Raw genomic sequence first — 40,620 nt, 5'->3', positions numbered from 1 at the left:
GGATGGTGATGGGGCCGCCCTGGCGGGGGTCTGCGGGTGCGGGGTTCGCCTGAAGCGGGCCGGCGTCGTGGCCTGGGATCGGCTGGCTGGGGATGGGGCTGCCGGCTTGAACAGCAGCGGGGCCAGGCTGAGCGGGATCAGGCCGGCCGAGTTCCGGCTGAGCGGGGTCAGGCCGGCCGAGTTCCGGCTGAGCGGGGTCAGGCTGGCCGAGGTCTGGCCGAGCGGCTTCAGACCGGGTGACGTCAGGCTGAGCGGCTTCAGGTTGAGCGGCTTCAGGCTGAAGGGCTTCAGGCGCGGGGGAATCCTGAGCGGCCACCGGAGCGGCAACCGCAGCCTCGTTGACGGCTGGGCCGGTCGAGCGGCGGACTTCGCCGCAGCGGTGGCGGCCGGTGGGTGGGGTGCCGGCTAGGCGGGCTACTTGTTGGGCCATGGGGTGGTCTGCGGGGAGGTAACGGGCGCAGAGTTCTTGGGCCAGGGCCAGGTGGATGCCGGCTTCTGTGGTGCGGCCGCATTCTCGTTCCATGGCTCCTAGGCGGGCCAGCATTTTCATGCCTGCGGGGGATGAGTCACCGTAGACCTCGCGGTGGCGGGTCCAGGCATCCTGCAGTCTGGTTCGGGCTTCGGTGCAGTGGCCGGCTGCGTGTTCCGATGTGGCCAGGTCCGCCTCTGCTGCCAGGACGCGTTGGGACAGCGGGCCGTCCGAGGTGGTCAGCTGGGCCACTAATTCGTGGTACAGCTGCGCGGCGTGGCCGTAGTTTCCGATCTGGTGCAGGACCGCGGCGTGGGTGGCCGCCGCCGCTATCGTGCGTTCGTCGGAGGGGCCGTGCAGGCGGTCCTCGGCTGCATGGGCGAAACCGGCCCAGAGGCGGGCGGCGTGGGGGTCGCCCAGCGCTATCAGAATTCTTGCCTGCAGGGCCGCGGCCAGGGCCAGGTCGGGAGTTGCCCGGTGCGGGTCGGCTTCCGCCGGGTTGAGGGCAGGGGCCAGCACGTCGCGGGCCGCGGTGAGGTCGCCCTCGGCGGTGAGCGATTGGGCCTGGGCGGTCAGTTGGGCGAGCACAGGTGGCACGTGCCTCATAGTGTCTGCTCAGCCACCGTCGGTACAAGTCCAGCGGGTCACCGGCAACACTGTAGAACTCGGGGTATGACAGTTGCCGCCGTGAAACGCGAAATTCTTGTTCGTCATCTGGAGACGTGGGCGCCGGGGGCGTTGCGGCGGGGGCGCCGGGCGACCTATGTGCACGGTCACGCCGAGGTGGATACCGGACTTGCCGAGGCCGCGCTGAGCGTCTTTGCCGAGCAGTCCGACCTGGTCAGAGGGCGTGAACTCACCATGATCACCTTGGGCTCGGACGTCGCCGGGCTGCCCAAGGCGCCATCCTCGGCCGGCTTGACGGTGCATGCGATAGCCGGTGCGCCGGAGGACATGGCCGGCGTGGCCGTCAAAGCGGGGGGCGCTGTGAACGTACCGCTGCTCGCTTTCTGGCATGCGACGCCTGGCTCTGCCGCCCTTGCGGCCTTGACCAGCGGTAAGCCGGCGGAGATTTTGGCTGTCCTGCCGACCGGTGAGCCGGTCCCGGACGTTCGGTCGCGGCTGCAGGCCGCAGGGTTTCCGCTGGTCGCGGCGGTCGAGCTGGCAGTTTCCGACGATCCAGGCGAAATTATCGTGTACGCGACACAGCTCGGCAAGCACCTCGAGGCTTTCAAGGAGGTACTGTGGGCCGTCGACGAGTACGCGGGAGTGCGCTACCGGGACCCTGCCGATCCCGAGCGGCATCTGATCGACATCACGCTGACCCCGCATCCGGGGCCGCTGCGGCGTGAACTGCTCGCGCACCTGGAAGATGCCGGGGCGGCGACGGTTACCGAGCTGCGGACGTTCGCGTTGACCGAGACGGTTTATCGGGCCTCGGACGCCACGCGGGTGCTGCATGCGCTGCTGGACGCCGGTGCGGTTAACCGGCGCCCAGCGGAGGGCCGCCTTGGTGGCGACGTGGTGATCTCGCTGGCAGGGGAGTGATCGTGGCGCCCGCAGACCAGCCTTGTTGCTCTCGGCGCCGGCAGCGCGATCGCGGGGATCAGGAGCGGCTGCTCGACTTGTCCTGCTTCCAGGACAGCGGGCCGGGGAGGTCGACGCGGTGCGCCTTGGCCTTGGAGTTCCAGGACCAGCGACCGATCTTGATGGTCCACGAGGAGAGGCCACGCTGCGTGAAGTTCAGGATCAGCGGGCCGAACTTCTTCCGGCTACGGTATTGGATGCCCATGGCCGTAAAGATTCCCGACCACCGATCTTTCGAAACGTCATCGGTGGGCAGGGGAGGGGCGGGTTCAGCGGGGCTGCCAGGCGTCCGGGCGCGTGGTCAGCTTGCGGACGTGGGCCGGCATGCGGCCGCTGATCAGTTCAGCCAGGCTCACTTCGTCGACGACTTCTCGTACCGCTGAGCGCACTGCCACCCAGAGGTTGGGCAGGTTCTCGGCCGCTCCGGAGTACTGGGTTTCCTCGGGGCGCAGGCCACGGACTCCGGCCAGGGGGCCGTCGACGGCGCGCAGGATCTGACCGATGGTGACGTCGCGGGGTGGCTGTGACAGCGTGTAGCCACCTTCGGCGCCGCGCTGGGCGCGCACGACACCGGCGCGACGAAGGTCGGCCAGCACAGCCTCGAGGAACTTGCGAGGCATGTTCTGGTCCTGGGCGATGGCCTGGGCGGACATCAGGGCCGGGTAGGCGTGGGCCAAGCTCAGCGCCGCCCGTACCGCGTAGTCGCCGCGCGCGGAGATCTGCACGTGACCATTCTGCCCCGTCCATGCTCGTGGGCCTCGCCCGCCCCAGGATTTATGGGAATTCGGGCATCACTCAGCGTGCTGTTGTCACTCCGTAGGGGACAAGCGCTGGGCTGGGATGCGGGCGCCGAGTCCCGGACGGCCGGCCGCGGGCTGCTCCGGGGCCGTCTGGCCGGCCTCGATGCGGAAGGCGCCGGGGCTGGTGCCCACCTCCCGGTTGAAGAAGCGGCCGAAGTTGGTGGGCTCGCCGAAACCCAGCCGGCGGCCGATCTCGGCGACCGACATGTCCGTGCAGGCCAGCAGGCGCCGGGCTTCGAGGGCCACACGGTCGTCCACCACCTGTTTGGCCGTCCGGCCGGTCAGCGCCAGGCTGGCGCGGGTCAGCGTGCGCACTGAGCAGCCGATGAGGGCCGCGTAGTCCTCGACCCGGCGGCTGCGGCCGTGGCCATCCTCCAGGTCGCGCCGGAAGCGCGCGAACGTGCGGCTCTCGGATGTTGAGGTGGGCGGTCGTTTCCCGGCGGTGCCCAGCAGGGCGATGCGCAGCAACAGCACGGCGAGCTGGTGGCGCAGCAGGCCGGCGGCGATGTCCCCGGCGGGTTCCGCGTAGCGGTTGCTGTCCACGCTGAGCTGCGCGAACTCGCCGATCACGGCATCCTCGTCCTCGCCGGCCAGCTGCCAGAGGGTCGGGCCGGGCAGGTCGTCGACGGGTACGCCGGTGATCTCGGCGTCCGAGAGCAGGCTGCGTTCCCAGGTGACGAGGGTGGCATCCAGGCCCGGGGCGGCGTTGACACGGACCGCCTGCCCTGGACGTACCCATACAAGAGACCCCGGACGGCAGGGGTAGGTCCGGAAATCGATCTCGACGCTGCCGTGACCCGCAGTAGTCAAGGCGAGCAGATGGTACGGCAGCCGGCGCGGTGGGGGCTGGCCGTTGGCAAGGTCGGTTTCGGACAGCGTGCAGGTGCCCACGCCGGCCCATCGGGGGGCGGGCGCCGACCTGTTCTGGCGCTGAACGGTAGTGACCATCGAGGCCGACCGTATCGGGCGATGACCAGCGATGCACGCGTGAGGGCCGAGGTCAGCGGATATCCAGAAGACGAACCAGAAATCGAGCCAAAAAACGGACAAATAAGACTTCGGTTTTGGTACGGAAAAAGCGACCCGCGTGGACCGGCAGTATCCACACGGGTCGCCCGGAAAATCCCTATTGGTTTATCGACCAGCCAGCAGTCGGTTGACCGCCGCGTCCACGTCCAAGTGATCGGACTCCCGGCCCCGCGGAACAACCACATAAGTGCGCCGCAAGAACCGGACAAGAACGCTGCGTGGTACTTCGAACAAGGCGTTGCCGTCGGGTGACGACAGCGCCAGGGCAACGAAGTCGCCCCGCGGCGTGGCCCACGGCCACACCCGGACGTCCCCGATCCCCGCGGGCTCATCGAGCCCGGTCACGAGCAGTTCACGCGCAAAGGACCAGCTCACGGCTTCCCCACCGGCTGATTCTGCGTGGAACAACACGTGGACCGCATACGGGTCGGCTGGGTCGTACCGCAGGCTGGCACGCACGGGCAGAGCCGTGGCATCAGGCGCTACGAGACGCAGCGATGTTTCGACCTCGACGGTCGTTGGACGAATGGTACTCATGGACGAACTCCCCCCGGCACCGCTGCGAGGCTGATGAACCCCGCGTTTCCCATACTCAGGTGATCCCTGTCATTACGCTCCGCCATACGCTGATCTCACCCAGTAGTGGGAAGACGGTTCCGATAAGCTCACCGGACGAGCCGTTAAACGGTATCTTGTCCTGTTCTGCCCAAGTGCTCGGTTCCGCCCGGCGTCGGGTGGTTCAGCAGTTGACTCACTCCGGTAACGTCCATTCCTCCCGGGTAGTGACGGGGGCGGTGAACACTGGGGGATGAAATGAGCACGAACCAGAAATCTTTGCCGTGAAAGTGAACGAGATGCCCCAATCCGACCCCGTGTCCGATTCCGGGTCGCACCGGCTCGACTTGCTCGACCGGATCAGGGCCAACCCCACCGGCAGAGTCGCTCTGCGTATAGGTGTCGGCATCCTCGGCGCCATCGTGGTGGTCACCGGGCTGGCCCTCATCCCGCTGCCCGGCCCCGGCTGGGCCATCGTGATCGTCGGACTGGCCATCTGGGCGGTGGAGTTCCACTGGGCCAAGCGCCTGCTCGCCTTCACCCGCCACCACGTCCAGGCCTGGACCCACTGGGTGCTCAGGCAGCCCCTGCACCTACGGGCGCTGATCGGTCTGGCCGGCTTCGTGTTCATCTGCGCGGTGGTGTGGCTGTCGGTGAAGCTGAGCTTCGGCATCGACCTGGCCGCAGTGATCAGGAACTTCATCACCGGAAACTGACGCGCCGAACCCCGGTTCGCGCACCCGCCCGGTCATCCGGTAAAGTTCCACAGCGTTGAGGGCGATTAGCTCAGCGGGAGAGCGCTCCGTTCACACCGGAGAGGTCACTGGTTCGATCCCAGTATCGCCCACCAGCGTTTGTGCAGCTCAGAAGCCTGTTAACGAATTTTCGGTAACGGGCTTTTTGCGTGTTGCTCCTTACGGTGGGAGCAAAATGGGAGCACAAGATCATCTAGCGGGTCCGTGGTCAGCGGCGACTGACGTCGATGACGGTGGCTGAGGGTTGGTGGCGATCCGGTGTGCCGTCCTCTTGAGAGCGTGGTGAGTGAGAGCCCGGACCGTTGGTCGGTCCGGGCTCTCCTCGGTTCCTGCGGGTGTCATGCCGCAGGTGTGGGCGGTGGAGGGGTCAGGCGGCGTGCAGGTGCCGCCGTGGTGGGTGCGTCGAGCTGCGGCTGTCTTGCCAGCGGTCCTCGAGGCTGTTGATGATGCGGGCGATCATGACGGGGGTGACGTGGCTGTAGATGCCGCGTACTCCGGCCAGGTGGTGCCCGAGACAGCGGGCTTGGGCGATTTCGGGGAGGTCGTCTTCGATCAGCCAGGTCTTATGGGTGTGGCGGTTGTCGTGGAAGTGCATGTTTTTCAGGATGGGTGCGGTTCCGGTGGTGGGGTTGCCGTTGACGGCGGGTCGCCAGATACGGCGGGACATGGTGGAGCGGCGTAGCCAGGCCCCGTGGGGGCCGCAGAACACGGTTTCGTGATCATGGCTGTCGATGACCTCCTGGAGCAGGCTGATGAGAAACGGTGGTAGGTGGATGTCACGGGTGGAGGCGGTGGTCTTGGGTGTGCCCAGGTAGAGCTTTCCGCGGACTTCGTGCAGGGCGCCGGTGGTGGGGTGGAGGTGGAGGAAACCGTCGCCGAGGTGGACGTTGGTTCGGCTGAGCCCGGCGAGTTCGCCCCACCGCATGCCGGTGTAGGCGGCGGTGATGACCAGGATCTGATCGCTGCGGCGGGGGATGCGTTCGGCGATGTGGTTGATCTGGTGTGTGGTGGCGGGTGTGCGTTCGGGCCGGCCGCCGGTGATGACGCGGATGCCGGTGCAGGGGTTGAAATCGATGCGCCGGTCGGCGACGGCTTCACGCAGGAGCAGGCCGAGCAGGCTCATGACGTCGGCGACGGTGCGTTCGGCGAGACGCCGTTTGAGGTCTTTGACGAAGACTTTGGCGTCCTGGCGGGTGATCTTGTTCAGTGGTGTGTCGCCGAAGCGGGGCAGGATGTGGTTGCGGAGGTAGCTGTCGTAGGTCGCCCATTTTTCGGCGCCGACTTCGTGTCCCTCTCGCCAGATCGTCACCCATTCGGTGAGGGTGATCCGGCTGGAGTTCGGGTCGAGGTAGGTGTCGTAGGCTTGGTCGATGTCGACCTGTTTGCGGCGCAGGTCTGCGGTGGCGAAGGTGGGGTGGCTGGAGTCGGTGCCGACGGTGCCGTCGGTGTTGCGGTAGCGCACTCGCCAGCGGGTACCGCGTTGTCCTACCCATGCCATGGGTTGCTCCCATTCGGTTCGGGGGCATCGCGGTGTGCATGGACGCTTCGTTCGGGCGGTGCTGGCAAGTCGCTGTGCGGTGATCTGGCTGGGGCTCGGCGGCGGGGTCGACATCCGGTTGCTGGTCGGGCGCCAGCCGCGATGATCGCGGCGATGTCGGCGTCGGTGAAACGCAAGTGCTTGCCGACGAATGTGCACGGGATGAGATGCGCGGCTGCTTGTCTGCGCAGCCAGAACTCGCCAATGGTCAGCAGTGCGGCGGCCTCGGCTGGGGTGTAGACCCGCAGGGTGCCTGTTGCGTCGTCGGGGCGGGTGATCGGCGCGATCCGCGCCTTCATCGACGCCTACAACCAGCGCTGCGAACCCTTCCGCTGAACCAAGACCGCCGACCAGATCCTCACCGAAGCCAACCGTCAAAGAACCTCAGACACGCGACACTTGCGTTGCAACGGCACTCAGCGGGCGAGGCGTTGAGGCTTTTCATCTTGCGTAGCGGTTGGCCTCAACGTGATGCAGAACGAGGATGGCCTGCACAATCGCGGTCGCACGGCGTGGGCAGCAGCGCAGCTTGACCAGGCATTTTCGGGTCGTGAGGGTGGCGGATCGCACGTTCGCCGCGGGCGCGGATCTTCGCATGTGCCCGGTTGACCGTCTTCTGCCGGCGCGACAGCTTCGCCGGACGCGGCGGCGCTTGAACGGTGTGCGGACACTGCCGCGGGCACCCTGGTAGCCCTTGTCCGCGAAGGTCATCACGCCGGCGGTGGTCAGTGCGTCGATGATGCCGTGGGTTCGGGCGGCGGTCAGGTCATGGGTGGAACCGGGAAGCACGGCGGACGCCCCATACGAGGCGCCCGGCCGCATCGGCGATGACCTGCACCTTCACACCGTGCCGTTTGTGTTTTCCGCAATAGTAGGGCTTCTGGTCGGCGACCCGGTCGATCGGGATCAGGGTGCCGTCCAGGATCGCGTGCGCCAGGAGCCGGATGCGCCGTATAGCGCTGTCCAAGTCGTCGGTAGCTGTGCTGAGAAGGGAGATTGCTTCTTGGACGTAGCGCCAGGCAGTCGTGACTCCCATCTAAAGCCGGCGGCGAGTCGGGTATAGGTGTCACCGTTGCGCAAGTGGGCCAGGGTCCTATCAGGAACCCCGCCCTCATCGATCAGCGGCCCCCGGCGGACCCGCGCTGACCGGCAAGACCAGGTTGGAGAAAGTCAACGAGTGCGGCGCGTTGTATGGCGACGCCGCTTCTCCATATGAAGAAGCGGCGTCAGTATCGTCGCGGATGCCTATTACCCGATCAGCCCTTGAAGTTGCGGTCCTCGAAGAACTTCAGGCTCCATCCGGTATTGGCGTTGTCCCCGGGGACATTGGCGCGGCTGTAAGTGCTATTTCCCCACCAAGTAAAGCCTCCTTCAAACCAGATTCGGTTCTCCCACTTGTACTGGGTGTTCTTCGGTACCGCGTGATACATGAGGGGGAACGTGTCGCCTGCCGGGGGGCTGGTGTTGATGTCGCCATCGAGCAGCACGAAGCTGTTGTGGCCCGGGCCGTTGACATACAGGGTGGGGTCCCAGCCGGCCATCATCGTGGCGCGGTTCGAGCCGAACAGACAACCGTTGGACTTGTACCAGTCCCATACGTTCGTGGGGTCACCGCCGGCCTTCAACCTGAGATCGGCCAGGCAGTACTGGTCGCTCCAGGAGCCGTTGGTGGAATATACGACGTGCAGCTGGCCGTTCGGGTCCTTGATCGCCTCGGGGGCCTCGTTGATGAAAGGGTTACCGACGACCCGTTCGAACCCTTCCCGGGGTTGCGAGATGATGTATCGCTTACCCGTGACCTTGTTGGGGTTGCTCATCCGCGCGATGTAAAGATTTTGCTCGACATTGGTGTCGCCTTCCCAGCCTGACCACACGAACCAGAGCTGGTTGTTGTAGGTGAAGGCGGTGCCGTCGACGGCCCATTTGTTGTCCGGCAGGCTCAGTTGCGTGGGATTGGAAAAGCCGCGGTCCGGGCTGTTGGAGGCGGTGTAGTACATCCGCTGTCCGGCCCCGCCGTCGCCGGAGGCGAAATAGATGGCGTACACGGGTGTGTTGGGGGAGCAGAGCGGAGCACCGCAGTCCTGGTTGTTGACGGTCAGCTTGACCAGTTCGGGAGCCCAGACGTTGGGCATGTTCTTCGGTGCCGACCAGATCAGCGTCTTGGCCGCATTGCTCAGGCCGCCCACGCTGGAGGCCGACCGGGAGTAGATGTTGTTGCCGTCGGACTCGACGGAATAGTAGGTGCTGCCGACGCGGATGACGCTGGGGTCCTGATTGCGGATGCTGGTCTGTCCGGGGCTTGTCGTGGGCCCGCAGTTGCCCCCGTTGCCACCCCCGTTGAAGTTCTTGTCCTCGAAGAACTTCAGACTCCAGCCGGTGTTGGTGTTGTCGCCAGGTACGTTCTGCCGTCCGTAAGTGCAGTTTCCCCACCAGAGCGCTCCACCGATGTACTGAATGCGGTTGTCCCACTTGTAGGTCATGCCCTTGGGTACGCCGTGGTACATGATCGAGAAGTTCTTCACCGCCGGCGGGCTGGTGTTGATGTCGCCGTCCTGCAGCACGAAGCTGTGGTGGCCCGGCCCGTTGACGTTCAACGTCGGGTCCCAGCCGGGCATCAAGGAGGCGCGGTTCGAGCCGAAAAGGCAGCCGTTCGACTTGTACCAGTCCCATACATACATGGGATCGCCGCCGGCCTTCAACCTGAGATCGGCCAGGCAATACTGATCGCTCCACGAGCCGTTAGTCGAGTAGATGACGTGCAGCTGGCCGTTCGGGTCCTTGATCGGTTCGGGGCCCTCGTTGATGAAAGGGTTACCCACCACCCGCTCGAAGCCCTCCCGGGGCTGGGAGATAATGACCCGCCCGCCGGTGGTCGCCGTCGGACTCGACATCTTCGCCAGGTAGAGGTTCTGTTCGCCGTCGCTGTCACCAGCCCAGCCGGACCACACGAAGTACCGCTGGTTGCCGAACCACATCGAGGTTCCGTCGATCGCCCATTTGTCGTCGGGCAGATTGAGCTTTTGTTCGGTGCCGTAGCCGTACTGCCCGCGGGTCGAGCTGATCGCGTACATCCGGTGTGCGGCGCCCTTTCCCATCGTGAAGTAGATGTAGAACCGGCCATCGATCTTCTGGATCTCCGGCGCCCACACCTCGCCGACGCCGTTGGTGTCCGACCAGACCAGCTTCTTCTTCGCGCTGTCCAGGCCCTCCAGGCTGGATGCGGCCCGCACGTAGAGCCGGGCGTAGTCGCCCTCGGGATCCGGGCCCGGATCGGAGGTGACAGAGTAGAACGTGCCACCGGACTGGATGACGCTCGGGTCCGGCTCCTGAATGCGGGTCTGACCCACGGTCGGCGCGGGCAGCGGGTCACGCGGGCGCAGCACGCCGCAATAGCGTCCGTCGCCGGTCTTGGCGGCCTGGATCCAGCCCTTGTCGATCACCGAACGGATGCCGGAGGCGAACGCGGAGCCCATCTTGCCGTATCCGGCGCTGCTCGGGCGAGAACCGTCGGTGTGCAGGTCGCTGGTGGTCACGGCGCCCATCCGGACGAGTTCGACGTGTTTGCCGCGGGTCTGCTGCTGGGCCACCACGGAGATCAGGCGGTCGTTGAACTCGGCGATCCGGGTGTTCACCTCGCTGTTGCGCGACGGCGGCAGCGTGCCGACCAGGACGGTGGACTCGGGAGCCTTCTGCAGCGTCTTGGTGATCGACGCGCCGACCCGGTCGGCCGCCTTGGAGATGCTGACGTCCTGTTCCATGTCCTCGGTGCCCATCTCCATCATCACCAGGTTGGGCCGGTGCTGACCGATCTGGCAACTCAGGTTCGCGTCGACCTCGTCGATCGTGGCCCCGTCGTACGCGACAGTCTCGTTGTCGGCCATGTTGCCGTACCGCTGACCGCCGACGTAGTTGAACGACCCGACGCCGCTGTTGCCGCCGGAGAGCAGGCTGTCCTTGGTGACGGCGCGGAACGCGTTGCCGTCGCCGATGCCGACCCCGGCGGCGATCTTGTCACCCACGGACGCCACGGTCAGATTGACCTTCTCCTCCGGCGAGGGGGCACAGCTGGCCAGCGACGCCGGGGCGATGCCGGAGACTGCCTGGATCCACGGTGCGATCGCCTGGGTGCGGATCGCCACCGTCCGTGACAACGGCTGCGTGACGAAGATCCCCTGCGCCGAGAGAATCCCGCACACGATGCCGTTGATGAATACGCCCGCGCCGGAGTCGCCGTTGCCCGCTTCCAGCGTGCCACCGAACAGCGGTCCCAGCTCCATGGAGTTTGCCGGCAGGCCAGTGTACTGGTCCAGGACGGCGTTCGACTCGACCCGGACCGGGTTCGTCACCTTGAACGAGCCGTACTGCAAACGGGTGGCCGGGGTGTTGTTCGCCATCAGGCCGAACCCGGACATGTCCGCCGGCGATAACGGCAGCGGGGTCTCATCGCCGTACGCCTGGGCCGGCAGTACGTTGATGGGTATGCCGGTCTCCAGGCGGATCAGCGCGGCATCGGTGTACGGGTTGAGCGAGATGCTGCGCGCCCGGGAGAACATGCCCTCCGTGGGGGCGGCCAGCAGGCTGCCCGCCCGGATACTCGTATTGCTCACCGGTGCGCTCGGATCGATGCAGTGTCTCGCGGTTAGCACCCACTCGAACCCGATCAGCGTGCCGGTGCAGCTGGCGTAATCGTTGTGAACAGCGACCTGGCCGCTGAGGTCGAGGGCGTCGACGCCCCCGACAACGGCCTGCGCGGGTGTCCCCGGCGTCAGCGTGACTCCGACCAGCACCACACCGGCCAGCGCCGCGGTTATCCGGCGCACCAATCTGGACGTTCTTGACATGTTCCGTCCTTGTGTACGGCGATCACCAGGATTCGCGATCGCGCAAACGGAACCTACGATTAGATCAACCTTAAAGCGATATGCGGTACCCAACAGTGCACGAAGGGCCTACAAATTCAGTACAGATCAGAAGGTTAGGAGTTCGAGGACCTTAGGGCGCACACGATCATTTGGGGTCTGAACTGCAGCAATGTAAATCAGGCCCTTCTTGCTGGCCGGCCTGTCCGGTCTGTCCGGCCGGTGTGGACGGTGAGTGTCGTGTGGGTGCCTCATGGGTGTCGTCACCTTCCGTGACGATTGGTGTGTCGGCGGTGTCGTGACCTGCGGTTCTGCCTGGTGCGGGCGGGCTGTTAGCCGGTCCAGTTCTGGTGGGCGGCGTGGCGGCGTTCACGGCGATCGAGTTGGCGGCGGAGGTGCGGTTACGTTCGACGAATAGCAGCCCCCGGTCGAGGTCGATCGCCGCCCATTTCAGGCCGCAGAGTTCACCGCGGCGCAGCCCGCGCAGGGCGGCGAGCCACCAGAGCGCGAACAGCGAGTCGTCGATGACGCTCTCGAGGAAGCTGTTGAGTTGTTTGGCGGTCCAGACGGCGACGGCGGGGTGTTCGCCGGTGCGTTCCCATTGTTCGACGCGGCCTTCGGTCCAGACCTGGGCGTGTGGGCGCTGGGAGCCATGGATCTCGATGTGCCGGGGCCGGGTTCGACTCGATCAGTTCTTCGCGGACGGCCAGGTTAAATGCGGCCCGCAGGATTATGCGCAGGTGGGTGAGCGCCGACGCGGATTGGGGGTTGCCTTTGGCGTTGGTGGTCGCGGCGATGTCGGCGAACACGGCGCGCAGCAGGGGCCCGTCGAGGTCGCTGAGCCGGTAGTGCCCGAGGCGGGGGACGAGGACGAGTTCAACGTCGCGGGTGTAGGCCAGACGGGTGGTCGGCCGATCCCGGTACGGGTGTCGAGCCAGTGCCGCAGCCACCGCTCGAGCGTCCAGCCGTCACCGCAGCGGCGGGCGGCACGGTCGGCGAGGATGTCGTCACGGGCCTGCCGGGCGGCGGTCTGGGAGGGGTAGCCGCCTTGGCGGATGCGTTCGGAGCCGCCGGACAGGTTCGGTGCGAAGCAGTGGAAGTACCAGGTTCCATGGTTCGAGATTTTCGACGTGCCCGCCGACCGTCAAGGTCCTGCCAAGATCGGCAAGGCCATGGGCCAGGAGATCGTCAGTGAATTGACTTAGCGGGTGGGTGCCGGGCTCGCGGTGGGTAGTGGTTCGGCGACGGGGTTCCGCCAGTATTCTCCCGCGGCATCCGCCGCCATCGCATCTCGAGGGGCCCTTCGTCCTCGCGGATCGGTATCTCGGCGCGCATGCGCCGACGGTGACTGCGGCAGCCCTTTGCTGTTGAGGGTTCGCCCGATCCCGGTGAACATCGCGCGGAGCAGCGGCCCGTCAAGTCGGCCAGCTCGAGCGGGAGTCACCACGACCCGCACACGACGCCGCTGCTGATCCCAATGACCGGATCTGCCGAGGAGCGGATGCCCGGTACGGTCGGCGGTCGCTATTTGTCCGCCTGCTTTTCGAGCTGCACAAGCACCGAGTCAGACGTTGATCGCACCTGCCCAACCTGCGTGTAGCCGCATCGCTCGTACAGACGAATATTGGCGCGGCTTTCATGGCCGGTGAACAGCATGTAGCGGTCTATGTTGGCAGTTGCGCTGCGTTCAACAGCGGTTAGCAGGCGGGTGCCGATGCCGCGACCCTGCAGGTCCGGGGCGACCATGAGGCGACCGATATGAAGGACCGATCCTTTGTAGCGGGCGCGTACTGAGCCGACGATGCGGTGCCCCATGATCGCCTTGAGCGACAGATCAGACCGAAGCTCGGCAGCCAGCTCGTTGTACGTCTGGATCAACGGGGGCAGCGAGACATCGCCGTAGAGTTGGGCTTCGGCAATGTACGCGGCACGCTGAAGGGTGAGGATCTCTCCTACGTCAGCGGGCTGTACGAAGGAGATCACGACTTCAACCATCGGGAAATGATAGGAGCCGACGTTTGCCACAACAATCCGCACTAATTTGCCGCAGTCCGTACGCGCCGAGAACCGACCGCACGTCACGCGATGTAGCTGGAGCGCGCGGCCGCTGAGGTTCGACTTTGCCAAAGAGAGTGTGCCCGACTGACTAAGCTTCGTTCTTGCCCCAGTTGCTGAGTGCGACGATCGCCTCGCGTAAGGCGAGTCCACGATCGGTCAGGGCATAGGCTCGGGTGTTGTGTCGAAGGGGTAGGCGGACCAGCACGCCAGCCGCTTCGAGCTCGCGCAGGCGTGTCGCGAGCATGTTCGTCGGTACGCCGAGGTCGCGCTGCAAATCGCCGTAGCGTTGTGGCCCCTCGAGCAGCCGTTCCACGATGAGCAGGGCCCACCGTGCTCCGACGATGTCGAGGGCCGCGGCGAGGTCGTTCACGCGGCCGGATCGGCGTCAGCCTTCATCCAGAACGGTGAGTAGTGGTAGCCGTCGGGGTCGTCGAATTGGCGCTGGTACATGAAGGGGTAATCGTCGGTGTCACCGATCCGCCCGCCGGCAGCCCCGGCGCGGTCAACGAGCTCGTCGATCGCCTCGCGGCTGCCCAAGTTGAACGAGACCGTGACCTTCGAGGGCGTCTGAGGTCCGCCGATCAGTTCCTCGACGCCGCCGACGCTGGCGTACATCTCGCGGCTGCCGAGCATGACGTACTGCTCGGGCGCGATCGCGAAGCACGACACGTTGTCATCGGACATCTCGGCGTTAAAGGCCCAGCCAAGGGCCGTGTAGAAGGCGGTTGCGCGCTCGACGCTTTCGACCGGACAAGTGATGAAGAGGCTCATGCTGGCCATACTTGCAAAATGCAAGTAGGCCGTCAAGGGGCGTGCGTCCCGTTCAAGGAGCGGCTACTACCTGCGTCCCCACGACGGTGTTGCCGCGGACATCCCGGTCCTCGGCGGGGCACGGGAATGGCTTCTATGACTGCTTCCGACTGGGTGTGTCGCCCGGCTTGGCCAGCGGTGACGAGCAGATTCTTCGGCCGGCGGCGCGAGTCCGCAGGCGGATGGACACCTTGGTGGTCAGACCGCTACGCGACCAGCCGAGGCAGTGGTCGACCGGCTCGTAGCGGGGCGGCCGGCGTCCGGCAGCGCGTACGGGATGGCGCGGATGCAGCGCCCAGGCATACGCTGCCGGATGCAGATCGACCTGGTCGCCTTGCGGAGCCGGCCATATCTCAAGGCGATGGGGCGCTGTATGCAGCAGGTCATCGAGGTTCCATACCAGCAGAACGTAAGCTCTCACGCCGAGATGAGTGCGGTCCCCTCCTCGGTTTGGGATCCTTGCGAGGTGTCGAAGAATGACAAGTCTCGCCGCCCGCATCGCATCGACGAGTGGGCCGTATCGGTGCGCTTGAACGATGGCAAGGTGCTGTTCTGGTGCGGTGAGCCCGGTGAGCAGTGGGGTCGCCAGTCCCAGGCATTTCGGTTCGCCAGTCAGGAGGCAGCCGAGCGGCACGCCCTGGGCTGCGAGACCAACTCCGCCGCATGGACGTATCAAGCTGTTCGGCTGCCCCGGTCCGCGTAGTCGTCACTACGCATTCATCTGCCGCTGACAAGGCGCACCAGGACTGCCAGGGCGGAGCGGGCCTTCGGTACTGCAGCAGACAGTCTGCGGTAGCTGTCAGTCGGCTGGGATCTCGACGACACCGAGGGCGGTGCTCGGATCGACCTACTGGCCGTTCTGAGTCCACTGGAGGCGCCCAGCGGCAGCGAGTCGTCGTGCGGCGCGTTGCACGTCTTCGCGATCGCCTTGCACGGGTGGTCAGCGGGAACCGACGAGTACGCCCTTCGGCGAGCATGATGCGATCTTTCAGGGCGCGATCTGAGTCACGGACACCCACGGCGGCAGTAGGCTGTGCTGCACCATCGCACGTGATGCCGGTGTCAGATGCTTGCTGGCGAACGTGCACGAAATGAGGCGAGCAGCTGCTTTCCTGCGCAGCCAAGATTCGCCAACGGTCAGCCAAACGGCCGCCTCGGCAGGTGTGTGGATCCGAAGAGCTGGTTTCCTGCTCCCAGGCCGCTCGTAGTGGAGAGTGGCAACGCATCGGCGCAAATGGATTGAGTCCACTATGGTCGTCCCAGTTACATACAGGACGGGGACGAACATGGGGACATCGGGTGTGGCGGTCTCACGTCGCCGCGTGGTGATTACCGGAATGGGAGCGATCACCCCGTTGGGTGCCGATGCCGCCGCCACCTGGCAGAACTTGCTTGCCGGTGCGTGTGGGGTAACGACGCTGGAGGATGAGGCGTTCGCGGCCCTGCCGGTTCGGGTTGCTGCGCCTGCTGCGATCGACCCGGCCGATCGCCTGCCTCGCTCGCAGGCGCGGACCATGAACCGCTCCGCCCAGTTCGCCGTGCTCGCCGCGCGGGAGGCGTGGTCTGACGCCGGGTTCCGCCCGCGGGATCTTCACGAGGGTGACATCGCCGCTGATCGTGTCGGGATCAGTATGGGCACTATCATCGGTGGGGCACCCGTTCTCGTGGCCGCCGATCGTGTCCTGGCCGGCCGGGGCGCCCGCTTCGTGTCTCCGCATACCGCACCCATGACGGTGCCCAACGGCTCAGCGGCGCAGATCGCCGTGGATTTGGGCGTGCGAGGGGAAGCAAGGACCGTGGTGTCGGCGTGCGCGTCGGGGACCGAGGCAATCGGTCAGGCTATGGACCGCATCCGCTACGGGCACCTCGACGTCGTAGTCGCCGGTGGTACCGAGGCCGTGATCACCCCGACGGTGATGTCGACGTTCACAGCTATGCGGGCGCTGTCCCTGGGCACCAGGGGACCACACGCGGCGTCGCGGCCCTTCGACAAGGCCCGCGACGGTTTCGTCCTCGGCGAGGGCGCCGGCCTGCTGATCCTGGAGGCCGAAGAACACGCCCGTGCGCGCGGCGCACGCATCTATTGCGAAGCCGTAGGTTGGGGTTTGTCCGCGGACGCTCACCACATGGTGTCTCCTCGACCGGACGGCGCCGGCATCATCGACGCCCTGCGCAAAACGCTGGCCGACGCCGACGCACGACCCGCTGAGGTCGTACACGTCAATGCTCACGCCACAGCTACCGTCGCCGGAGACGCCGCCGAAGCTTTCGCCTTGGGCGAATTCTTCGGCCAGAACCAACCATCGGTGACGGCACCCAAAGGTGCGCTCGGACACATGCAAGGCGCAGCAGGGGGCGTCGAAGCCCTCATTACCGCGCTCACCCTGCACCACGGTGTCATCCCGCCCACCATCGGATGCGACACCCTCGACGACGGTATGAACCTCGACCTCGTTGTTCACGCCCCGCGCGCGCTGACCGGCCTTGCCGGCCTGGCGTTGAGTACCTCGTTCGGCTTTGGCGGGCACAACGCCGTCCTCGCCCTGCGCCCTTACACGCCGGCATGAGCCAAGCGGAACCACACCGGTGATGTCTGCGGCAACGGCCCGGACGAGGCCACGATCGGCGTCGGCCTGCGCGTCGGATGGCGCACCCTAACTTCAGGCGGCGTCGATAAGGAATCCCGGACGCGCGGTCGCTGACAGGATCAGCAGTCGACCTGCCCGCGGGTGCCGGGCTGCCGCTGTTCGCCGACGGCGTCCACGATCGGTTCAGCAACAACGGTGCCCGACTGGGTGAACAACGCTTCGTCGAACTAGCTGCCCGGCTGACCACCATCACCAGCCTGGGCGAATACGTTGGCGCGTTGCTGGCCGAGGTTCGGCGCGGCGACGACGGGCGGCGCAGCGATGACACTGCCCCGCTCTATCTGACATGGCCTTCCCCGTAGTCGTCCGCCCGCTTGCGGGGCCCGTCACCGTGCTTTCCGGCGCGGTGCATCCCCCCTTCGACGGTGGATGCCCATCACGATCGAGGCGCCCCTCTTCTGTCTGCAGGGGGTTCAGCGCTTGCAGACGGCCGCAGTCGTTGACGGGTGGCGGTCCGTAGAGTGCAGGATTCATGGTTCAGCTGTGACGCTGAGTGATAGCTCCTACGCTGTGCGGTAATAATCAAGGCGTACGGGGGAAGCATGCGGCGTGGCAAGAACCGACGAATATGGATCGCATCGTCATCGGTCATTTGTCTGGTGGCCGGTGTGGTGGCCGGTGGGGGTCCGGCTGCTGCTGCGCCACCAGATTATGCACTTGAGTTCTACGCGGGAACTGGCTCGGCGGGTGCGCCTGTCGCGGGTCCCGTCGGTTCTTCGCCGCTCAGCACTCCCGGCGGCAGCGCGGTCGACAGTCAGGGAAACACCTATATTCCCACGTACGCTACCGGTAACTGCTGGGTGTTCAAGGTGACACCGGACGGCACGTTGTCGGTGTTCGCCGGAACAGGCACCTGCGGGGCCTCGACGGCGGGGGCAGCGACCGCGAGCATGCTGAACAAGCCGATCAACCTCGCCATCGACAGCCAGGACAACGTATATGTCGCCCAGGACACGAATGGCAAAGTCGACAAGATCTCGTCGGCCGGTGTTCTCAGTGCCTGGGCCGGGGCTGGGCCGAGCGGAGCGATTGTCGAAGGACCGGCGACGGCGTCACCGATGCGGGTCTTCGGCATGGTATTTGATGCCCAGGACAATCTGTATCTCGGTGATTGGGTTCGCGGGTACATCCTTAAAGTCGATTCCTCGGACAATTTGACGATCTTCGCGGGCAACGGGAACACCACCACGGTGACGCCAGGCCCGGCTCGGCAATCCGGCATGCGGGGCCTGTACGGCTTGGCCTTCGACAGCCAGCAGAATCTTTACGCCACCGACCTCTACCTGTTCTACGTATACAAGATCACGCCGGCCGGAATTCTGTCGATCTTCGCAGGCAACGGTACGAATACGTCAGCGTCCACCGCCGGCCCAGCGACCAGCTCGGCACTCAAGGGACCGTGGGGTTTGGCTACCGATGCTGCCGACAATGTCTATGTCAGTATCAACGGTGCCCCCTCGGTTGTGAGCATCACTCCAGCAGGGACGCTGACGGTCATCGCGGGCACCGGCGCTACCGGAACCACCACACCCGGTCTGGCCACGGCAACACCGCTGCGCAGCATCACGTCTATCCGGACCCAGGCGTCGTCGGTTTACTACGCGGATCCGAACGGCAACCGAGTCAACCGGCTGTTTCCCGCGAGCGCGCCCAGCGCCCCCACTAATCTGCAGATCACCCCGGGAGCGGGCAGCATCTCCCTGTCGTTCGATCCGCCGTCGAGCACCGGTGGCACGGCTGTCACGTCGTATGAGGTGTCCACCGACGGCGGCACCACGTGGAATACGCTGACCACCTCGGGTACCGGCCCGATCACCGGTACCGTCACCGGGCTGACAAATGGGCAGTCGTACTCCGTGGCGGTCCGCGCTGTCAACGCCATCGGCACCGGTCCGGCCAGCGGCGCTCAGACCGCGAACCTGCCCGCTGTGGCGCCGTCGGCTCCCACCGGCCTGGCCGCGGACGCCCGCAACGGTGCCGCCGAGCTCACCTTCTCCGTTCCCGACAACGGCGGCGCCGCGATCACGTCGTACGACGTGTCTCTCGATGATGGGACAACATGGCAGACGCTGCCCGTGACCGGTAGCGGCGCGACCCGCACCGCAACGGTTTCCGGGTTGACGAACAACCAGCAGTACACGGTGCGGGTGCGCGCGGTGAACAGCGTGGGCGCGGGCGCGGCTAGTGCGAACACCACGGTGACCCCAGCACCCGGCGCTCCGGTGGCGCCAGGCGCAGTCAGCGTGACCCGCGGCGACTCGTCGGCGACGGTCACCTTCAACCCGCCCTCGGACAACGGCGGGAGCCTGATCACGTCGTATGAGGTGTCGACGGACAACGGGGTGACGTGGTCGGCGTTGTCGACGACCGGGTCGTCGCCGGTCAGTGGCACGGTGACGGGTCTGACCAATGGGCAGGCGTACGACGTGCGGGTACGCGCGGTCAACAGCGCCGGCCCCGGTACGGCAAGCGGCAGCGTCTCCGTCACACCCGCCACCACGCCGGGCGCCCCCGGCAATTTCAGCGTGAGCCGCGGCGACAGCAGCGCGACCGTGTCGTTCGACCCGCCGTCGGGCACTGGAGGCAATGCGATCACGTCGTATGAGGTGTCGACGGACAACGGGGTGACGTGGTCGGCGTTGTCGACGACCGGGTCGTCGCCGGTCAGTGGCACGGTGACGGGTCTGACCAATGGGCAGGCGTACGACGTGCGGGTACGCGCGGTCAACAGCGCCGGCCCCGGTACGGCAAGCGGCAGCGTCTCCGTCACACCCGCCACCACGCCGGGCGCCCCCGGCAATTTCAGCGTGAGCCGCGGCGACAGCAGCGCGACCGTGTCGTTCGACCCGCCGTCGGGCACTGGAGGCAATGCGATCACGTCGTATGAGGTGTCGACGGACAACGGGGTGACGTGGTCGGCGTTGTCGACGACCGGGTCGTCGCCGGTCAGTGGCACGGTGACGGGTCTGACCAATGGGCAGGCGTACGACGTGCGGGTACGCGCGGTCAACGGCGTCGGCCCCGGCTCGGCGAGCACCAGCGCAGGAGTCACGCCGGCAGCCACCCCGGGCGCGCCCTCCGGTCTACAGGTGAGCCGTGGTGACCAGTCCGCCTCGGTGACGTTCTCCGTACCCGCGTCCACCGGCGGGGACCCGATCACGTCGTACGAGGTGTCCACCGACGATGGCGCTACGTGGTCGTCGTTGCCGGTGTCAGGTACGGGCGCGACCCGCACCGCTACTGTGTCCCAGCTGACTAACGGTCAGCTGTACCAAATCAAGGTACGAGCCCGTAACAGCGTCGGCCCGGGCGCCTCGAGTGCGCCATCCGAAGTGCGGCCCGCGCGGGCTCCCGACGCGCCCGCCAACATAACCGTCCAGCCCGCGGGCAACGGCAAGCTCGCTGTGACGTTCGTGCCTGCCGGTGACAACGGGGACGCAGTCACGCACTACGAAATTTCCACCGACAACGGCACCTCCTGGCAAACGGTCGCTACCCAAGCCGGTCCCAGTGGCAAGCGCATCGCAACGGTTACCGGGCTCACCAATGGCACCACCTATCCCGTACAGGTGCGAGCCGTCAACACTGCCGGCGCCAGCACGGCCTCGGCGGCCGTACCCGGCACGCCTGCTGCTGATGCGCCCTCGGCGCCCGGCGCGTTGAGCGCCAGCCCCGGCGATGGCAGCGCCACCCTGTCGTTCGCTGCGCCCGCTGACGACGGCGGCAGCGCGGTCACCGGCTATGAGCTGTCCCTGGATGGCGGCGACACCTGGCGCCCGCTGTCCACCACCGGTGCAGGGCCGAACCTGCGCGCCACCCTCCTCGGGCTCACCAACGGCACCGCCTACTCGGTGAAGATCCGAGCCCGTAACCCGATCGGCGCCGGTGCTGCCTCCGCCGCCGTCAGTTTCACACCCAGCGCCACCCCTGCCACCGCACCCGGTGCCCCGAGCGCAGTGACGGCGACGCCGGGCGACCGTACCGCTGTGCTGGCATTCTTCCCGCCCGCGCAGGACGGCGGCGCCCCGATCACCGGCTACGAGGTATCCGTGAACGACGGAGCGTGGACCGGCCTCGACACCACCGCCGGATCGAACGGCACCCGGACCGCGACGCTGACGGGCCTGACCAACGGCACCGTGTACGGCGTGCGGCTGCGTGCTATCAACTCCGTCGGCGCAGGTGTGTCCACCGCAGCCATCACCGTTACGCCGGCTAGCCCTCTGCCCGGCGCACCCACCGGCCTGACGGTCAGCCCCGGCGACGCGGCGCTCACCGTGTCCTTCAATCGGCCCGACTACGACGGCGCCGATGCCATCGTGCGATACGAGGTATCCACCGATGACGGCATCACCTGGGCGCTGCTGACCACGACCTCCGGCGCGGACGGGCGTCGTACCGCAACCGTTACCACTCTGGTCAACGGCACGACCTACCCCGTCCGGATCCGCGCGGTGAACGGTTCGGGTGCCGGACCCGCGTCCCCGAGCGTGGCAGGCACTCCAGCTGCGGTCACGGTGCCGGTGCGCATCGATCTGCAGCTGCAACTCACCACCGACACGAAACTCCTCGGAGCGCGCGCCACTCTGACCGGCGGTGGGCTCATGCCCTCATCGACCTACCTGCTGCGGATGTTCTCGGCACCGGTGGTCATCGCCTCCGGGCGAACCAACTCCCTGGGCGGTTTCCGTTCCGCGATCACCATGCCCCGCAAGGCGTGCGTCGCGGGAGGACTTCATCAGCTCGTACTCACCGGTACCGCTCCTGACGGCACGATCGTGCGAGACATCAACTGGGTGGTGCTCGACGACACCTGCTCGGCGCATACCGGCACCACCACCAAACCGCCGGCTGGAACCGTCCGGCTCGGGTCGTACCTGTTCCCTTATCAGTCATCGCGCCTGCTGCTGACCACCAAGCGCAACCTGCGTGCAAGCGTCGGATCCCTTCGCGGCGCGAAGCTCGTTACCGTCACCGGTTACACCCAGACGGACAAGACGTCAAAGGCAGCCCGGGCAGCTAATCGTCGCCTTGCCCTGCAACGCGCCGTCGCCGTGCGCCAATACCTGCGGGGCCTCGGCGTGCGAACCGCGATCCGCGTGGTCGGCGCTGGCGCGACGAATCCGACGAGCAAGAACCAGAACCTCAACCGCCGGGTGGTCATCAGCATCCGGTACTAGCCACTCCACGGCTACGGCGGCCCGAGAATCGCTACCCACGGACCCCGATCGGTTTCGATGCATACCAGCACGTCGGAAGGCTTCGCGTCAGCGGGCAGCAAGCCGGCGACGAACTCGTGGAAGCGAGTCATCCCGTCTACGCTTTCGGGGAGCCGGGCGGTGCGTATCGCCCGACCGTGTTCGTCCTGCACTTCCGCGTCATGGTGATCTTCCGCCCAGTCATCGCCGACGAACAGCACTTACGGGTCTGCGCTCTGCCACGGTTCTGTGTCAGCGGCCCGCGGAAGACTCCAGCGCCCTGATGGACCAGTGCTCACGCCAACGCTCGGCGGGCACGACACCCCATCAGCCGTTCATCTCCCGACCACAGGCAGGGGCACGTTCTAACCCCAGGACTCAACATCGGTCCAGGCGGCGGGAGTGCTCACCTGCCTGCCGCTACCAGGCACCGAGTCTGCCAGCAGCTGACCCGGCAGCTCCCATTAGGCGGCGGGGTGCGGTTCGCGGCTGGGCCGGCGGCGGCCACGAGGTGTTCGGTGATGGCGTGGACGGTGGCGAAGGACAGCACGGTAGGACGCCCCGATTGCGCAGACAGGGATGGCGGTAGGTGGGCATGGAGACGAGGACGGCCCCGCAGCCGGTGGCTGCGGGGCCGTCCTCGTCTCGTGGGAGATGTTGGGTTCGGCCGTGGCGGGCTCGGCCCGGCCACAGGCGTGGATTTAGCGGTAGTTCAGAGTGGTGCTCTTGGCTGTGGCGACGATGAGCTCCGCGACGTTGGTCGCGGCGAGGTGATCTTTGGCGGTAGTGCGGTGCTGGCCGTACCAGGCGACGGCTCTGCCGGCCGCCCAGCCGGTGCAGCGTGGTTCGAGGCGCCGCGCTGGCGTACACCCTCGCTCAATCCGAGGTGGCTGCCAGAACGCGGGGGTCGAGCTTGGCCAGGTCCTCGGCGCGCGTCCACGACAGGCAGCGTGCGGCGTCGTGCACGGTGTCACCGGGCTCGGCAATCTTCAGATAGAGACGCGCCCGGCTGTAGGTCGCGAGGTACTCGACGCCGTGCCGCCGGTGCCATAGCCGAGGCTTTCGTTGTCCTGCGGTGGCGGCTCGCATCGCGGTGACCTCGACGTGGTGGTTCTGACGGTCTGACGTGGCCCCACAGGCGGCCCCAAGTGGCTCCATCACGGGGTCGAACCCACTGCGAGTTCGGTGACACACACGGTTACGGTAGTGCGCCAGGGCGCCGTCTCGACGAGGGACGCTCCTGGCCCCGATGAGGGGCAGGTAATCATGCGTTGCCTTTCAGAGGTCGCGTCCGCCGACCGGTGGCTGTTCAGGCACTTACCTTGACTCCCGCTCGACCAAACGCCACTTCTGCATGTGGCCTGCGTCACATCTGAAACAGGGTGGTCGGGCCAGCCCGTGTAGACACTGAAACCGCCGATGACCTGAGGGATGACCATCATGCGCGAGGAATTTCAGACCATCGAGTGGGCCGAGCCGCCCATCGGCGATCTCATCGGCGAAGCGGTGGCCACCGGCCGTCGGCTGCGGACCGCCAAGCGACTGCGGGTCGTCGGCGCCGGCTTGGCCGTCCTCGTCGTGACCGGCCTGGCCGCAATTCCCATCGTTCGCAACACCACGGCACCGGCCACGGCGCCCGCAGCCATCGCCATGGCGGCCCCGTCCGCCGCCGCGAGCAGCTCGGTTCCCGCGGCCGTGACCGAGGCCAACCGGGTCAAGGGCACTCCGGCCGGTGTGCTCGAACTGCTGACGGAGAACCTGCCGAAGGGCAAGACCAGCCACTATGCCGGCGTCGTCGATCAAGGCGACGTGGGGGTCCAGACGTACCTGGATCGCGGCAAGGGCCCGGGCATGATCCGCTTGTTCGTGATGAAGCGAACGATGGCGCAGCTCACCAGTAAGACGTCGGCGCTCAAAGGCGCCTGGATCCCGCTGGGCAACGGCGTCGAGTACCAGTCCATCAACGTTCGCGGCAACTGTATTCAGCACACCATCGTGTACGTCCGTCACGCCGACGACACCCTCCTGCAGTTCAACCTGTCCAACTGCCTCGCGTGGGACGGCAAGCAGAACGGAACGTCACCGCAGATCCTGACCGTCCGCGAGGCCGCCGAGGTGGGCGCGGACCCCCGGTGGGGCGTGCAGATCGACCCGTCCCTCAACCAGCAGGGCGCTGCCACCTTCCCGCATCTGCCGGCGAATTTCGGCAAATGAGCAGAGCTGACGACGACTTCGTCGAGTACGCCCGGACCTCGGCCACCCAGTTGCGGCGCACCGCCTATCTGCTGTGCCGCGACTGGGATCTGGCAGCCGACCTGACCCAGATCACCCTGGCCCGGATGTTCGTGCACTGGCAACGAATCACCCGGCGCGACAACCCGCACAGGTACGCCCGGCAGGTACTCTCCCGCGCCTTCCTGGATCACCGCCGGTCGAAACGCTCCCACGAGGTGGTGACCGCCGAGTTCACCGACGTGCCGGGAACGAACGAGGACGATGATTTGCGGCTGACGCTCATCGACGCGCTCGGCCGGCTCCCACCGCGTGACCGGGCGATCGTGGTGCTGCGCTACTGGGAAGACCTCAGCGTCGAGACGGTCGCCGAGATCCTCGGCCTGCCAGCCGGTACAGTGACCTCCCAAAGCGCCCGCTCACTGGCTCGACTACGCCACCTGCTCGGCCAACCGGCCGGGCCCATACTCGGAAATTAGTTGTTCGCCTGAACCACTCCGGGGCTGGTTCGGCTCAGCCCGCCCCGCGGCCGGCGACTAGCGGTGAAAACCCTCAACGGCGTGCCGTGGAGGGTTGCGTTCGCGCTGCAAGCGGCCGGGTGGACCTTGCGTAACGCGGTGGTGTGGGCCAAGACCAACCCGATGCCGGAATCCGTCCGCGACCGGCTGTCCACCTCGTACGAGCTGCTGTTCCTGCTGACCCGATCCTGGTCGTACTACTTCGACTTGGACCCGATCCGGATCCCGCTGCAACGCCCGGACGCCGTCGATGGCACCCGCATCGTCGGCCCGCGGCTTCGGCGGCCGCACCAGCCCCAAGACCAGCGACCTCGCCCGGTCCACCAACAGCCGCGGCGCCACCTGGTTCAGCCGCACCCGCACCGGCAGCCGGGTCATGCTCTGTCACCGCCACAGCACCGCAGTACTGGTCCGCGACTGGCCCCCCACCATGACCATGTTCTGGGCACCGTCTCAGCCAGCGCCAACACCTGGAAATTCCACAACGAAGCGACCCGGAACATGTCCGACTCGGCTCCCACCGTTCTCACCAAGACCGAATACCTGCGGTCCCGCACGGCGCCGTCGGACTACCTCCACACCGCCGTCACACCCGCCCCCTGGCCCACCCGAACCGGCGCCAAGCAGCGCGCCGGCCGACTCGCGCTGGGCAAAGAACGCACACCCAGAGGGCTGCCCATCCCGCGATGACCACACCACCGGTTTCGCCCAGGAATCGCTATGGTGCTTCTGCAAGCTCCCGACCGGAACGGAGCATGGAGTCCATGGACGGTGCCACAGCCGGGACCGAGCTAGCGAAGATCAGCGACACCGAGCGCGCCGTCTACGGTTCCATCACGCCGCTTGAGCTGCGGGCGTTTCTCAATGCCTGGACGAAACGCCGATTGGGCAGTCCGATCGAGAACGTTCGCTTCCGCGCCGGGCGCATCGACGTTGTCTGGGGGGTCGAGCTGGGAGACGGGCGAACCGTCGTCATCAAAACTCATCGACAACCGGTTGACTTTGACGCTGCCCGGGTCGCCCACGATGCTCAGCTCCTGCTGGTAGAAGCAGGCTTTCCTTGCGCAGCGCCCCTGACCGGACCGGACGAGGTCGAAGGCCGGGTTCTGACGGCGGAGACCCTGATCGACGGCGAGGCCCCGGACGGACGGGACTCGGCCAGCCGGCTGTTGCTGGCCGACGGACTTGCCCGGCACATCGAGATCCTGCGTGAGCGACCCGACTTTGTGCGAAGGGCCGGGCCTGGGCCGTCATGGTGCCGCTACCAGGCCGGACCCTGGCCCGTTCCGCACGACACGATCGTCGACTTCCGATCAACACCGGCCGGTTACGAGTGGCTTGACACCTTCGGCCAACGAGCCGCCGACCAGACTCTTGCTCATCGCGAGGCTGAGAAGGTCGTCGTGGGCCACGCCGACTGGTACGCCGGCAACACCGCAATCTCCGCAGGTGTGCTGGTCGGGACGTTCGATTGGGAACTTGTCGCCGACACCGAAGCAGTCATCGCAGGATTCGCTGCGGCTGCCTACGCCTCAAGCTCAACGGCCGGCGGCGGATTGTCGACCCCTGAAGAGGTGGCGATGTTCCTGCGTGACTACGACACTGCCCGCACCCAACCGCTAGCCGTTCAAGAGCGGCGAGCCGCCGCCGGCGCGGCCGCCTGGATCCTCGCGTTCAACGCTCGCTGGCAGGTTGCACTCAGCAACCATGGCCTTTGCGACGAAGCGACGGTGTCGCTGGTCCAGAACCGCGCGGAGGACTACCTGACCCTCACCTGGTGACAGGGAGACGCGCCGGCGTCGACCTCCAGCAGGTGGTGCACAAGCGGCGACCAACGATAGGACCAAAAGCCCGCGGCCGCCATCGACCCCTGGTCACCGATTGCGCCCATCCCGCCACCGATTCCACAAGGTTGCTGCGGACAGCCGAGCTCCGAAACCGTCCGGACCTACCTTGCGAACACCTGGTTTACGCCCTGCCGCCCGCAATTTCGGGACGGACGAGACAGGCTGCTCGGCATGATAGCCACCCCAGTGGCGGGCAACCGGGTCGAGCCGGCCGTCGACTGGATCGCCGACAATAGCGCTTTTGCCGGCCGCTACCTCGGCGATACCGCCTACCTGCACTGGCTTGCCCACCGAGCCGAGCACCAAGGGCGGTGCGCGTTCGCCACGGCCCCGATGTCGTCGCGGACAGCGCCGCTACCCTGGCCCGATCACTGCCCATGCTGCCCCGCATCCGCGCGGCCGGATACCGCGCCGCACTCGCCGCTCGGGACGGCATGGACACCGACGAGGTCCCCTTCCCGGAGATCGACCTGCTGTTCCTGGGCGGGCACCACCGGCTGGAAGCTCGGGACCGCCGCAGCGGACCTGGTGGCCGCAGCCCGCGCCCACGGTGTCAGCACCCACATGGGCAGGGCAGGGTGAACAGCCTGCGCCGACTCCGGTATGCCCTGCAGATCGGCTGCGACTCGGTCGACGGAACCTTCCTCGCCTACGGCCCGAACCGCAACCTGCCCACTCTGCTCGGCCGGTTCCGAAGCCTCACGTCGGACACAACCGGACGGCCGAACCCACCCCGGCTGAACCGGTCCGCTCAGGGAGAACGCGCTGGTGCCACGCACAGGCGGCGCCGTGACCTGCACGCCCCGGGAGTCGCGTTAAAGAAGCTTTAAGGAACGCTTGCTCAGCGTCATGAACTGCTGCCACATCATTGCTCGTATATCTCGGCACAAGCAGTACCGAGACGAAGAGGAGCCGTGCATGTATCGACGCGGAGTCAGCAGCCGGACGCGCAAGCTGGTGATTGGAGGTGCCGCCGCAGCGCTGCTCGGCTCGGCGCTCGCGGTCGGCACGGGGATGAGCCAGGCCGCCGAACAGGGCAACGCCGGAGCCAGCTCCGGTAACGTCAACGCTTTGGTGCCGGCGCTGGGTTTCAGCCCGGGCGATCCGAACGCGACGGCCGACCGCGTTGGCCCTACCGGGGTGAAAGTTCCCGGTCGCTGCCCGCCGACTCAAGCCCAGGTGAACGCGCAGGTAGCGCTCAAGAATGCGAGCTTGCCGAGTGGAACGGACCTTGAAAGCCGTATCCAACGTTTTGAGAAAACCTTGTCGGCGATTCAGGACTTGAAATGCCCCGCATCTTCTACGACTTTGCTGGGCCGCTTGAATTCCTTGACCGCGCTGCGCGGAAACGCGAACCGTGACAACATCGTGCGTGGTCTGAGTTTGAACGAAACGCCAGCGGGATAAGCCGCTCGCAGAGCGGCGCCGCGGACAACGGCATCCTGAACCTTCGCGAATCCTGATCCACCGCACGGAACCGCCTCGCCGGAGGCCCTCGCACCACGAGGGGTCTCCGGCGCGTTCGTGTGTGCGCCATGCGAGTGGTGATCTTGGGCTACTTCGGCACGCTGACCGACCCGGCGCTGAGGAGTATCGCGAGCCCTCGCCGACCGCAATCGTGTAGGCCATGCGTAACCAACGGTGGTGACGACGACGATCGCGCCGCGAGTCGAAGAACGGGCCGGGGCCCTTCTTCACCACGCGCAGCCCTGGAGAGAACACGGCGCCCAACGCGTACAAGAAACTGGGCCTGACCGGAGAGAAAAGTCAATATGTCATGCAGGCCAGCGTACGGAAATCTGACATGAAGCCCCTTCGCGGCGACCGTGGCCGGTTCATCTTCGAGACTCCCGGGGGTATCAAGATTCCGCGCGACAAGGTGACCTACTTCGGTCCCACCTCCGGATGGTCGCAGCAATGATCACCGGGCAGGACACGGTCGTAGTGCTGGCCGGCGACCCGGCCGCCGTGGTGCGGCGGTTCCTGGACGCCTGGTCCGAGCGGTGGCCCGGCCTGCGGGTGGCCGTGGGCGTGGACGACTCGGCGCCGTTCGAGCCGTGGGCCGGCGGGATGGTGGCCACGGGCCGGGAGGAGATCCTCGTCGCCCGGGACGAGGATATGGAGGTCTTCTGGGACGAGCACGGCTACGCGCTCGACGCGACGGGTGAGGGCCCGTTCGCGATCTACTACAGCCCGTACGGACCGAGAAGCAGCAAGGTGCTGGCCCTGGAAGATCCGTACAACCACGGTGACGGGTTCGCCTACGAGCCGTACGAGATGCTGGTCGCCGGTCGGGGCATGTCCTTGCTGACCCTGGTGACTCCGGACGAGGCGAAGGAGTTCAGCGCGACCCTGCTGGACGCGTTGCTCGACCAGATACCCGAACCGGACTGAGCGCCGGCTCGACATGGCGGCCCGGGCCACGGCCCGGGCCGCCGCGTTCCCGGAAGGTGCAGCGGACGGCAGTGCGGTGGACCCGGGGCGAACCGCTCTTCACGGTGCCCGCCGAGGACCTACCGCCGATCCCGGTCTACTTCCGCCAGGACGACTACGCGATGGACTCGTGCGTGATCGTCGACAAGGACGGCAACGAACGCAAGGCCGATCCGCAGGAGTGCGTGGGCCTGGAACGGAAGCGGTGTGGGGCGACAACCACGTCGAGGACCGGCTGCGCGACCACTATGCGGGCCGCAAGAACCAGGAAGTCGAGGACGCCGGAGTCAAGCTCGGCTGAACCGCCGCCGCGCTACTGGGAGGTACGGACGATGGCAGTGCGTTGGAGCTCCGGCAAGGTGCTCAGGATCGGCCTGACGGACGGGCGGCACGCGTACGCGGTGATGCTCGCCCGTTCGCCCTACGTGGCGTTCTTTGCGATGGATGCCGGGCTGCGGGACGGCTCGGTGCCCGCCGGCGAGCCGCTGTCCGTGGTCGGGGTGCAGTGCAACGCGTATGCCAGGGGCGGTTGGGGCAAGCCGGTGGCCAAGCTCTCCCGTGGGACGTCCCGCCGACCCCGCGCTTCTTCCGCCAGGACCGCGGCGTGGTGGATTCCTGCGTGATCGTCGAGCCGGGGCGACGAGCGTCCCGCGACCCTCAGGAGTGCGCCGGCCTCGAACGCGCCGCCGTGTGGGCGGACAATCACGTCGTGAGCCGGCGGGAGGACCATTACGCCGGTCGCCCGAACGGTGTCGCCGAGCGGCTGCGACTCGAGACCTGAGGTCGGGGTGTTTCTTTGGCGGAAGTGGTCAGCGACCGCGTCAAGCCTGGGCCGTTTCCCGGGCGGCGATCGCGGCCTGGATGCGGCGCAGGGTGCGCAGGGCCTTCTTCGCTGCGGCGCGGACTTCGCCGTCGAACACGGTTTTGCCGCGGTCGGTGGCCTGCAGGCGTTCCAGGGTCGGGATTGCCCGGTCGTCGCCGGTTGAGCCGAGCGCTACGGCGGCCCAGTAGCGCTGGTCCGGGTCCGGGCTGTCGGCCGTGGCCAGGAGCCGGGGCACCACCTCCGGCGTGAACTGGGCGAGGGTGCTGGCGAGGTAGCCGATGCGGGAGAACCGGCGCAGTTCGAACTCCTGCCAGAGTGCCTCCATCGCCGCGTCGCCGCCGATGGCGGCCAGGGCGTCGGCGGTGTGGGCGCGCAGCCAGTCGGCCTGGTCGGCGAGCAGTGGCCGCAGTGCGGGCACCACCGAGGCGTCGCCCAGGCGGCCGAGTGCCTTCACCGACTCGTCCCGCACGATCCACTGTGGGTGGTCGAGCAGCGTGACGAGCTGCGGCACTGCGGCGCGGATGTCCATCGCCGCGCACCCCATCACCGCCCAGGCCTGGCAGTTGTAGCGGGTGTCATCCAGCGCCGCGAGCAGCGGCTCCTGCAGCCCGGGATCGGCGAAGACGGCCGCGTGGTTCATCGCCCGCGAGTACAGCGAGCGGTGGAAGTCGCGGTAGTCGCGCACGAGCACGTGCAACGCCGCGATCGCCGACTCGTCGCCGTGCTCGCGGACCCGGTCGAGCAGCCGGTTGACGTGTGCTTCGCGGGCATCGAGCGGTCCCGATCGGAGGTCTTGCAGGTCAGCGGGCTTCACTGTCCGACCATACGCTTCGCCTCGTTCGTGCCGCGGAGAGTGCCTCGTTAGCGTCTTCGGGCACGATTTCTGGCCGTTGACCGCTTGATGCGGTTTCGCCTGGCGAGTCACGGGCGGCGCCGTGGAAGGTTGAGCCTTTATCGTTGAGGGGGGCCTTGATGGCAAAGATCATTGTGGCGGCGCCGCCGGTGCCGGGGGAGTTCGGGCCGATGCTGAACGTGGCTCGGGCGCTGGCCGGGCGGGGGCATCAAATCACCGTGCTGTCGGGCAGTCTGTTCCGGGCCGCGACCGAGCAGGCCGGGCTGGCGTTCGTGGCGCTGGAGGGCGATGCCGACTACGACATCCGCGAGCACGTGGCCGAGCGGGAAGCACTGAACCTGCCGCCGGGGCCGGCGCAGCTCAACCACGACTGGATCCACGCCTTCGCCAATCCGATGCCGGAGGAGCACAAGGCGCTGCAGGCTCTGCTCGCGCAGGACCCGGAGCAGTACCTGGTGTGCAACGTGCTGTTCCTCGGGGCAATGCCGGTCAAGTACGGCGTGCCGGGGCTGCGGCCCGCCGGCTGGGTGGCGGTCAGCGTGGTCGGGCTGGCGATCAGCAGCGACGACTCGACCTTCTTCGGGCCGGTCCCGGCGGCCGGCCCGGAGGAGGCCAGGGCGGCGAACCGGGCGGGCAACGCGCAGTTCGCCGCGGCGCTCGAACCGGCCCGGAACCGGGTGGCCGAGCTGCTGCGGTACATGGGCGCCACCGAGCCGTTCACCTCGTCGTTCGTGGACGGGACGTACCTCGGGCCGGACGCCACCGCCGTACTGACGGTGCCTGGTTTTGAATTCGAGCGCAGCGACCTGCCGGGCACCATCCACCTGGTCGGGGCGCTGCCGCCGCAGCCGGCCGGGAACTGGGAGCCGCCGGCGTGGTGGAGTGAGCTGGACGGGTCGCGGCCGGTGGTGGTCGTGACGCAGGGGACGCTGGCCAACCACGATCTGTCGCAACTGGTGGAGCCGGCGCTGGCGGGGCTCGCCGACCAGGACGTGACGGTGGTGGCGGCGCTCGGCGGGGCGGATCCCGCGTCGCTGTCGATCCCGGTGCCGGACAACGCGCGGGTGGCGAGCTACATCCCGTTCGAGGCGCTGCTGCCGAGGGCGAGCGTGCTGATCACCAACGGCGGTGCGGGCGGCACCCACCAGGCGCTGGCCGCCGGCGTTCCCGTGATCATCGCGGGGGAGACCGAGGACAAGCCGGCAAACGCGGCCCGGGTCGCCTACCACCGGCTCGGCATCGATCTGCGCACCGGCAACCCGTCGCCGCAGGCCGTGGCCGAGGCGACCGCCGCCGTCCTGACCGACGAAGTGATTCACGAGAACGTGGCGCGCCTCGCCAAGGTCTACGCCGAGCACGACCCGGTCGCCGAGATCGAGCGGCTCGCCCTGAGCTGATCCACCCTCCGGCCCGGTCGTTGCTGCCCGGCGACCGGGTTGACCGGGGCTGGTGCGCTGGGTCCATGAAGGACTTGCCCTGGCGGCCGATTCGCGAGCGGGTGCCTACCTCGCGGAAGCCAGCCGCTTGGTGCAGGGCGAGACTGGCTGCGTTCTCGGGGAAGATGCCGGAGCGGTGTCGAGCTGCACGGTCTGCTGCCGGTGGCGGCGTAGCATCCGGGGATTGTCGCCGAGCACCAGCGCCGCCACCACGAGCGCCATCAGGGCGTAGATGATGGGGCCGACCGAGCTGCCCAGCCCGGCCAGCAGGCCGAGAGCGAGCGCGGCGAAGTAGTAGGCCAGGTCGACCTGGGCGATCTCGTCCGAGCGCAGCCGGATGATCGACAGCACACCGAACAGGCCGAGGTCGAGCCCGGCGCCGATGTTCGACGAGCCGAGCACCGTAGCCGTGGCGAGCACGCCTCTCGCTTCACCCCGAGCTAGGGCTCGGTGGTGAGGTAGGTACCCGGCGTCTGGCCGGTCACCCGCTGGAAGACCGCGATGAACGCGCTCGTCTTCCGATAGCCGACTTGCCGGGCCGTCACCCCGACCGGCGTGCCCGTCGAGAGCTTCTGGACCGCCGCACGGATCCGCACCCGCGTACGCCACTCGGCGAAGCTCAGCCCCGTCTCGGCGCGGAACAGCCGCGTCAGCGTCCGCACACTGGAGTGTGCGAGGTTGGACCAGTGCGCCAGTTCCCGCTGGTCGGAGGGGTCCGTCAGGAGCCGCTCGGCGATCACTCGCAGCCGCTGATCGGCTGGCATCACGATCGCGATGTCGTGGGCCGGACACGGGGTAATCAGGCGGATCAGCAGCGACTCGGCCGCCGGCCGCGCCGGATCGGCTGGGTCCGCGTCCAGCATGTACGCCAGCAACTCGCGCAGCAGCGGGCTGACCCGCACCCCCGTGACCGACGTCCAGGCGATGGGACACTGCACGGGGTCCATGGCCATGAGTCCGCCCTGCCCAGGATGCCGGACGGCGCCCGCGTGCGGGACATGGGCGGGGATCCAGATCCCGTATCCGGGCGGCAGCAACCAGTCGCGGGACTCCGTCCTCACCGTCACCGTCGCGGTGGTCGTCCACAGAAACTCCGGCTCGGCGTGGGTGTGGGCCTCGCGGATGTCCGGCTGCCCGTTCTCGTACGACGATCCGCGCTCGATCGCAAGGATCGGTGAGCTGGCCGGTTCGGGGTACTGGATGTCTCCCATGCGCATTCGGGCCACTCTAGCGTCGTACCCATGATCACTGAGTCCCCGAAGAGAGGGATCACCGACCGGATCCTGATGCTCCGCCATGTCACCGCGACCGAGGTCGAGCAGATTCGCCCGAGGATCCTGCGAGTACGACTTGGCGGCCAGCAGATCACCGACGTCAGGCCGGGCCAGCACCTCCGGTTGAAGGTCCGCGAGGACAGCATGGTGCTACGCACCTACACGGTCGCCGCCATCGACATCCGCAAGCAGTGGCTCGACCTGTGGATCTACCAACCGAGCGACGAAAGCACCCCCGGCCTGGACTGGAGCCGAAACGTCGCCCCGGGGGACCCCGTGACGTTCATGGGTCCCTCCGGCCGCTTCGTGGTCCAGCCGGACGCGCCCTACCACCTCGTTATCGGCGAGGAGACCGCACAGGTCGCTTTCGCCGCAATCCTCGGCGCGACGAAACCCAGCGCGAGCGTGCATGGAGTTGTCGAGGTGCCGACCCCGGACGAGCGCCTCGACTTTCCCCGCGCCGACGAGCTCACCTGGACCTACCGCGGTGACGCCCCGGCGGCACAGTCGGCCGGCCTGCTCGAAGCGGTCCGCGCGCTGCCCCTCCCGTCCGCCCCCGGCGTGGCGTACCTCGCCGGGGAGGCCAAGACCATCGCCGCCATCCGCACCCACCTGGTCACCGAGCGCCGCTGGCCCCGCCGCTCTGAGCTCACCAAACCGTTCTGGACACCCGGCCGCAAGGGCCTCGATTAGTGCCGCTGCGGCAGCCAGCGTCCGCAGCCTCGGTGTTTGTCATAGTCACAGCGGCCTCGAGACCCTGCGCGCGTGAGCCTCCGACCGGAATCCGACCGGCCTCAGCCCGGTCGGCACTTCCTGAACGGGCCCACGGCACCGCGTCACGGCCACCCAACAGCACCCTGCGAGGAGATCTTCCATGTCCGACTTCGAGCCCGCCGTAACAGCGTTCATCCTCCTCAAGACCAATCGCGCCTGGTTGGACCTGTCCGTACCGGAGCGCGTCGCCGCCTTCCAGGAAAGCGTTCTGCCCGCCATCAAGGACAAGGCCGAGGACGTACGTTGGCGCTACTATGACACGGAGTTCTACACGGCCCGCGTGACCGACATCTGGGTCTGGGAGGCACGCGACCACGAGGCTTTCCAGTTGGTCATCGAGGCATTGCGCGAGACGCCGTTCTGGGACCATTACTTCGAGATCGTCGAAATTCTGGCGGGCGTCGAGAACGGCTACGCCAAGCACTACGGCGCCGACATTCCAGCAATAGTCAACGCCTGAGCTTCGCCTGCGGTCGCCTGCCGCCGGGCGTGGCAGGCGACTATCGAGCGAATCGCGATGCGACGCCGGCCGGGCGGTACTCCGGCAAGAGATCTGAGGCCTGCCAGTGGACGGCTGGCTGTCACCGTTAGGTCTCCGTCGTGTGTGGACCAACGGTTGTCCCAAAGCCCGGCGCCGGCCCCCGATCAATCGCCAGCCGTGGAGATCAGGGGCCCGGGCATGAAGGCGGTCCAGCCCCGCCGGCCAGCCTGTCACATCACCATCCGCTTGACCCAACCCAATGAACCGATCATCGATACGGCTTGCCGGCCTACTGCCATTGCAATCCCGAACCAGGAAACGCAGTCGGGCCACTTCCCGACATCCGTGTCTGCCGCCGACCGGGCGCAGTCGGCCCGCAGTGGTATGAGGGCTTCAGAGGGTACGTACCGTCGATATGAGGCCTTCTGCAGCTCCCGGGCGAGGTCGCCACGCCGTCAGGTGCCGAGCCGTGCTGATCATGGACCAGCCGGAGAGCTCCTCGACGATTAGCCCGAAATGCTCCGCGAACCACGCTCGGCGTGCACGATCTGGGGTGTTGCTTGACCAAGTAGGCCTCCGGGGGCGGTTGTGGGCAGGTTCAGGGATGGGTGCGCCGCATTGGTGTCCATGGTTCTGGTGGGGGCAATGTTGACCGCGCCGGAGGCCGCGCGGGCTGCGCCGCTGGTGCTGTCTCCGGCGTCGGTTCCAGCCTCGGACGCATCACTCAGTAACATCAGCGCCAATTCGTCCGGTTCGCTGACCGCACTGGGGCCTACGTTCGCGGCGGATAATCACTACTACCAGGTGCTGACCGACACGGCGGGGCTGACCCTGACACCCACGCCGGCGCAGGCAACGGCATCGGTTGCGGTGAAGCTGAACGGAGCCGCTCGGACGCTGGATGCCAACGGTTCGGCGAGCCTGTCCCTGGAACGCGGACGCAATGAGGTGCTCATCACCGTTACGGCACCGGACGGTGTGACGAAAGAGGACTACCACGTCGCGGTCTGGCTGGGGATGACCCCGGTTCCGACGATCGTCAACGTGTCGAACCCGACGGCGACGGTCTACGGAGGAAGCCGCTCGACGGTGACGGTCCGAGACGGCACGCTGCCCGACTGGCCTTGGTGCTGGGGCACGTCGATCTACGTCGGCGAGAATTACGGCAGTATCGAAAGCCAGATCCTCGATCCTGACAGTGGCCTGACCCGGTTCGTGGTCGAGATGCCGGACACCGACGACTTCAAGCCGGGCACGTTCGATCTGCGGGTACAGCACCAGTGCCCATCGGGTCGCGCGGAGGCGGTCACCCCGGACGCCATCACCTACACCGATGACTTCCCGATCACCAGCGTGAGCGCGCCGGACCCGCTCACCGCCGGCAAGGTGATCCAGTTCCACGGCAAGAACGTCACCAACATGGCCGAGGACATCGAATACTGGATCGCCAACGCTGACAACAGCAAGATCATCGAGCTGGAGCCGTACGAATACTGGGGTGGCGACGACACCGCGGTAGTGATGGTCGATTACTACGGCGGCGACGAATATGTGGGTTCCGGCAAGCGCCGGCTGAATGTCGGGTACTGCGAAAATCAGCCCGGCGACGCCGACTGCAAAATCTTCTACTCGAAGGAGATCAACTGGCAGGAGCCGGCACCCAGTGACGCCTCCTTCTCGCCTTCGTCGGGCCCGGTGGCCGGGGGCACCAAGATCCGCATGCGCGGGCGGTTCCTCACCTCGACCTACGCGGACTTGAGCCTCAAGGTCGGTGATGAGGCGGTCAGCAATTACAACGTCATCGACCAAGCCTCCTGGGGCGACGAGGAGTATCCGGAGGCCTGGAGCACTGGATATGACGTCATCGAATTCGAGACTCCGCCGGCGACGGCCCCAGGACCGGTACAGATCACAGCCAGCACCAAGTTCGGCTCGACGGTTGCGCGCGGAACGTTCACCTACGGTGCTCGGCCTGCGATCTCAAGCGTCAGCCCCACATCGGTGGCCAACACCGGCGGGTCGGTCATCACGATCACGGGCACTGGTTTTGGCACGGCCGGGCGTCCGTCGGTCATCATCGACGGGGTCAAGTCGCCCTTCGTGACCAGGGTCAGCAGCACGAAAATCCTTGCGGTGGTGCCGGCGTCGTCGGCCACCGGCCCGGTCGACGTGCAGGTCGTCTCGCCGCAGGGCGGCGGAACCTCGCAGGCGGCCACGCTGACGCTGGCGACTCCTGCGGCGGTGCCGACGATCGGCCAGCTCAACCCCACGACCGCCAAGATGGGTGACTCGGTCACGATCACCGGTACCGGATTCGGCGCCGCTGGCACGATCGGTGTCTCCGTTGACGGCGTCTGGGCCCGCGTGACGGCGTCCACATCGACCTCCGTGACGTTCGATGTTCCGGTTCTGGACAGCGCCGGCATCAAGACGGTCCTGGTCGGGGCGAGCACCGGTACGGCGTCGCAGTCAAACGCGTTGACGGTTCGCCCCCAGGATGCGATCACCGACGTATCGCCGGCGGCCATCCCGTCCTACGCAACGGGCAGCGCCGCGAAGATCACGCTCACCGGCGTGGGCTTCGGGACCAGCGGAACCGTCAAGGTCGGCGCAGCCACGGCTGTGCCCTATACCGCCATCAGCAACGGTACCGTCATCGCCGATGTCGTCGTGCCCACCAGCACCGCCGGATCGCTGCCGATCGTCGTAACCCCCAACGGGTCCAGCACCCCCCTACGCGCTGCCGTGCGCGTTACCGCGCCGGTAATCACCTATGTTGGCGGAGATCCGCACAACGAGGTCTTCGAGGAACCGAACCTCGACGATGACGACCGCGGCGTCATCCTCGAATCACCCACCGCCGGTGGAGTACGCATGCGGGTCGAGGGCACCGGCTTCGGTTCCTCGGGCACAGTCAAGATCGGTACCACTACCGTGACACCGACCTCGTACTCCGACACCGCAATCACGTTCCGTACTCCAGGGCACGCCGCCGGCCCGGAGTCAGTCACCGTGACCCCCGGGGGCACCGGGGTGTCGGTGTCCCGGCCGCTGGCGGTGCGCTACGTCGGCGCGATCGTGCGACCGTCGATCGTACGGATCATCTCGACAGCAGATCTCGGACACGGCACCCGTAATCAGTTCGATCCAGTAGCCGACGTCGGCGACTCGTTCACGCTGACCGGGACCGACTTGATCGGCACCTCGGCGGCGGCGACCAAGGTAATTGTCTCGGACACCAACGGCGACAACCCGATCACGGTCGTACCGGGCAATGTGACCGCCTCGTCACTCACATTCGTTGCACCGCGAACCTTCACCTCGGGTAGCTGGAAGCGGGTCACGGTCGTCACCGACGCCGGCAGCTCCTCCATCGAACGCGGCATCGAATACCTGCAGGCCGGCATGACCCTGAATGCCAGCGCGTCGTCGGGCTCCTGCCTGCGCCAGCCGCAGGCCGCGAGCGGCGGGATCACCCACAACCCGGCCACCGTCACCATCACCAACACGGGCACCGCGTTCGGCAACTCCGGCACCGTTACCCTCGACGGCGTCACCATTGCGCCGGACAGCTACACCTCCAGCAGCATCGCCATCGACCTGGCCGACCTCGCCGCCGACCTGAGCAATCCGTGGGGCGCCAAGACAATTCTGATCACACCGGCCGACACGAGTCTGCCGGAACAACGCATCAGCTTCACCTGTTCAGTGCCCGTCTCGGTAGCGACCACCGCGAACGCCGGCACCAGCCACCTGACCGTGGACGCTGGCACTGCCTTCACCATGGGCTTCACCACCACCGGCTTCATCGGAGCCAATGCGTTCACCGTCGCGTCGCCCGGCGGGTACGAATACGTCACCGCCGCGCAGTACGCGGCTACCGGGTTCGCCAGCGGAGTCCGGGCCGGAGTGCCGGCGGCTGCCGGTGATTACTTCATCCGGGTGGCTCGCTCCCGGGCGACATATGCCGGCGACAGGTATACCTTCACCGGCGATCCCGCTGCGGTCCAGGTGACGATCACCGGTAAACCGATCACCCTGACCCCGCAGTCGGCCAACGGGGCGAGCTTCACCTACAAGGGCAAGCTCACCGGTGGCACCGCTGGCAGCACCGGCGACCTCACCTACACCGTGCAGGCGCCCGCGACCCCTGATCCGATCACCAGGGTGGTCTGGGAATACCGCAACTCCTCGTGCGATCAGCTCGGTGCCGACGAGGGCTGGACCGAGGGCCTGCCCAAGAATGCGGCCAGGCAGTCGGCGGATTGCAGTGGTGATCCCACTCAGCAAGCAAGCTGGGACGTGCGCGTCAAGAGCTTCGAGATGACGGCCGGCGGCACCGACAAGTCCGGTCTCTACACCCTCACCCGGCCGGCAACCCGGATCACCATCACGCCGAAGGCGGCCACGGTCGCGACGGTCTCCGCAGACCGCGTCTACGACACCACTACTCATGTGAACCTGACCGCGCCGACGCTGACCGGCATCGTCGCCGGCGACAACGTCAGCGTGAAGGCCGATTCCGGCGGCGGTAGTTTCGCGTCGGCGACCGCCGGGGAGGACAAGCCCGTCACGTTCACCTCGGATATCGAATTGTCCGGCGGTGATGCGGTCAACTACACGCTCACCAACGCGCGTCCCACGGCTACCGGAACCATCAGCAAGGCCGACGCTGTCCTGGGTCTTCAGGTCAGTCCGACCTCCGTGTTGCTATCGCAGAACACCCCGGTCACGGTGACAGCCACCGTTCGTGACACCCGTACCGGCCAAGCGCCGGACGTCGCCGCGGGCGTCGCGGCCGTGGCGCTGACCTCGGAAACACCCGACGTGTGCTCGATCTCCGGCACCACCGTCACCGCGCTCGCCGCGGGAACCTGCGTGATCAGCGGAGAGCAGCCGGCATCCATCAACTACAACGCCGCCACCGCCGTGAACGACCGTAGCTCCACCGTCGAGTACGCCGAGTTCAGCGTTTTCGCCGCACCCCAGACGATTTCGGTGATCGCCGATGACCTCACGGTGGCCAACGGCGAACCACTCGACCCGAGCTCGCAATTCACCGGCCTGTTCGACGGTGACACCATCGGCGGCATTCAGTACGACTATTACCAGGGCACCACGCAGTTGCTGTCGCCACCCACCACGCCCGGCACCTACCGGGTCGTCCCGACCGGCGGTTCGCTGACCTCCGCCAACGCCAGCGCGTACACCAACGCGGCGAACTTCCGCTACGTAGCCGGGTCTCTGGTCATCACCCCGAACCCGCCCACGATTACGAGGATGACACCGTCATCCGGCTACGTCTCCGGCAACACGCTCGTCACGATCACGGGCACGCTGCTGAACACCGTGCAATCCGTACGCATCGGTGACACCACACTGCGCGTACCCGACTTCCAGGTCAACGAGGCCGGCACCGAACTGACGTTCCGCACACCCCGCGTCTCGCAGCCCACCACCGTGACCCTCACCCTCATCGCCGGTACCGCCGAGGCGGAGGAGACCTACAACTACCTCACCGACCCCGAGCCCGAACCGGCGCCGCAGATGCCGGCCCAACCGGCTCCGGAGCCCGGATCCAACCCGGCGCCCACACCCACGCCGACTCCCAGCCCGACCCCGACACCCACACCCACGCTGACCC

At 67.0% G+C, this 40,620-nt stretch carries 36 protein-coding genes and 1 tRNA gene; 20 read left to right on the top strand and 17 right to left on the bottom strand.

All coding sequences use genetic code 11. The annotated features are described in order from the left end of the window. A partial coding sequence (locus tag TFC3_RS38200; protein ID WP_236718257.1) for a fibronectin type III domain-containing protein occupies positions 1–1,075 on the bottom strand: 1,075 nt, incomplete at its 3' end. An 81-nt stretch (positions 1,076–1,156) separates the two neighbouring features. On the opposite strand from TFC3_RS38200, the gene TFC3_RS22815 reads away from it, so the two are divergent. After that, the gene (locus TFC3_RS22815) at positions 1,157–2,017 is read left to right on the top strand and encodes a hypothetical protein (protein ID WP_236718256.1); all 861 of its coding nucleotides are present in this window, start codon (positions 1,157–1,159) and stop codon (positions 2,015–2,017) included. Between the two features lie 58 nt (positions 2,018–2,075). Here TFC3_RS22815 and TFC3_RS22810 read toward each other — a convergent pair whose 3' ends face one another. From TFC3_RS22810 to TFC3_RS22795, 4 genes are all read right to left on the bottom strand, one after another. Then, entirely contained in the window at positions 2,076–2,261 is a 186-nt protein-coding gene (locus TFC3_RS22810; RefSeq protein WP_067503503.1) for a DUF4236 domain-containing protein, read from the bottom strand. A gap of 64 nt (positions 2,262–2,325) precedes the next feature. Beyond that, positions 2,326–2,781 carry an Rrf2 family transcriptional regulator gene (locus TFC3_RS22805; protein WP_067503500.1) on the bottom strand — a complete coding sequence of 152 codons (456 nt, stop codon included), beginning with the start codon at positions 2,779–2,781 and terminating at the stop codon, positions 2,326–2,328. Between the two features lie 84 nt (positions 2,782–2,865). After that, a complete protein-coding gene (locus TFC3_RS22800; protein ID WP_067503497.1) occupies positions 2,866–3,804 on the bottom strand; it encodes an AraC family transcriptional regulator in 939 nt (312 codons plus the stop codon). 186 nt (positions 3,805–3,990) lie between these two features. Next, on the bottom strand, positions 3,991–4,422 hold the full coding sequence (locus TFC3_RS22795) for an SsgA family sporulation/cell division regulator (RefSeq protein WP_014446635.1): 432 nt from the start codon (positions 4,420–4,422) through the stop codon (positions 3,991–3,993). Between the two features lie 317 nt (positions 4,423–4,739). Here TFC3_RS22795 and TFC3_RS22790 point away from each other — a divergent pair, with 317 nt between their 5' ends. Together TFC3_RS22790 and TFC3_RS22785 are read left to right on the top strand one after the other, a co-directional pair. Next, entirely contained in the window at positions 4,740–5,156 is a 417-nt protein-coding gene (locus tag TFC3_RS22790) for a TIGR02611 family protein (RefSeq protein ID WP_067507278.1), read from the top strand. Between the two features lie 59 nt (positions 5,157–5,215). Then, a tRNA-Val gene (locus TFC3_RS22785) sits at positions 5,216–5,290 on the top strand. A gap of 272 nt (positions 5,291–5,562) precedes the next feature. On the opposite strand, the gene TFC3_RS22780 is transcribed toward TFC3_RS22785, so the two are convergent. The 4 genes from TFC3_RS22780 to TFC3_RS39545 all read right to left on the bottom strand — a co-directional run bounded on the left by TFC3_RS22780 (position 5,563) and on the right by TFC3_RS39545 (position 11,666). Further along, positions 5,563–6,693: a site-specific integrase gene (locus TFC3_RS22780; RefSeq protein WP_067503494.1), complete on the bottom strand. Its 1,131-nt coding sequence runs from the start codon at positions 6,691–6,693 to the stop codon at positions 5,563–5,565. 480 nt (positions 6,694–7,173) lie between these two features. Further along, positions 7,174–7,521, bottom strand: coding sequence for a transposase family protein (locus TFC3_RS40080; protein ID WP_255363787.1), 348 nt, complete (start codon positions 7,519–7,521; stop codon positions 7,174–7,176). After that, positions 7,499–7,768 (bottom strand): transposase family protein, encoded by a 270-nt coding sequence (locus TFC3_RS40075; protein ID WP_255363786.1) that lies wholly within the window; start codon positions 7,766–7,768, stop codon positions 7,499–7,501. The genes TFC3_RS40080 and TFC3_RS40075 overlap by 23 nt, the downstream gene beginning before the upstream one ends. A gap of 220 nt (positions 7,769–7,988) precedes the next feature. Continuing rightward, the gene (locus TFC3_RS39545) at positions 7,989–11,666 is read right to left on the bottom strand and encodes a family 43 glycosylhydrolase (RefSeq protein ID WP_153040347.1); all 3,678 of its coding nucleotides are present in this window, start codon (positions 11,664–11,666) and stop codon (positions 7,989–7,991) included. A gap of 980 nt (positions 11,667–12,646) precedes the next feature. Between TFC3_RS39545 and TFC3_RS38195 the strand changes: the two genes are divergently transcribed. Further along, positions 12,647–12,796, top strand: a complete 150-nt coding sequence (locus TFC3_RS38195) for a hypothetical protein (protein WP_161952664.1) — start codon at positions 12,647–12,649, stop codon at positions 12,794–12,796. A gap of 319 nt (positions 12,797–13,115) precedes the next feature. On the opposite strand, the gene TFC3_RS22760 is transcribed toward TFC3_RS38195, so the two are convergent. The 3 genes from TFC3_RS22760 to TFC3_RS22750 all read right to left on the bottom strand — a co-directional run bounded on the left by TFC3_RS22760 (position 13,116) and on the right by TFC3_RS22750 (position 14,420). Beyond that, on the bottom strand, positions 13,116–13,586 hold the full coding sequence (locus TFC3_RS22760) for a GNAT family N-acetyltransferase (RefSeq protein ID WP_067507272.1): 471 nt from the start codon (positions 13,584–13,586) through the stop codon (positions 13,116–13,118). Positions 13,587–13,737: 151 nt separating this feature from the next. Next, positions 13,738–14,019, bottom strand: a complete 282-nt coding sequence (locus TFC3_RS22755) for a helix-turn-helix domain-containing protein (protein WP_067503489.1) — start codon at positions 14,017–14,019, stop codon at positions 13,738–13,740. Continuing rightward, entirely contained in the window at positions 14,016–14,420 is a 405-nt protein-coding gene (locus TFC3_RS22750; protein WP_067507269.1) for a VOC family protein, read from the bottom strand. Before TFC3_RS22750 ends, TFC3_RS22755 begins: the two co-directional genes overlap by 4 nt. Positions 14,421–14,772: 352 nt before the next feature. Here TFC3_RS22750 and TFC3_RS22745 point away from each other — a divergent pair, with 352 nt between their 5' ends. The 4 genes from TFC3_RS22745 to TFC3_RS22735 all read left to right on the top strand — a co-directional run bounded on the left by TFC3_RS22745 (position 14,773) and on the right by TFC3_RS22735 (position 22,287). Beyond that, positions 14,773–15,162: a hypothetical protein gene (locus tag TFC3_RS22745; protein WP_153040346.1), complete on the top strand. Its 390-nt coding sequence runs from the start codon at positions 14,773–14,775 to the stop codon at positions 15,160–15,162. A gap of 583 nt (positions 15,163–15,745) precedes the next feature. Beyond that, on the top strand, positions 15,746–17,026 hold the full coding sequence (locus TFC3_RS22740; RefSeq protein WP_201787269.1) for a beta-ketoacyl-[acyl-carrier-protein] synthase family protein: 1,281 nt from the start codon (positions 15,746–15,748) through the stop codon (positions 17,024–17,026). A 113-nt stretch (positions 17,027–17,139) separates the two neighbouring features. After that, the gene (locus TFC3_RS40520) at positions 17,140–17,409 is read left to right on the top strand and encodes a SpoIIE family protein phosphatase (RefSeq protein ID WP_082772236.1); all 270 of its coding nucleotides are present in this window, start codon (positions 17,140–17,142) and stop codon (positions 17,407–17,409) included. A gap of 507 nt (positions 17,410–17,916) precedes the next feature. Continuing rightward, on the top strand, positions 17,917–22,287 hold the full coding sequence (locus tag TFC3_RS22735) for a fibronectin type III domain-containing protein (RefSeq protein ID WP_161952663.1): 4,371 nt from the start codon (positions 17,917–17,919) through the stop codon (positions 22,285–22,287). Between the two features lie 11 nt (positions 22,288–22,298). On the opposite strand, the gene TFC3_RS22730 is transcribed toward TFC3_RS22735, so the two are convergent. Together TFC3_RS22730 and TFC3_RS22725 are read right to left on the bottom strand one after the other, a co-directional pair. After that, the gene (locus TFC3_RS22730; protein ID WP_067503481.1) at positions 22,299–22,526 is read right to left on the bottom strand and encodes a transposase; all 228 of its coding nucleotides are present in this window, start codon (positions 22,524–22,526) and stop codon (positions 22,299–22,301) included. 655 nt (positions 22,527–23,181) lie between these two features. Further along, positions 23,182–23,394 carry a hypothetical protein gene (locus TFC3_RS22725; protein WP_067503478.1) on the bottom strand — a complete coding sequence of 71 codons (213 nt, stop codon included), beginning with the start codon at positions 23,392–23,394 and terminating at the stop codon, positions 23,182–23,184. A 351-nt stretch (positions 23,395–23,745) separates the two neighbouring features. Between TFC3_RS22725 and TFC3_RS22720 the strand changes: the two genes are divergently transcribed. The 8 genes from TFC3_RS22720 to TFC3_RS37275 all read left to right on the top strand — a co-directional run bounded on the left by TFC3_RS22720 (position 23,746) and on the right by TFC3_RS37275 (position 29,958). Next, positions 23,746–24,519, top strand: coding sequence for a hypothetical protein (locus TFC3_RS22720; RefSeq protein ID WP_153040345.1), 774 nt, complete (start codon positions 23,746–23,748; stop codon positions 24,517–24,519). Further along, positions 24,516–25,016 (top strand): SigE family RNA polymerase sigma factor, encoded by a 501-nt coding sequence (locus tag TFC3_RS22715; protein WP_067503473.1) that lies wholly within the window; start codon positions 24,516–24,518, stop codon positions 25,014–25,016. The genes TFC3_RS22720 and TFC3_RS22715 overlap by 4 nt, the downstream gene beginning before the upstream one ends. 81 nt (positions 25,017–25,097) lie before the next feature. Then, positions 25,098–25,745, top strand: a complete 648-nt coding sequence (locus tag TFC3_RS22710; RefSeq protein ID WP_201787199.1) for a DNA methyltransferase — start codon at positions 25,098–25,100, stop codon at positions 25,743–25,745. Positions 25,746–25,819: 74 nt separating this feature from the next. Continuing rightward, the gene (locus TFC3_RS22705) at positions 25,820–26,836 is read left to right on the top strand and encodes a hypothetical protein (protein WP_153040343.1); all 1,017 of its coding nucleotides are present in this window, start codon (positions 25,820–25,822) and stop codon (positions 26,834–26,836) included. Between the two features lie 377 nt (positions 26,837–27,213). After that, positions 27,214–27,732 carry a hypothetical protein gene (locus tag TFC3_RS36135; RefSeq protein ID WP_201787198.1) on the top strand — a complete coding sequence of 173 codons (519 nt, stop codon included), beginning with the start codon at positions 27,214–27,216 and terminating at the stop codon, positions 27,730–27,732. Between the two features lie 88 nt (positions 27,733–27,820). After that, positions 27,821–28,309 carry a hypothetical protein gene (locus tag TFC3_RS22695; RefSeq protein ID WP_201787197.1) on the top strand — a complete coding sequence of 163 codons (489 nt, stop codon included), beginning with the start codon at positions 27,821–27,823 and terminating at the stop codon, positions 28,307–28,309. Between the two features lie 510 nt (positions 28,310–28,819). Beyond that, positions 28,820–29,296: a hypothetical protein gene (locus TFC3_RS22690; protein ID WP_067503466.1), complete on the top strand. Its 477-nt coding sequence runs from the start codon at positions 28,820–28,822 to the stop codon at positions 29,294–29,296. Positions 29,297–29,667: 371 nt separating this feature from the next. Further along, on the top strand, positions 29,668–29,958 hold the full coding sequence (locus tag TFC3_RS37275) for a hypothetical protein (protein ID WP_153040342.1): 291 nt from the start codon (positions 29,668–29,670) through the stop codon (positions 29,956–29,958). Between the two features lie 198 nt (positions 29,959–30,156). Here TFC3_RS37275 and TFC3_RS22680 read toward each other — a convergent pair whose 3' ends face one another. Continuing rightward, entirely contained in the window at positions 30,157–30,972 is an 816-nt protein-coding gene (locus TFC3_RS22680; protein ID WP_067503460.1) for a HEAT repeat domain-containing protein, read from the bottom strand. A gap of 158 nt (positions 30,973–31,130) precedes the next feature. Here TFC3_RS22680 and TFC3_RS22675 point away from each other — a divergent pair, with 158 nt between their 5' ends. Then, a complete protein-coding gene (locus tag TFC3_RS22675; protein WP_067503457.1) occupies positions 31,131–32,408 on the top strand; it encodes a nucleotide disphospho-sugar-binding domain-containing protein in 1,278 nt (425 codons plus the stop codon). Between the two features lie 105 nt (positions 32,409–32,513). On the opposite strand, the gene TFC3_RS40515 is transcribed toward TFC3_RS22675, so the two are convergent. Together TFC3_RS40515 and TFC3_RS37270 are read right to left on the bottom strand one after the other, a co-directional pair. Further along, positions 32,514–32,867, bottom strand: coding sequence for a DUF4956 domain-containing protein (locus TFC3_RS40515; RefSeq protein ID WP_067503455.1), 354 nt, complete (start codon positions 32,865–32,867; stop codon positions 32,514–32,516). A gap of 20 nt (positions 32,868–32,887) precedes the next feature. Beyond that, on the bottom strand, positions 32,888–33,664 hold the full coding sequence (locus TFC3_RS37270) for an AraC family transcriptional regulator (protein WP_067503453.1): 777 nt from the start codon (positions 33,662–33,664) through the stop codon (positions 32,888–32,890). A 24-nt stretch (positions 33,665–33,688) separates the two neighbouring features. Between TFC3_RS37270 and TFC3_RS22660 the strand changes: the two genes are divergently transcribed. The 3 genes from TFC3_RS22660 to TFC3_RS22650 form a co-directional block, all read left to right on the top strand. Then, the gene (locus tag TFC3_RS22660) at positions 33,689–34,414 is read left to right on the top strand and encodes a siderophore-interacting protein (RefSeq protein ID WP_067503449.1); all 726 of its coding nucleotides are present in this window, start codon (positions 33,689–33,691) and stop codon (positions 34,412–34,414) included. 181 nt (positions 34,415–34,595) lie between these two features. Continuing rightward, positions 34,596–34,955: a darcynin family protein gene (locus TFC3_RS22655; RefSeq protein WP_067503447.1), complete on the top strand. Its 360-nt coding sequence runs from the start codon at positions 34,596–34,598 to the stop codon at positions 34,953–34,955. 648 nt (positions 34,956–35,603) lie between these two features. Then, on the top strand, positions 35,604–40,620 hold a 5,017-nt coding region (locus TFC3_RS22650; RefSeq protein WP_236718436.1), incomplete at its 3' end, for an IPT/TIG domain-containing protein.

Origin of the sequence: Actinoplanes sp. TFC3 (assembly GCF_001553785.1) — a bacterium.
Taxonomy (GTDB): domain Bacteria; phylum Actinomycetota; class Actinomycetes; order Mycobacteriales; family Micromonosporaceae; genus Actinoplanes.
Note: the sequence above shows the minus strand (reverse complement) of the source record. Positions and strands in the feature narration are given on the sequence as shown.

Excerpts from the sequence above, each read along its gene's own strand:
- TFC3_RS22810 (WP_067503503.1), bottom strand. The coding sequence starts at position 2,261 with ATGGGCATCCAATACCGTAGCCGGAAGAAGTTCGGCCCGCTGATCCTG.
- TFC3_RS22800 (WP_067503497.1), bottom strand. The coding sequence starts at position 3,804 with ATGGTCACTACCGTTCAGCGCCAGAACAGGTCGGCGCCCGCCCCCCGA.
- TFC3_RS22795 (WP_014446635.1), bottom strand. The coding sequence starts at position 4,422 with ATGAGTACCATTCGTCCAACGACCGTCGAGGTCGAAACATCGCTGCGT.
- TFC3_RS22790 (WP_067507278.1), top strand. The coding sequence starts at position 4,740 with ATGCCCCAATCCGACCCCGTGTCCGATTCCGGGTCGCACCGGCTCGAC.
- TFC3_RS22780 (WP_067503494.1), bottom strand. The coding sequence starts at position 6,693 with ATGGCATGGGTAGGACAACGCGGTACCCGCTGGCGAGTGCGCTACCGC.
- TFC3_RS40075 (WP_255363786.1), bottom strand. The coding sequence starts at position 7,768 with ATGGGAGTCACGACTGCCTGGCGCTACGTCCAAGAAGCAATCTCCCTT.
- TFC3_RS38195 (WP_161952664.1), top strand. The coding sequence starts at position 12,647 with ATGCGTTCGGAGCCGCCGGACAGGTTCGGTGCGAAGCAGTGGAAGTAC.
- TFC3_RS22760 (WP_067507272.1), bottom strand. The coding sequence starts at position 13,586 with ATGGTTGAAGTCGTGATCTCCTTCGTACAGCCCGCTGACGTAGGAGAG.
- TFC3_RS22750 (WP_067507269.1), bottom strand. The coding sequence starts at position 14,420 with ATGAGCCTCTTCATCACTTGTCCGGTCGAAAGCGTCGAGCGCGCAACC.
- TFC3_RS22745 (WP_153040346.1), top strand. The coding sequence starts at position 14,773 with ATGCAGATCGACCTGGTCGCCTTGCGGAGCCGGCCATATCTCAAGGCG.
- TFC3_RS22740 (WP_201787269.1), top strand. The coding sequence starts at position 15,746 with ATGGGGACATCGGGTGTGGCGGTCTCACGTCGCCGCGTGGTGATTACC.
- TFC3_RS22725 (WP_067503478.1), bottom strand. The coding sequence starts at position 23,394 with ATGCGAGCCGCCACCGCAGGACAACGAAAGCCTCGGCTATGGCACCGG.
- TFC3_RS22720 (WP_153040345.1), top strand. The coding sequence starts at position 23,746 with ATGCGCGAGGAATTTCAGACCATCGAGTGGGCCGAGCCGCCCATCGGC.
- TFC3_RS22715 (WP_067503473.1), top strand. The coding sequence starts at position 24,516 with ATGAGCAGAGCTGACGACGACTTCGTCGAGTACGCCCGGACCTCGGCC.
- TFC3_RS22705 (WP_153040343.1), top strand. The coding sequence starts at position 25,820 with ATGGACGGTGCCACAGCCGGGACCGAGCTAGCGAAGATCAGCGACACC.
- TFC3_RS22695 (WP_201787197.1), top strand. The coding sequence starts at position 27,821 with ATGTATCGACGCGGAGTCAGCAGCCGGACGCGCAAGCTGGTGATTGGA.
- TFC3_RS22690 (WP_067503466.1), top strand. The coding sequence starts at position 28,820 with ATGATCACCGGGCAGGACACGGTCGTAGTGCTGGCCGGCGACCCGGCC.
- TFC3_RS37275 (WP_153040342.1), top strand. The coding sequence starts at position 29,668 with ATGGCAGTGCGTTGGAGCTCCGGCAAGGTGCTCAGGATCGGCCTGACG.
- TFC3_RS22675 (WP_067503457.1), top strand. The coding sequence starts at position 31,131 with ATGGCAAAGATCATTGTGGCGGCGCCGCCGGTGCCGGGGGAGTTCGGG.
- TFC3_RS37270 (WP_067503453.1), bottom strand. The coding sequence starts at position 33,664 with ATGCGCATGGGAGACATCCAGTACCCCGAACCGGCCAGCTCACCGATC.
- TFC3_RS22660 (WP_067503449.1), top strand. The coding sequence starts at position 33,689 with ATGATCACTGAGTCCCCGAAGAGAGGGATCACCGACCGGATCCTGATG.
- TFC3_RS22655 (WP_067503447.1), top strand. The coding sequence starts at position 34,596 with ATGTCCGACTTCGAGCCCGCCGTAACAGCGTTCATCCTCCTCAAGACC.